Source organism: Terrabacter sp. Root85, assembly GCF_001429185.1.
GTDB lineage: Bacteria > Actinomycetota > Actinomycetes > Actinomycetales > Dermatophilaceae > Terrabacter.
In genome coordinates, this window is record NZ_LMIW01000001.1 from 1231409 (window position 1) to 1287092 (window position 55684).

Sequence of the window (55684 nt, forward strand, 5' to 3'; positions counted from 1 at the left end):
CGGCGGGCGCCACGAGGGCGAGCAAGATGAAGGCCCAGCCGCCGGTGAGCCGACGCCCGGACGATGCGGACTCTGGGACCCCGGGCGGTGGGCCGGAGACGAGCAGGAAGAGCGGGACGGCCACGACCGCGGCCGGGGAGAAGAGCGCCCAGAACCAGGCCCAGCGGGTGGCCCACCACGGCTGTTCGCCGTTGGACACCAGGGCGACGGTGGCGAGCCAGAGCACGAACCCGACTCCGGGCAGCCACCCGGGCACCCGCCATCCGGCGAGCTTCTGCCCGGGGTCGCGCCACGTGTCCGTGACGATGTGGACGTCACCGAGCCTGCGGAGTGTCTCGGCGACGTTCTCGGTCACCACCTCGCGCGCACCGACCTCGCTCGGTGACGCCGCGGTGGGGTCGCTCACCTCGACGACCTCAGCGAACCTGTTGCGGCCGCCCTCGCGCCACGTCAGTGACACCGTGGAGTATCCCGTCGCACCCGAAGGCAGTCCTCCCGACACGTGCACCTCGTCGACCGCGCCGGACATGACACCCGCCCGGAGGTCACCGAAGGTCGAGGGGGCCGACCCGAGCAGGAGGCCGCACCCGAGCAGCACGAAGCAGGCCACGAGGAGTCCGTAGCGGACGCGTCGCCACGCGTGCGGCTGCACCCTCGCCAGCACCGGCCCCTGCACCGGAGATGTCGTCATGCGGAGACGATAGGGCGACAGGGGCCCCGATGTGTCCGCAAACGGCCCGGGATGTCTGACGGGATGTCTGACGCGATCTCCGGCGCCGGAGGTGGCCGTGGGGTCGGCTGGGGCGTCTGTGAACCGGGTGTCGGGCGGGGTCGCGGGGCGGTTCCAGCACAGGTCTCGCACAGGTTGACGTGCGAAAATGGGAGTAATGAGCAGCCCAACCGTGAGTCCCGTTGTCGCCGTCGCGTCCCCGACCGAGGGCGTCGTCACGACCTCCCGGAACGTGCGGCACGACCGTCGTCACGACCCGGTGCGGCTGCGTCGACTGGCGCTCATCGCTCGCGGACGGCGCGCCCGCATGGCCGCCACGGTGGCCGTCGTCTTCGCCCTCGCCGGCGTCAACGTCGCCAACCACGTGCTCGGCTGGGACACCATGTGGCTCGGCCCCGTCGGTGCCGTCGCCCTCCTGGCCTTCGCCCGGTGGCAGGGCCTGTCCTGGCACCAGCTCGGCCTCGCCCGGCACACCCACGCCCGCGGCATCCGCTGGGGACTCGGCGTCATCGCCGTCGTCGGGCTCGTCTACCTCGTCGGCATCCTGCTCCCGACGACGCGCACCGCGTTCCTCGACGTGCGCTACCACCTGCCCCCGGCCGGTGCGCTGCTCACGGCCTTCGTCATGATCCCGGTCGGCACGATCCTGCTCGAGGAGGTCGCCTTCCGCTCCGTGCTCTGGGGCTTCCTCTCCCGGCACGCCCGGATGTGGCAGGTGCTCGCCGGGTCGTCCCTGCTCTTCGGCCTCTGGCACATCTTCCCCGCCATGGCCTCGGCCACCGGCAACGAGGCGATCGGCTCCGCCGTGTCCGGGCTGGGCCCCTTCGCCAAGGCGGCCGTCGTCGGCGGCACCGTGCTCTTCACGGCGCTCGGTGGAGTCCTCGCCGGCGAGCTGCGCCGGCGCAGCGGCAGCCTCTTCGCGAGCGTCGGCATGCACTGGGCGACGAACTCGCTCGGCGTGCTCTTCGGCGTCCTCGCCTGGCGCCTCGCCGCCTGACGCACCGGCTCACGCGCTCACCGGTACGGGCTGCACTCAGGAATGCGCGCTCGGACGATGAGTGCGTCGTGCAGCGTGCACCGCTGGCGCGGGCGCGCACTGCTGGGACAGGTGCGCTCAGGCGCCGGCGCCCGCCCCGGCGACCTGCGGGACGTACGTCTGCTCGGCGATCTCGTCACCGCACTGCGAGCAGCACCATCCGGTCTCGCGCTTGAGGTAGCTGTGTCCGGCCGCGCGGCAGGCCCGGCCCGGGCCGGCGTCGTCCCAACGCGGCCCGGCGCCCGTCGGCCGGCCGGCGCGGACGTAGGCCGTGGCGAAGAGGGAGCCGACGAGGATGGTGAGAAGGGCGAGAGGCCAAGCCGCAGCCAGGGAGGCTGCTCCGTCGACGATCACCGAGTTCATGTCGCGAACTCTCGTCCGCGTGGTGCAAGACACCGCCGGACACACCGGCAAGAACTCCGCAAGAAGTGCGCAAGACGCACACCGGGATCAGCCGGACATCGGTTGACCCGCAGGCGGCCGTGGCCACCCAGCGGGATGCTGGGTGGCCACGACACGGCATACGTGCTCGGAGGGGTGGGTCAGTGGATGAGCTGCCCCACGAGGTTCGAGACGTCCGGTGAGCCGAGACCGGTCGGGTCGTCGTAGCCGACCTTCGCGTCGAGGCCCGGTCCCTGCCAGGCGTTGTTGCCCGACGTCACGTCGTGGAAGGCGAGGGCGTGCGTCGCCCCGGTGCCGATCGCGTAGAGCGCCGGGTTGAGGGCGCCCAGACGGTGACCCGCCTGCTGGTCGGCGAGGGCGCCGATCGCGGCCCACTGCGGCGAGCCGGAGCTCGTGCCGCCGTAGAAGTAGAAACCGTTGTCGTCCGGGTTGGCGTTGAAGCCCTCGTAGACGAAGACCGACGTGTAGACCGACGCGTTGTAGGACACGTCCGACGTCGTGCGCATCGCGTTGCCGGTGACGCCGGCCTGGTAGGCGGGCACCGGGAAGACCGTGCTCGGGGCGCCGCCCGTCGCGCCGATCGGGCCGAGCGTGCAGCCGAACGGCTGGTGCACGGCGCACGACGCCTCGTCGCCCCACACCGTCTCGCCCTGGTAGGCGCCGGTGTCGCTCGCGAAGAGGTTCGTGCCGCCCACCGCGGTGACGAGCGGGTCGGAGGCCGGGTAGCCGGCCGCGAGGGCCGGGCCGCCGTTCGAGGCGCCGTCGTCGCCGGAGGAGGCGAAGAGCGAGATCCCCTTGGCGGCGGCCGCCGCGAAGTTCGCGTGCGACTGCTGGAGCTGGAGGTTGTTGCCCTTGCCCTTGATCGCGGCCTCGTCGGCGCCGTAGCTCATCGACAGGACGTCGCCGAGGTCGTGGTCGACGGCGTACTTCACGGCGACGTTGAGCGCGTTGCCGTAGTTGTTCGGCGCGACGACGAGGTTGATCGTCGCGTCGGGTGCGATGGCGTGCGCCCACTGGACGTCGAGGCTCGTCTCCCCCGCCCAGCTGAGCGGCTGGCCCTGGTGGGCCGTGCTCGTCTGCGGAGCACCTCCGGGGTAGTAGACGTTGAGGTCGGCCTTGGGCAGGCCGAACGTCTGGCTGAAGACGTCGAGGTCCGCCCGGACCGTCGGGCTGCCGTAGGCGTCGACGACGACGATGCGCTGTCCCTTGCCGGTCCACCCGTCGGGGATGTCGTACGCCTTGCGGATGAGGGCCGGCGTGTAGCAGGCGAGCCCGATCCGGGCCACGCACTGCGACGGTGTCGGCAGTGCGCCCGGCTTCGTGCCCGTGGAGAACTGCTTCGTCAGTGGGTGGACGGTGTAGACGATGTCGCTGCCGTCCGTGCCGGCGGCCGACGCCTCCGACCCGGCCGCGAAGGTCGTGCCGAGCGCGAGGGCGCTCGCGGCGAGCCCCACCCCCACGACGGTCCTGGTGCGCCTGGTGTGTGTGCGCATGGTGCCCCTTCCCTGTAGCCCCCGAGGCGGCTCGCTCGAGCCGTCTCGGAACGTAGGTGCGGTTTCTGCGAACCGGCTGGGTGCACCCTGCCGGTCACATGGGAGACATCTCGGACGACGGTCCGCCCGCGGCTGCGACACTGGCGCGCATGGACGGCTTCACGATCCGGGCGGTGCGCCCGGACGACTACGAACGGCTCGGGGAGCTGACGGCCGCGGCCTACCTCGACGACGGGCTGCTCGACTACGGCGATGCGGACCCCTACCTCGCCGTGCTGCGCGACGTCGGGCGTCGGGCCGAGCACGCCGAGGTCCTCGTGGCGGTCGACGACGCGGGCACGGTCCTCGGCGGCGTGGCCTTCGTCGGCGCTCCCGGCCCGTTCGCCGACGTCGCGCGCGAGGGTGAGGCCGAGTTCCGCACGCTCGCCGTCGCGCCCGAGGGTCGCGGCCGCGGCATCGGGACGGCCCTCGTCCGCGAGTGCATCGACCGGTCGCGGGCCCTCGGACGGCGCCGCGTCGTGCTCTCGACCCAGCCGATGATGCACGCCGCCCACCGCGTCTACGAGCGCTTCGGCTTCACCCGCGCCCCGGAGCGCGACTGGTCACCGATCGCCACGCTGACCCTGCTCGTCTACGAGCTCGAGCTCGAGACCGCTCGGGACTGAGCGTCGGCCGCCGACCGGGTGATGAGCTCGCGGACGGCCGCGACGATCGTCGGGTCGAGCTCGACGTGGGCCTCGAGCAGGCGCAGGAGCGTGGCAGCCGCGTGGGCGTTGCGCTCGTATCCGGGCACGAGGTCGGCCAGCGGCAGCAGGTCCGGGCCGAAGCGACGCTCGACACCGCGGTCGACGACGAAGACGTCCTGCTGCTCGCCGTGCCCGAGCCCCAGGTGACCGAGCACCGTGACCCAGCGGTCGACGGCATACCCCTGGATGAAGCGGGTCGCGGTGAGGCGCTCGCCGCGCAGGTCGCGGTGCAGCCCGACGTAGAGGTTGGTGATGGCCTCGCCGACCTCGTGCTGGAGCGAGGGCGGCTGCGGCAGTGGGACTGTGGGGACCTCGAGGCCGGCGGGTGCGTCGGCGCGGCTCCAGTGGATGCGGCCCGGCGGGTAGCCGGCGGTCGCCATGTCGGCGAGGGCGAAGACGGCGTACTCGGCGAAGAGGTCGCCCTCGAGGAGCGCCTTGCGGCCGAGGTCACTGTTCTCGAACGACCACACGACCGGGTGCGCGGCCTCGAGCCAGTCGATGTCGGCGATGTAGCGGTCGCGGGTGGCCGTGTCGTCGACGACGACGAAGAAGTCCGCGTCGGAGTGCTCGTCGAGGCGGTGCAGGTCGCGGCCGACCGAGCCGAGGCCGAGCAGCGCGACCGCGTCGCCGCGGCGGTCGAGCTCGGCGCCGAGGCGGTCGAGGAAGGCGAGCAGGCGTTGCGGGACGGTGGGCGGGGTGGGGTTGGACGGCATACGTCGTCTCCTTGTCGGTGTGTCAGGGAGTCGACGTTTCAGCCCGCCCGGCCCGGGGGGCCGTCGAGGTCGCGACAGGGGCAGGGTATGCCGTCGCGTGCGTCCGCGGAAGGGGTCGGGCGGGTGCGGGGCCGGCTGCCGGGCGAGTGCCCGGCGAGGGAGCGAGCGGTCCCTCGGAGTCAGAGGCTTCGGACGGCGTGTCGCCCCGGCGTGCATGGCAGGGTGGAGGGGTGCCCGTGACCATCGACGACGTGCGGCGCGTGGCCGAGCAGCTCCCCCGCTCGTACGAGGTGCTCGTCCGCGACCGCGTGAAGTTCCGTGTCGGCAAGATCGTGTGGCTCGCGTTCTCCGCCGACGAGACGCAGATGGGGTTCGCCTTCCCCAAGGAGGAGCGCGACGTGCTCGTCGCGAGCGAGCCCGACGTCTTCCTCATGCCGCGCCGGTCCGACCTCCGCTTCAACTGGGTCGAGGTGCGCCTCGACGCGCTCGACGTCGACCGGATGCGCGAGATCGTCATCGACGCCTGGCGACTCGTCGTGCCCAAGACCGTGGCGCTCGCCCGCGCCGGCGACTGAGCCGGACCCTCAGGCGTCGAGCCCGGCGACCTCACGTGCCGTCGCGACGAACGCCGGGGCCGTGACCTCTACCCCGTCGAGATAACCCCCGACGAGCGCGGCGTCGCGGAGCAGGACGAGCGCCGCGGCCGAGGCCTCGGGGTCGGGCAGCCCTGCGGCGCGGGCCAGCTCGGACAGGGACTGTCGGAACCACGTCCGGTGCGCGGTGACGATTCGCCGCACCGCGCTGTCGGCGTCGGGGAACTCCGCCGCCGCGTTGATGAACGGGCAGCCGCGCGTGTGGTAGCTCGTGATGTCGAGCGCGATGGTGTCGATGACCCGGCCGAGCAGCTCCGTCGGGGTGCCGCCGTCGGCCTCGGCGTCCGCGAAGTAGCCGCGCAGCGTGGCGTCCTCGGACTCGAGGTAGGCCACGACGAGCGCCTCCTTGCCGGCGAAGTGGCGGTACATCGTGGCGCGGGTGACGCCGGCCTCCTCGAGGATGCGATCGACGCCGACGCCGTTGATGCCCTCGCGGTAGAAGAGCCGGGAGGCGGCGGCGAGCAGGCGCTCGCGGCCGGGGGTCCGCGTCGTCGTCGGCTCGTCCACGTCGCCACGCTAACGCAGGTGATAGACCGGCTCGCGCGGTCCGTTGGCCGAGGGGAAACCGGTGTGCCCGACCTCTGGCGCACGTCGACGGGAATGGCTACTGTAGAACGATCGTTCTGCCTGCTGGACCCATCCACCCCTCACCGCACGGGAGAACCCCATGAGCACCACGCCACCCGCCACGCCCGCCGCCACCTCCGTCATCACCGCCACCGAGCGCGCCCAGGTCGAGGCTGCCAACGCGAGCGGACGCCAGCCCGTCGTCTTCGTCCACGGCCTCTGGCTGCTCCCGAGCAGCTGGGACGCGTGGCGCGAGCACTTCGAGTCCCTCGGCTACGCCACGCTCGCCCCCGGCTGGCCCGACGACCCCGAGACCGTCGAGGAGGCCCGCGCCCACCCGGAGGTCTTCGCCGGCAAGACCGTCGGCCAGGTCACCGACCACGTCGCCGACGTCATCCGCCTGCTCGACCGCGAGCCGGTCGTCATCGGTCACTCCTTCGGTGGCCTCATCACCCAGAAGCTCGCCGGTCAGGGTCTCGCCCGAGCCTCCGTCGCCGTCGACCCGGCGCCCTTCCGCGGCGTGCTGCCCCTCCCCGTCTCGGCGCTGCGCGCGAGCTCTCCCGTGCTGACCAACCCGGCCAACTACAACCGGCACGTCTCGCTGACCTTCGACCAGTACCGCTACGCCTTCGCCAACGCCGTCAGCGCCGAGGAGGCGGCCGACCTCTACCGCACGTATCCCGTTGCGGCGCCGGGCCGCCCGCTCTTCCAGGCCGCCACGGCGAACTTCAACCCGCGCACCGAGGCCAGCGTCGACACCGGCAACCCCGACCGCGGCCCGCTCCTCGTCATCAGCGGCGAGAAGGACCACATCGTGCCGTGGGCCATCGCGCACGCCTCCTACAAGCGTCAGCTGAAGAACCCCGCCCCCACCGAGATCATCGAGATCCCGGGGCGCGGGCACTCGCTCGTCGTCGACAGCGGCTGGCGCGAGGTCGCCGACGCCGCCGCCGCCTTCCTCGCCCGCCACGGCGCCGGGCCCGACGCAGCCCCGGAAGCAGCCCCGGACGCAGCCCCGGAAGCAGCACCAGACGCAACACCAGACGCCTGAGGCCCCGCGCGGTCAGCCGATCCGGTAGGTCGCGGACGCGCGGAGACCCCGCTCCGCCTCCCCGCGCTCGATGCAGAACTCGTTGCCCTCGGGGTCGGTCATCGTCACCCAGCCGGTGCCGTCCTCCTTGCGGTGGTCCGCGAGGAGGGCGGCACCCGCGGCCAGGGCCCGTTCGACGGCGTCATCGCGGGTGCCCTCGTCGGGTTCGAGGTCGAGGTGGATGCGGTTCTTCGCCGTCTTGCCCTCGGGCACCGGGATGAAGAGGAGCCCCATGCCGGGATGGGGGAAGGAGGGGGCCACGACCACCTCCGGGTCGTCGTCGTAGAAGACGTTCCAGCCGAGCAGGTCCGCCCAGAACGTCGCCAGGGCGCGCGCGTCGGCGCAGTCGAACGTGATGCTGTGGATTCCCAGGGCCATGAGCGCAGCGTCGTCCCGATCGCCTTCGGCCGCAAGCCGTTTGCGTATGCCGTGTGCCGGCGTCACGCGGGGCCGCACAAGTCATCGGGGAGGCAGTGCGACGGCACAGGAGGCGCACAGGGGTGCTCGCGACGGTGGAGTCATCCCCACCGAAGGAGCCCCCGATGAGCACCCTCCCCCGCGCCCTGCGCCGAGCCCGACTCTGGACCGCCGGTCTGCTGACCGCGTCCACCGTCCTCGTCGGCGCCATCGGCATCCACCTCGCCGACGCCCAGAACGCGACCCAGACCGTGGCGACGCAGACCTCGTCCGGGACGAGCGACTCGACCTCGTCGAACGCGGCGAGCTCGTCCGGCTCGTCCGGCTCGTCGGGCTCGTCGGACACCTCGTCCGACTCGAGCAGCTCGGACGACTCGAGCTCGAGCTCCGGCTTCAGCGCTGTCGCCCCCGTGAGCGGCAGCAACGTCCAGGCCCAGACGAGCTCGGGTGGGTCGTGATGGACACCGTCGCGAGCCCTCACGTCGTGGCGAGCACCTTCCAGGCCATCGGCACGACGAACTCGGTCCTCGTCACCCGGCCCGAGGTCCTTGCCGACGCCGTCGAGTTCGCCCAGCGGCACCTGCGCGAGGTCGACCGCGCCGTGAGTCGCTTCCGCCCCGACTCCGAGGTCAGCCTGCTGGCCGAGCGGGCCCGCGGGGCACCCGCCGAGGCGTTCGTGTCTCCGACCTTCGCGGCATACCTCCAGGCGGCGCTGCGCGTCGCGCGCCTCACCGGCGGTCTCGTCGACCCGACCGTGGGGTCGGCGCTCGCGGCCGAGGGCTACGACGACGACCTCGACGTCGTGCGCCGTCGCGCCGGCTTCCACCAGGTGCGCGTCGCGTGCGTGCCGCACTGGCACACGGTGCACCTGAACGTCTCCGCGCGCCGCGTCTCCGTCGCGCCCGGCACGCTGCTCGACCTCGGCGCCACCGCGAAGGCGTATGCCGCCGACACCGTCGCTGCGCTCCTCGCCGAGTCCCTGCCGGGCGGGTTCGCCGTCAACCTCGGAGGCGACGTCGCGGTCGCCGGTGACCTACCGCCCCACGGGTGGGCGATCGGCATCGAGGACGCGTCGGGGGCCACACGGCAGGTCGTCACGAGCACCGGGCAGGCCGTCGCGACGTCGTCGACCCAGCTGCGCGTGTGGGAGACCGACGACGGCCCGCGCCACCACATCGTCGACCCCCGCACCGGCCACGTCGCTCCCGTCGTCTGGTCGCAGGTGTCGTGCGCCGCGGCGACGTGCCTCGAGGCGAACGCCGCCTCGACGGCCGCCGTCGTGCTCGGCACCGACGCCCCGGCCTGGCTGACCCGACAAGGCATCCCGGCACGGCTCGAGACGGTCGACGGTCGCGTCGTCACGACCGCCGGCTGGCCGGACGTGTCCCGGAGGGCTGCCTGATGAACGAGCTGCTCTGGTACGTCTCGCGCGCCACCGGCGTCGTCAGCATCGTGCTGCTCACCGTCGTCGTCGTGCTCGGCCTCGTGACGTCCGGCCGGCGGCGCCCCACGGGCGAGTCGGCAACGATCGTCATGGCCCTGCACCGGTGGCTCTCGCTCGGCGCGAGCGTCTTCCTCCTCGCGCACATCGCGACCGCGATCGCCGAGACGTACGTGTCCATCGACCTCGTCTCGGCGGTCCTGCCGTTCACGTCGGGCTACGAGGCCCTCTGGGTCGGGCTCGGGACGCTCGCCTTCGACCTCCTCCTCGCCGTCGGCGTCACCTCGGCCCTGCGGCACCGCCTCGCCGAGCGCACGTGGCGACGCGTGCACCTGCTCTCCTACGCGCTCTGGCCGATGGCGATCGTCCACGGCCTGGCGCTCGGCACGAGCGGCGAGCTGCTCCTCCGCGGCACGACCGCCGCCTGCGCCGTCGTCGGCGTCTCCGCCATCACCTGGCGCTACACCTCCACCCACGGCGACCGCGAACGTCGCGTCGCCGTCGCAGCCCAGGAGTGGTCATGACCTTCACGTCCCTGCTCGCCGAGGCGGGCCTCACCGGCCGCGGCGGCGCGGCCTTCAGCACGGCGACCAAGGTCGCAGCCGCGCACGCCCACGGCGCCCGCCTCGTCGTCAACGCCTGCGACGGCGAGCTCGGCGCCGCCAAGGACACCTGGGTCGTCGAGCACCGCCTCGCCGAGCTCGTCGACGGCGCCGCCCTCGTCGCCGACGGTGCGCCGGTCACGTATGCCGCCCACCGCGGCTCCGAGACCGCGCGCCGTCTCGCCGGGGCCGGGCTGCGGGTGCTCGAGGTGCCGCCGCGCTACGTCTCCTCCGAGGAGTCGGCGATCATCTCGCTCGCGCAGGGCGGTCTCGCACGCCCGATGACGAAGCGACAGCCGTTCGTGCGCGGAGGTCGTGACTCCGAGGGTCGCCGGGTCAGCCCGACCGTCGTGCTCAACGCCGAGACCGTCTGGCGGGCGGCGCAGGTCGCCCGCAACGGTCCTGCGTGGTTCCGGTCGTTCGGCACGCCCGACCAGCCGGGGCCGCGGCTCGTCGCCGTCAGCACCCCGTCGGTTCGCGGCGTCGTCGTCGAGACCGCTGCCGGCGCTCCGCTGGGCGACCTGCTCGACCTCGCCGGCGGCCTGCCCGACCGCTCGCCGGCCGTGCTCGTCGGCGGCCTCGGCGGCACCTTCGTCGCGGCCGTCCACGTGGCGGACCTCGTTTGGTCCGACGCCGACCTCGCCGGGGTCGGCGCCCGCACCGGGCCGGGCGTCGTCGAGGCACTCGACCCCCGCGACTGCCCGCTCGAGTTCGTCGACCGCTGCCTCACCTGGGCCGCGGGCGAGTCCGCCGGACAGTGCGGCCCGTGCATGTTCGGGCTGCCCGCCCTCGCCACCGACTGGCGCGCGCTGGCCGCGGGAGGCGACCGGACGGCATACGACCGCGTCGTGTCCCGGGTCGGGCTGCTGCCCGGCCGTGGAGCGTGCCGCTTCCCCGACGGCGTGGCCGGCTTCGCCGGGTCGGCGCTGCGCGTCTTCGCCGACCACCTCGAGCAGCACCGCGCCGGCCGCTGCCCTGCTGCCGAGCTCCGCACCGCCCCGAGGGGGACCGATGTCCACGCCCACTGACGTGCCGGCCGAGCGCGCGACCGAGGACGGCGCCGACCACACGCGCCGGCGCCTCGGGCTCGTCCGCGAGCGGCACCTGGCCGTCGACCGCGTCGCCTGCTCGGGTCACGGCGTCTGCGCGCAGCTGCTCGCGGGGGTGACCCTCGACGAGTGGGGCTACCCGGTCGTCGCGGACGACCGTGTCGTCGGTGACGACGGCAGGGCGGCGGCCGACACGGCGGTGAAGCTGTGCCCGGCCCGGGCCCTCTACCTGCGCTGAGCGACTTCGCGAGCGGCGCAGGGCTGCGAGTGGCAGGCTGTGCGGCGTGCCCGCGCTGCGACTCAAGTGTCCAAATGTGCTCGATCAGGTGTTCAATCGTGCAGTAATGCGCATAGAATGCGCGTCGTGATGCGCGAAGCAGTGGTCGGGATCGACGTCGGCGGCACCCGGATCAAGTCGGCCCTCGTCACCCCCGACGGCCAGGTGCTCGCCGAGGCCGTCCGCCCGACCCCAGACAAGGTCGGCGAGCAGCTCGGCGAGGTCGCCGCCAAGGCCGTCGTCGAGCTGACGGCCCGCGTCGACGAGGCCGTCGACCTGCTCGCAGTCGGGGTCGCCGTGCCCGGGCTCGTCAACGACGTGACCGGCATCGGGGTGTGGTCGGCCAACCTCGGCTGGCGCGACCTCGACCTGCGCGGCAGCATCGCCGCCCACGTCGACGTGCCCGTCGCCATCGGCCACGACGTGCGCTCGGGGCTGCTCGCCGAGCACCGCCTCGGAGCCGCGCGCGAGGCCGACAACGTGCTCTTCGTGCCGCTCGGCACGGGTCTCGCGAGTGCCATCCTCTGCCGGGGCCAGCTCGTCACCGGCTCGCTGTGGACCGGCGAGATCGGCCACATCGTCGTCGTGCCCGACGGCCCGCTCTGCGCGTGCGGACAGCGCGGCTGCCTCGAGGCGCTCTCGAGCGCCGGCGCCATCGGGCGCCGCTGGTCCGAGGCGACCGGGCTCGTCGGTGACGCCGAGGAGGTCGCCCGCCGCGCCCAGGCCGGGGAGCCCGAGGCCCGACGCATCTGGCAGGAGGCCATCGACGCGCTCGCCATCATGGTCGCCCCTGTCGTGGCGGCCGCCGGCACGGAGCTCGTGCTCATCGGCGGCGGGCTCGTCCACGCCGGCGACACCCTGCTCCAGCCCTTGCGCACGGCCCTCACGGCCCGCCTCGGTGGTCGCGACGACGTCGCCGTCCGCGCCGCCGCCCTAGGCGACCGCGCCGGATCGCTCGGCGCCGCGACCATCGCCCTGGACCTCGTCGGTCGATGATCGTCACCTTCACGCCCAACCCGGCGCTCGACATCACGTATGCCGTCCCCTTCGTCGCGCTCGGCGAGACCCACCGCGTCGCCTCCGTCAGCGAGCGCGCCGGCGGCAAGGGGCTCAACGTCGCAGCGGTGCTGACGTCGATGGGCTGCCGGTCCGTCGCGGTGGCGCCCGTCGGGGAGATGGACCTCGACCTCTTCGCCTCCGACCTCGGGGCCCGCCGGGTGCCGCACCGGCTCGTCCCATCACCCTGCCCGACGCGCCGGTCGGTCGCTGTCGTCGAGGCGAGCGGCCGGGTGACCCTGCTCAACGAGCCCGGCATCGGGCAGTCGCAGCGGGTGTGGGACCGCGTCGCCGACGAGATCGAGGCGCTCGCCCCGGAGGCGTCGACGCTGACGGTGTCGGGCAGCTTCCCGCCGGGCACCGATCCCGACCTCGTCCGCCGGGTCACCCGCCTGGCCCACGAGGCGGGTCTCCGCATCGTCCTCGACGTCAGCGGCGCTCCCCTGTCGCGCGCTCTCGCCATGCGGCCCGACCTCGTCAAGCCCAACCGGGTCGAGGCGGCCCAGACCCTCACCGGGCTCGGCCGCGGCGAGGTGCCGTCCGTGCCCGGGGCCGCCCGCGCCCTCGTGGCCGCTGGCGCCCGTGCCGCGATCATCAGCGACGGCACGAACGGCCTCGTCCTCGTCCACGACGACGTCGCCCTCCGGGCCCACCTGCCGCGTCCGCTCTCGGGCAACCCGACTGGCGCGGGCGACGCCCTGACGGCCTCGCTCGCGGCCGACCTCGACGGCGACGGCGACCTGCCGCAGGGGCCCGAGGCGTGGGCCTCGGTCCTTCGCCGCGGCGTCGCCTGGTCGGCCGCGGCCGTGCTCCAACCCGTCGCCGGCGCCGTCGACCCGGCCGACGTCACCCGTCTGCTCCCCACCGTCGAGATCGAGGAGATCCGTCTGTGACCCGCTCCGCCCTGACGCCCCTGCTCGCCGAGGCGTCAGCCGCCGGCCGTGGCGTGGCGGCCTTCAACGTCATCCAGCTCGAGCACGCCGAGGCCTACGCCGCGGCGGCCGAGCGCGTCGGGCTGCCTGTCGTCATGCAGATCTCCGAGAACTGCGTGCGCTACCACGGGTCGCTCGCGCCGATCGCGGCGGCGACGCTCGCCATCGCGGACGCGTGTGCGCAGCCCGTCGTCGTCCACCTCGACCATGCGGAGGACGTCTCGCTCGTCGAGGAGGCGGTCCGGCTCGGGCTGACGTCGGTGATGTTCGACGGCTCGACGCTGTCCGACGACGAGAACCGCGCCGTGACCCGTCGCGTCGTCGAGCTCTGCCGCGCGGCCGGGGTCAGCGTCGAGGCTGAGCTCGGGGAGGTCGGCGGCAAGGACGGCGTCCACGCGCCGGGCGTGCGCACCGACCCGGACGACGCGGCCCGGTTCGTCGCCGACACGGGCGTCGATGCGCTCGCGGTGGCCGTGGGCAGCAGCCACGCGATGACCGACCGCACGGCGCAGCTCGACACGGATCTCATTGCGGCACTGGGCCGCTCGGTCCCGGTGCCGCTCGTGCTGCACGGCTCGTCCGGGGTGCCCGACGCGGGGCTCGTGGCCGCGGTGCGGGCCGGGATGACCAAGGTCAACATCGCGACGCACCTCAACCAGGTCTTCACGCAGGCGATGACCGAGCGGCTCGCGGCGTCGCCGACGGTCGACACGAGGAAGTACCTCGGCGCAGCCCGCGACGCCGTGACGGACGAGGCCGCCCGCCTGATGCAGCTCCTAGCCCTCCACTGACCGTAGAAAGGCCGCCACGTCTGGCCGCTCCCCAACCGTCGAGAGGCCAAAGCTCGCGGGTGGGCGCACGTCGAAAGGCCAAAGTGCGTCGCGAACTTTGGCCTCTCGAGTCGCCGAGACCCGCAGACTTTGGCCTCTCGACGGTGTCAGGTGAGGACGATGCTTCTCGTGAGGTTGCGGGGGGCGTCGGGGTCGAGGCCGGCGGCGTCGGCCTTGCCGAGGCACAGCCGGTGCAGGCGCACGAGGTCGGCGAGCGGGTCGATGTCGCGGTGCTCGAAGTGGGCCCCGGTCGCGCGCACCTGCTCGGGCAGCCCCTCCGGCACCTCACCGAACGCCCACACGGCCCGTCCCGGCGCCGCGATGCTGATCGGTCCGTGGCGGTACTCCATCGCGGGGTAGGACTCCGACCAGAACTGCGCCGACTCGCGAAGCTTGAGCGCGGCCTCGTTGGCGATGCCGTTGGACCAGCCGCGCCCGAGGAAGGTGACCTGCTCCGCCAGCGCGAGGTGGCCGTATGCCGCCGACGCGTCCTCCGCGAGGACGGCTCGGGCCTGCTCGGCCACCGGACCCAGGTCGTCGCCGAGCGAGGCGCGCAGCAGCGCGAGGGTCGTCGTGGCGAAGCGGGTCTGCACGACGCTCTGCTCGTCGACGTCGTCGAGCAGCACCGTCGCGTCGGAGCGCTCGGCCACCGGGGTGCCGGCCGTCGCGACGATCGACACGTGCGGCGTGCCTGAGGCGCGCAGCTCCTCGACGACGGCCATGACCTCGGTCGTCGTGCCGGAGCGGCTGATGAGGACGACGCGGTCGTAGCCACGCGCGAGCTGGTGCTCGGAGGCGGCATACGCGTCGGTGGGGCCCTGGCCGAGCGCCTCGCGGCGGGCGGCATACGCCTGTCCCATGAACCACGACGTGCCGCACCCGATCGTCGCGACCCGCTCACCGGGGCGCGGGAGGTGCCGCGCGACGTCGTCGAGGCGCGTGACGACGCGCTCCCAGTCGTCCGGCTGCGTGGCGATCTCCTGGGCGAGGTGCGTGGTCTGCGGCATGGTGGCTCCCGACGGTTCGGCGGTCACACGGCTCTCGCCGTGACGGTGGTGATTGTGTTTGCGCGAAACACAGCGTAAACGCGCATAGATGCACATGTCCATTGCTCGAACTGCGCGGTATCGTCAGCGCGTGACCGAAGAGAGCGATCTCGCCCGCAACCGCGCCAGCCGTTGGTCGATCATGCTCGACCGCCTCGCGACGACCGGCCGACTCGGCGTCGGCGAGGCGTCCGAGCTGCTCGGCGTCAGCGAGGCCACCATCCGGCGCGACTTCTCCGAGCTGGCCAAACGCCAGCTCGTGGCCCGCAACCACGGTGGTGTCGTCGCGACGAACGTCGCCTACGAGCTGCCCTACCGCTACCGCAGCAGCATGGCCGACGACGACCGGACGCGGGTCGCCGAGGCGGCGGCCGCGCTCGTCCTGCCCGGCCAGGTCATCGGCCTCAACGGCGGCACGACGACGACCGCGACCTCACGGGCCATCACGGCGCGCGAGGACCTCGCGGCCGACGGCGAGATCACGATCGTCACCAACGCCCTCAACATCGCGACCGAGGCGGTGCTCCGCCCGCACGTCCAGTGCGTCTCGCTCGGCGGGGTCGCGCGGCCCGAGTCCTACGAGGTCACCGGGCCGCTCGCGACGCTCGTGCTCCAGCAGCTGTGGCTCGACGTCGCCATCGTCGGCGTCAACGGTCTGTCGGCCCGCGAGGGCGCCACGTGCCGGCACGAGGAGGAGGCCGCAATCATCCGCACGATGATCGAACGGTCGAAACAGGTCATCTGCGTCGCCACGGGTGACAAACTCGGAGTGCGGACCTTCGCCTCGATCTGTCCCGCCGAGCGCATCGACCACCTCGTCACTACGGTGGGCGCTGACCGCGACGAGGTGGACGCGCTGCGCGAGGCCGGTGTCGAGATTCACCAGGTCTGACCGCTCGACGCCCCCTTGCGTGATTGTGATCGAATTGATGAACATCCAGTCAGAATTGCTCTTGCGGATGGCAAAGACGCCCCTCTAGGTTGGCCTAATTGTGTGACCGGGTCGGCGCGTGATCACGTTGCCACCACGTCCGGCACCGAACCAAGGAGAGACATGAGGTCGACGAAGCAGTCTGTGGTCGTCGCGGGGCTGGCCATCGCAGGCCTCGCCCTCGGCGCATGCGGCGGAGGGACAGGTGCCGGTACGGCACCGGGGGGCACGGCCGGCGGCACCGCCGAGGAGGCCAAGACGATCAAGCTCGTCGCGGCCGAGTACTCCAAGGACCACACGAAGGCGTTCTGGGACGCCTTCGCCAAGACGTACCACGAGAAGACCGGATACACCCTCGAGGTGCAGGTCGTCAGCTGGGACAACATCGACCAGCAGTCATCGACGATGATCCAGAACAACCAGGCCCCCGACATCCTCAACCTCAACGCGTACGCCAGCTACGCGAAGGACGGCCTGCTCTACGACTCCGACGCGGTGCTCCCGGCCGTCGTCAAGGACGACATCCTCGACACGTTCGTCAAGTACGGCACCTACCAGGGCAAGTTCTACGGCTTCCCCGACCTGTCCTCGGCCCGCGCCTTCTTCTACAACAAGACGCTCTTCCAGCAGGCCGGCATCGCCGCGCCGCCGAAGACGTGGACCGAGCTCGAGGCCGACGCCAAGAAGATCACCGCCCTCGGTGGCGGCAAGGTCGGCTACGCCCTCCCGCTCGGCCCCGAGGAGGCTCAGGGCGAGTTCTCCATGTGGCTGTTCAACAACGGCGGCGACTGGAAGACCGACGGCAACTGGGTCATCAACTCCGACAAGAACGTCGCGACCCTCGACTTCCTCAAGAAGCTCGCCGACGAGAAGGTCACGCAGAACAACCCGGCCCGCACCAACCGCGCCGACGCCTTCGACCTCTTCAAGTCCGGCACCGCCGGCATGGTCATCGGCTTCAGCCCGCTCGCGGCCGACCTCGACAAGGACAAGAAGGTCGACTACGCCGTCGCGCCGTTCCCGTCCAACGACGGGACCGAGAGCAAGACCTTCGGTGTCACCGACTACCTCATGGCCTTCAAGAAGCCGGGCAACGAGAAGGCGGTCAAGGCCTTCTACAACCTCTACTACACCCCCGACCAGGTCAACACCTTCATCAAGGCCGAGGGCTTCCTCCCGGTCACGAAGTCGGGCGTCGCGTACTTCTCCAACGAGAAGGCGCTGCAGGTCTACCTCAACACGCTGCCCAACGCGAAGCTCACGCCGACCGACGACCCCACGTGGGACAAGGTCAAGCTCGCCGTCCAGCAGAACCTCGGTGGCGCCATGAACGGCTCCCCGAAGGCCACCCTCGACGGTCTGCAGCGGACCGCCGAGAGCGGCGGCTGAGGCACCAGCCCCGATGAGCGACAGCACCACGGTGTCCCCCGATCCCGCCCCCGTGGCGGGGTCGGGGGACCGTCGTTCGCGTATGCCGTCCCGCGCCGGTCGTCGGCGCCGTGCGGGACGCATCGGCCAGGTCCACCCCCTCGTCGCGCTGCTGTGGCTCGCGCCGGCACTCGCGCTCATCCTCGGCGTCGTGCTCTACCCGGCGATCAAGCTCTTCGACGCCTCGCGCGGCGAGTACTCCATCACCGGACTGCGCAAGGGTGACGCCGGCTGGGACAACTACGTCAAGGTGCTCGAGCACCCCGACCTCGGCACCGTGCTGCGCAACACCGTCGTGTGGGTCGTCGCGGTCGTGGCGATCACGATCGTCCTGAGCCTCGCGCTCGCCCAGTTCCTCGTGAAGAGCTTCCCGGGACGACGCTTCGTCCGGTGGGCCGTCATCATCCCGTGGGCCGCCTCGCTCGTCATCACGAGCCAGCTCTTCGTCCTGCTCTACGACTACAACTACGGGATCATCAACCACATCCTGTTGAGCCTGCACGTCATCGGCACGCCCATCGACTTCCTCGGTGACGACAGCTGGACGATGTTCTCGATGGTGGTCGTCGGCGTCTTCGTGTCGCTGCCCTTCACGATCTTCGTCTTCATCGCCGGCCTCGGTGCGATCCCGGACGACGTCATGGAGGCAGCCACCGTCGACGGTGCGAGCCCGTGGCAGCGCTACTGGAACATCACGCTCCCGCTCATGCGCCCGGCGCTCATGATCGCGACGGTGCTCAACGTCATCTACGTCTTCAACAGCTTCCCGATCATCTACACCCTCAACGACCGCAACCCCGGCTACCTGCACGACACGACGATCACGTTCATGTACAAGCTGGCCTTCAAGAGCCAGGAGCACGACGTGGGCATGTCGGCGGCCGCGGGCATCTTCAACGTCCTGCTGATCCTCGTCGTCGTCGGCATCTACCTCAAGATCATCAACTGGCGCGAGGAGACGAGCCGATGAGCACGACGACGGCCCCCGCGCCCAGCGCTGCGGGCACGCCTGCGCCGCAAGGCAACCCCACGGCATACAACCGGGATCCCAAGCGGCGCAAGCGGATCCTCATGGCGATCGGTGGCGCGCTCGTCGCGTTCGTCTTCATCGCGCCCTACCTCGTCATGGTGCTCGACTCGCTGCGCACGAGCAGCGACGTCAAGAGCACGCCGCCGAGCATCCTGCCGAAGGTCTGGCAGTGGGACACCTACGCCCAGATCCTCGGCGACGAGCGGTTCCTCAACTGGCTCAAGACCTCGCTCATCGTCGCGACCGGCTCGACGGTGATCGTCATCCTCGTCGCGATCCCCGCGGCCTTCATGACGGCGCGGCACCGCTTCCCGGGGCGCGGTCTCTTTCTGCTGCTCGTGCTCGTGACCCAGATGTTCGCGCCCACCTCGCTCGTCGTCGGCCTCTACCGGCAGTTCTTCGAGCTCAACATGATCAACACCTACGGCGCGCTCATCCTCACGAACGCGGCGTTCAACCTCGCCTTCGCGATCTGGATCCTGCACGGCTTCTTCTCCTCGATCCCGCTCGAGGTCGAGGAGGCGGCGGCCCTCGACGGTGCGAGCCGGTGGCAGATCCTGCGCAGGGTCATGCTGCCGCTGACGCTGCCGGGCCTCGTCACCGCGACGATCTTCACGTTCATCGCGGCGTGGAACGAGTACGTCGTGGCCCTGACGCTCATGATCGACGACGACAAGAAGCCGCTCACGGTCGGCATGCGGGCCTACATCACCGGCTACGAGCAGCACTGGGACCAGCTCTTCGCGGCGTCGGTCATTGCCGTCGTGCCGGTCGTCATCCTCTTCGCGATCATCGAGAAGCACCTCGTCGGCGGCCTCACCGCGGGGTCCGTCAAGTAGTCGACGCGTCCCCGCCGGCCGGTCTCAGATCCAGGCCGGTGGGGGCGGCACGACGACGCCGACGACCGACCCGAGGTCGGCGACCTGCGTCCCGGCTGCCTTGATGCGCACGCACTCCGCGGGCGCGCACCAGCGCGGCACGACGCCGCCCTGGGCCTGGCGCACCATCATCCGCAGCGTGCCGGCCATGATTGAGCCCTTGCTCGTGGCTCGTTGCGCCGGGTCCTGGTAGAGCACGACGGGGCGGCGGGTGCCCGACGGCCCCGGCACGGTCGCGCGGTCGACGAGGGCGGCATACTCGCTCCGGGTCTGCTGGTGGGCGCCGATGTTGGCCCGCCACGTCAGGACGCCAAAGACGGTGAGCGCGGCGAGGCAGGCGATCCCGATGCGGGGCGACCACCCGGCGCCACCGAGCAGCAGGGCCGCGGGGACGAGGACGGCCATCCACGCCCAGAGCTCGCCGCGCGGGTCGGTGACGACGCCGGTGACCACGGTCTGCGCTGCGCTCAGCGCGACGACGACCGCGAGCCCGGCCACGAGGCGCACCAGCAACGGCCGGATCGTGCGGTCGAGCCAGGCGGCGACGACGGCGACGATCCCGACGAGGGCGGCGATCCACAGCGCGGAGCCGAGGCGGAGCGCCTCGCGCGCGAACCGGCCGGCGTTGACCCGCAGGGTGTGCAGGTCGTGGATCGGGTTGGGGTGTCGCCACGCGGCGATCTTGAGGCCGAGGTGCCCGAAGAAGATGCCGTTGAGGCCGTAGATGACGGCGACGCCCACGGCGTACGCCACGACGTAACCGCCGGCGAGCAGCAGCACGTCCTTCCACGGGCGGGTCCGCAGCTGGACGACGGCGGCGAGGAAGAGGACGACGCCCACCGGCGGGTAGGTCAGGGTCGTCAGGACGGTGGCGAGCAGGAGCCACACCGCGAGCCTCGGCCGGGTGCGCGAGGCCCACGGCAGCGTCCACACCGCGGCGGCCGCGATGAGGACCGACGGCGTCAGGGTGCCGGGCCAGTAGAGCAGCTGCACCCAGAGCGCCGACGCGAAGACCGTGACGCCGAGGAGCGCGTCGACCGCCCAGTGCAGCGCGCGGTCGACCGGACGCAGCACGCGCCACAGGCCCGCGACGAAGACGACGTATGCCGTCACGTACGTCAGCGACGCCGTGAGCGGGGTGCTGTGCTGGCCGACGCCGACCCACCAGGCCCAGTTGAGCCAGCGGCCCTCGGAGAGGTTCTTGGCGTAGACGCTCGTGGCGAACGGGGTGTGCGGCGGCAGGAGGAAGGGCCAGTCGTCGCGGCGGATGAAGGGCACGACGGCCTGCGACACCGCGTCGGTCAGCACGAGGGCGAGGACGAGCACCGCGGTGACGACGAGCCACCGGGGCGGCAGCCAGCCCGGTCGGGCGGTACGTGCGGTGCCGGTGGCCGCCGCGGTCGGTGCCGTCATGGTGCGGACCCCTTCACGGGAGGGAGGAGCGGTGCCTACACGGTACGCAGGTGAGGTGGACGAACCGGTCGTCTGCGGGCTCTGCCCAGCGACTTTCCAGCGGACTCACCGCTCGTCAGCTCGATCGCGCTCCGAGTCGAGCCACGGCGACTCGACCGTTGGCGAGTGATCCGGCACTGGCGTGCGGGGTGTCGCACCGAGTCGTGCTCTCGAGCAGACTGACATCGCTGTCGACGACCCAGCCGCGATCGGCCAGGAGCCGGGAGATCTGTCGCTCGGACCAGAGGGACCGCCAGGGCTCGCCGGCCAACGGGGACACGGCACCCGACAGGCGGGAGACCAGTCCGGCCACGCGCCGCCCCACCTGTGCCGACAGGGAGCGCGACTGGTACTGCGCGACAAGGACGCTGCCGGCGGCGGAGATGCCGGTGAGGGCGTCGAGGGTGGCGCGCACCTGCGGGCGCGAGAGGTAGGGGATGACGCCTTCCCAGATCCACACCGTGGGCCGGAGCGGGTCGTGCCCGGCGGCGGCCAACCGCGGACCGAGCGGTTCATGGGTCAGATCCACGGCCACGAACCGCAGGTCGCACACCGGGGAAGGAAGGGTCTCGGCTCGACGGCGCAGGTCGGCCTGGGATGCGGGGTGGTCGAGCGAGAACACTGTGATCCCGCGCAACGCGGGCAGGTGCCACGGCCGGCCGTCCAGCCCGGCGCCGAGAAGGACGACCTGCCAGGCCCCGCTCTGCTCGAGCGTCCTGCTCACCGCGGTGTCGATGAGCACGGTGCGCGGCGCCATCACCGCGGCGCAGGCGCTGACCGACTGCACCACCAACCGGGCGCGGCCGTCGTCGGGGAGCTCACCGCGTCGAGCCAGCCGGACGGGCTCGAGCTCCGCCTCGGACAACAGCCGCTCGGCGACGGGGTCAGCGAACGGCTCGACCCCTGCTCGCCCGTCGGCCACGGCACGGCCCTGACAGACGAAGACCGCCGTCCGACTCGGTTGTCCCAGTTCCACGCTCCGACCCTACGACGGGTTCCGCGGCGACCGCTGGGGCGCGTGGGCGCGACGCTCGTGTCGCAGAATGCTCAGGACTGCAGGGAGAGGTTGTTGCCGTCGGGGTCGTGGAACCAGGCGACCCGGGCGCCGTCGGGTGCGGTCCAGATAGCGCGGTCGTCCTGGGCCATGCCGTCGTAGCGGTTGAAGGTGACGCCAGCCGCGGTGAGCCGGTCTATCTCGCCGTCCAGGTCGGCGACGATCCACCCCAGTACCGTGTAGGGCGCTGTGCGGACCTCCTCCACGGCTGTGATGCGAAGCTGGCTGGTGGGCGTGTCGTGGACCAACGCAAACGGTCGCGCGTCGACGAGATCGAGGCCGAGAACGCCACCGTAGAACCGCTCGGCGGCATCCAGGTCACTGACGCCGACGAATCCGACCTGTTTCACATGTCCGAACACCTCGTCTGCTCCTTCCCGACACGCGCATCATGGTGCAGCATCCCGTGAAACAGTTGCATCACCTGGGGATGCAGCGCCAGCGTTCAGGCGCGTCGCCGCTGTTGTCGGTGGCGACTCAGAAGATGCCCCCGCCTCCTCCGGCGCCCCAGGGAATGAAGTGGAAGGATGTGTTCTCGCCCGAGCTTCGGTCTGGATGTACCGAGGCGTCGAAGTGGTTGCGACCCAGCGGTGGCGGCCGATGGTGCATCTCAAGCTCTTCTTCGTGTTCATGAGTTGAGAGTGCGCCGGCGGCTCGGGGCTGTCTGTGCGCTGCGCGACATACAGGGCTGATCCCGACTCGTGCCATGGAGATGTGCCTGACAGGCGGCGCAGTGACGCATCTCCGGGACGCCCTGTAGCGCGCCCGGGATGCGCGAACGCGCTGCGTGCAGCATTCGGGGGCCGTTGTCGACCGCGGATCATGACGTGGGTTCGGTGATCCGCAGTCCTTTACCCCGGGGCGCCGCTGTAGATTTTGAAGGCTCAACCAACCTGCCCAACGCGAGGAGCATCTGATGACCAGGATCGTGGTCTTCGGAGGCACCGGCTACACCGGTGCCAACGTCGTCCGAGAGGCAGCCTCGCGCGGTCATCAGGTGGTGTCGGTGAGCCGGACCGAGCCGAAGGACCTGGTGCGGGGCGTTCGGTACGAGACCGGCGACGTCGAGCAGGTCGCGGGGCGGCTCGTCCCAGACGCCGACGCGGTCGTGGCGGCGCTGTCGCCGCGTGGAGACATGTCCGGGCGACTCGTAGAGGTCTACCGTGGTCTCGCGCAGCAGGCGGCCGCGGCTGGCGCGCGGTATGTCCAGGTCGGCGGTTTCAGCTCGCTGCGTCCGGCTCCGGGGGCGCCACGCTTCGTCGAGGGGGACATCCCCGAGCAGTTCCGCGACGAGGCTCTCGAAGGGGAGGCGACCCGCGTCCTGCTGGCCGAGGAGGCGCCCGAAGGGCTGGACTGGGTCTTCGTCAGCCCCGCGGGCGGCTACGGCGCGTGGGCGGCGGGCGAGCGTACCGGCAGCTTCCGGGTCGGTGATGATGTCGCGTTGTTCGACGCCGAGGGAGGCTCTTTCATATCCGGCGCTGACTTCGCCTCGGCGATCGTCGACGAGATCGACCGCCCGGTCCACCACCGAGCGCACATCGGCGTCGCCTACTGAGCGAGGTCAGCCGAGCCGCGTGACGACCGTGGCGTCAGGCGCTGACGACGGTTGATGGCCCAACCGAAGATGCAGCCAACGGAGAGACCGACTGGCGGCGAAGGGCCGCACGTCGCCGTTCGGGTCCACCCAGATCTGCTGACGACCGACATCGGCTGGCGCATGATGGGCCCATGCCCAACGAGCCGTCGCCGGATCCCCAGCCGGGGCCACCGCGCGGCGCCGGTTCCGGACAGATGGGTGTCGCGCCGGAGACGTACGTGTGGCCTCTGGTCGCTCTCGTCGTCGTCATCCTTCCGCAGGTTCTGGTGCCGGCGAGAATGCGCGAAGGACCACCGATCGTCGTGCCCGCGACCGAGGCGGCAGTGGTCCTGATACTGCTCGCTGTGGCTGCGAAACCGGGGCCGGTCCCCCGGGCTGCTCGTCCCCTGGTCTTGTCGCTCGTCGCCGTCCTGATCGTGGCGAACACGGGCGCCGCGGTGAGGCTCGTGGCACTCGTCCTGCGAAGCACGCCCGAAGGTGAGACGCCTCCCACCGTGACACAGCTACTCGTCACGGCCGTCACCTTGCTCGCCACGAACATCGTGACCTTCGGGCTGCTCTACTGGCAGATCGACGGCGGCGGCCCCGACGTGCGCCGGGTCGGTGCCGCGCGCTATCCAGACTTCCAGTTCCCCCAAACCGGCATCGAGGGACTCGCGCCACCCGACTGGCAGCCACGATTCCCAGACCACCTCTATCTGGCGTTCACCAACGTGGTCGCGTTCAGCCCCACCGACACGCTCCCACTGACCCATCGCGTCAAAGGACTGATGGCGATCCAGTCGATGATCTCCCTGGCCGTTCTCGTCGTGGTGCTGTCCCGGGTGATCAACATCCTCCCGCCCTAGGCCCTGCGTCACAGACCGGTCGAGTTCCTCGCGATCGAGGGCCCCTACAAGCTGTCCCGTCCCGGGTTCATGTGAGGCTCTGGGGTGTCCCGGGTCTCGCCCCTGCGCGGCGATCGCCACCGCGCCAGGGACGTGCGGTCCGCACTCGCCCCCGATGATGCTGTAGGCGGATCACCCCCGGCCTGCCTACGCTTGAGTGGTCGCCGCACCGATCGAGGAGGCTTCATGGCTGGGAGCGTGATTCGGTTCGAGGCGCAGACGGTGATCCGTCGGCCGGCGAGCGAGGTGTTCGAGCGGCTGGCCGACCTGCCCGGCTATCGGCAGTGGATGCACCGTGACGGGGTGTTCGGCGGCACGGAGCTGACGTCCGCGCTGCCGGTGCGGGCCGGCACGACGTACGTCGACCGGACGCGGATGGGTCGCTTCGTCGGGGAGGTGACCGAGCACGTGCCGTCGACGCGCCTCGCCTTCAGCGAGACGTTCAGCATCTTCGGCCACTCGCTCACCCAAGCGCGTCCGCGCTACCTGCTCGAGGTCGACGGCGACTCCACGGTCGTCCACCACACCGCTGAGGCGGAGCTCTACGGCGTGGCTCGCGCGTTCAAGCCGGTGGCCGCGCGGATCGTCACGCGGGAGCGGTCACACACCCTCGCCTCCCTCAAGCGCTCCCTCGAGGGCTCACCCGACATCGATTAGCCGGTCGACTCCGCGGGCGACCATGTGCGGCAAGGACCCTCGTCGTTCTCGTCCGGCCGAGCGGCTGTGCCGCTTAGACTCCGCAGCGCGTGGAACGTCGTTCACGCACACGTCGGAGGATCAGGGGACGTCGATGAGCCGATTCGCTGCACCCGTGCCCGGGTCGCTGCGCACCATGACGATCACCAAGCACCGCTATCGACTGCTCTTCCGTGGCCTTCTCCTCGATGCGCTCGCGTCGAGCACCTCGGTCACCCGGTTCCTGTACGCGGCGTTCCTGGCCCTGCTCTGCTGGGGCCTGAGCGGCCGCTGGGTCGTCGGGGTGGTGGTGACGGCGGCGGCGGTGGTCGTGATCGTCACGCACTGGTGCGTCCGCATCCGTGCGGGCCTGCGCTCCGGCCTCGCCATCGGCCAGACGGTCACCACCGGGTACACGGCGTGGGGCGAGCTGACGGTCACCGACGTCACCGGCACGCTCTGCCTGGGTCGCGGCTCCGCCGCGTCGGTGACCCGCACGCGGGACCGGGTCATCGCGTGGCTGCGCAGCACCTCGTTCGTGCTCCCGACCGAGCTGCTCACGGACGACGACATCGCCTTCCTCGAGGGTGTGGGCGAGGCGCCGGCGCCCTCCGCTGTGCCCGTGCCCGTGCCGGTGTTGCCGCTCGAGCTCGTCGTGACCGAGCAGGTCCAGGCGCGGGTCATGGCCGCCGCCGTGCGGGTGCGCGCCCGGTCGGCCGACGTGCTCTTCCCGCTCCTGACGCCCGCGCTGCTGCTGGCCCTCACGGCCCTGACCCGGTCGCGGATCGTCGCTCTGGCGGCCGGCTTCTTCCTTCTCGTGTGCATCGGCATCTACCTGGAGGCTCGCCACGCGGCGCGCACCACCAGCCGCGCGAAGTATCCGGTGGGCGCGACCATCCGAGCGAGCGTGACGCCGGACCACCTCGTGCTCCAGAGCCGGGGAGGGACGGTGCACTCACGGTGGAGCGAGTTCGTCTCCCGGCGGCTGACCTCGGACGCGGTGCTGCTGCGACGCGATCGGCGCCGCCCGGAGACCACCGTCGTAATCCCCCGTGAGCTGTTCAGCGAGCGCGCCCTCGCCGACCTCGCCACGGCGGTGCCCCGCTCCTACTAGGCAGGGAGGGTCGCCCGCGGGGCGTCCCCGGCCGGGCAGCTCGTGTCGACGGCAGGGCTCGGTCGGTCAGTCGGTGAGGGAGGGGGCGGCGGCATACTCCTCGTCGGTGACGGGGGTCAGCCAGTGCACGACGTCGTGGTCCGCGTCGCCCTCGTTGATGGCGACGTGCACCATGAGCCGGGTGGGCGCGGCGCCGTGCCAGTGCTCCTCGTCGGCCTCGAAGAGGACGCGGTCGCCGGGGCGGATGACCTCGATCGGGCCGCCGCGGCGCTGGCAGAGGCCGACGCCCTCGGTGACGAAGACGGTCTGGCTGAGCGGGTGGCGGTGCCAGTGGGTGCGGGCGCCGGGCATGAAGTGCACGAGGTTGGCCGAGACGCGGGACGGAGCCGGCGCGGCGGCGACGGCGTCGATGTAGACGTCACCGGTGAACCAGTCGCTCGGGCCCTTGACGGTGTCGACGGAGCTACGGGTGATCTGCATGGGTTTCCTTCTGACTGTTGGGGATCGCGGTGTCGGTGGTCGCGGTGGGGCTCGGGGTGTCGGCGGCCCAGGAGGCGAGCAGCTGGAGGCGCTCGGCCGAGGGCGAGCCGGGCTCGGCGGTGTAGACCATGAGGACGAGGCCTGGCTCGGCGGTGATGGCGAGCTCCTCGTAGGCGAGGGTCAGCTCGCCGACGACGGGGTGGGTGAAGCGCTTGGTGCCGGTGCCGTGGGTGCGCACGTCGTGGGCGCTCCACAGCCGACGGAAGACCTCGCTCTGCGTCGAGAGCTCGCCGACGAGGTCCTGCAGGCCGCGGTCGTGCGGATCCCGGCCCGCCTCGGAGCGCATGATGCCGACACACATCCCGGCGAAGAGCTCCCAGTCGGGGTAGAAGTCGTGCGAGGCCGGGTCGAGGAACTGGAAGCGGGCGAGGTTGGGCAGGCGGCCGCCCTCGCCGATGACGGGCGAGTAGAAGGCGCGGCCGAGCGCGTTGGTGGCGAGCAGGTTCTGGTGGGGGTCGCGCACGAAGGCGACGGCGTCGCGGATCGACTCGAGGGCCCACTGCAGGCTGGGCCGGGACGCGGGCTTGCCGGCCGCGCGTCGGCGCGGACGCCCGGACGTGGGTATGCCGTCCGCTGCCCTCGCGAGGTCGAGCAGGTGGGCGCGTTCGGTGTCGTCGAGCTGCAGGGCGCGAGCGAGCGCGTCGAGGACGCCGGCCGAGGCACCGGCGATCTGGCCTCGCTCGAGCCGGGCGTAGTACTCGACGCTGAGCCCGGCGATGGTCGCGACCTCGCTGCGGCGCAGGCCGGGCACGCGTCGGCCACCGCTGACGGGCAGCCCGACCTGGTCGGGGGTGATGCGGGCGCGGCGGGTCATGAGGAACTCGCGCACCTCTCGGCGGTTGTCCACGCCTTCGAGACTAGGCCGCGTCGAGGGGTGGGCCGAGCCGTGAGAGGTGCCCTGTCAGTACGTGCCTCCACAGGGACTTCCTCGGCCGCTCGCCGGCGGGTTCACTCGAGTGGTGGGCCGTTGGGCCCGGCGGGCCGTGGGCTCGCGACGAGACGATGGAAGGAACACGCGATGCGTGGAGTGGTCATGTACGAGCCCGGCGACGTGCGGGTGGAGGAGCGCGCGGATCCACAGATCATCGAGCCGACCGATGCGATCATCCGCCTGACGGCGACGTGCATCTGCGGCAGCGACCTGTGGCCCTACCGCGGTGCGGAACCGGTCGACCACCAGGTCATGGGGCACGAGTACGTCGGCGTCGTCGAGCAGGTCGGCTCGGAGGTGCGCACCGTAAGAGTCGGCGACTTTGTCGTCGGGTCGTTCTGGGCGTCGGACAACACGTGCGAGATCTGCCGGGCCGGCTACCAGGCGTACTGCGTGCACCGCGTCCTCATGGGCACGATCGGCACCCAGTCCGAGCTGGCGCGGATCCCCCTCGCGGACGGCACGCTCGTGGCGACGCCGGGGCAGCCGGACGCCGACCTCATCCCGTCGCTCATGGCGGCCTCCGACGTGCTCGGCACCGGGTGGTTCGCCGCGGTCGCCGCCGAGGCGGGCCCGGGCAAGACGGTGGCCGTGGTCGGCGACGGCGCGGTGGGGCTGATGGGCGTCCTCGCCGCCCGCGAGCTGGGTGCCGAGCGAATCATCGCCTTCAGCCGGCACGCGGACCGTCAGGCGCTCGCGCGCGAGTTCGGTGCGACCGACATCGTCGAGGAGCGCGGCGAGGCCGGGGTGGCGCGGGTCAAGGAACTGACCGACGGGCGCGGGGCGCACTCGGTCATCGAGGCCGTCGGCACGCAGGAGGCGATGATGCAGGCGATCCACTCGACGCGTGCCGGTGGCCACGTCGGCTTCGTGGGCGTCTCGCACGACGTCGCCATCCCCGGCGACGAGCTGTTCATGGCCGGCGTCCACATCCACGGCGGACCGGCGCCGGTGCGGGAGTACCTGCCGCACCTGATCCAGCTGATCTGGGACCGGAAGATCAATCCCGGCAAGGTCTTTGACCTCACTCTGCCGCTCTCGGAGGCTGCCGCTGGCTATGCGGCGATGGACGAGCGCCGGGCGACCAAGGTGCTGCTGACGCTGTGACGACGACGGAGAGAACGCCCTCGGGGCGGATGCAGTTGGAGGACTTCCTCGCGCACGTGCGGGCGCGGCGGGTCATCGAGGGAGGGTCGGAGGCGCACGCGTTCATGCACGCGGAGTCGCAGGAGGCCATGCGCGTCCTTGCGGAACTGAACGGCGCCTACCGCTCGCCGGACGAGGTGCGGGCACTGCTGTCCCGGCTGACCGGTCGGGAGGTGGCCGAGTCGGTGACGGTCTTCCCACCGTTCTACTCCGAGTTCGGCAAGAACCTCACCCTCGGCGAGGGCGTCTTCATCAACATGGGCTGCCGCTTCCAGGACACCGGCGGCATCACCATCGGCGACGGGACACTGATCGGGCACGGCAGCACGCTGACGACGCTCAACCACTCGATGGACCCGGCCCGGCGCGCCGACATGGAGCCGGCGCCGGTGACGATCGGCCGCAACGTGTGGCTGGGCGCCGGCGTCACGGTCGTGCCCGGCGTGACGATCGGGGACGGCGCCGTGATCGGGGCGGGCGCGGTCGTGACCAAGGATGTCCCCGCCGACACCGTCGCCGCCGGCGTGCCCGCGAGGGTCATCCGCCCGACCGGCTTCACCGCCTGAACCGCGAGCCATCCCGACCTCGTGGAAGGCATCGCGGGACAGCCAGAGGACAGCCGGACAGACAAGCGGACAGCATTGCATCCGGTTCGCAGCACCCTCCCTTTCCGGGCATTTCGTCGCTACTTTGTGAAAGCCCCTCACCCTCAAGGGACATCGCCGGTTCCGGGGGCAGGAAGGACTCACATGAAAGCCAGGATCCTTGCCCTCGCCAGCTCGCTCGCCGTGGCAGCACCGTTGGCCATGGGGACTGTCGGGGAGGCCAACGCCGCACCGCCCAGCGTCACCGAAACCCCGCCCGTCACTCTGGTCGACGGGATGACCTCGCCGAGGTACGACTACACGACTGCCATCCGCGAGACCGTCTGGGTCGACACGCCCGACCTGGACGGGGACGGCAAGGCGGAGCGCATCGCGACCGACATCATCCGGCCGCGCGAGCTCGACGGCACCGCGCGGGTGCCGGTCATCATGGACGCCAGCCCCTACTACCTGAGCCTCGGCCGCGGCAACGACGGCGAGTTCAAGGAGTATGCGGCTGACGGCAGCCCGACGAAGTTCCCGCTCTACTACGACAATTACTTCGTGCCACGCGGCTACGCGTTCGTCGCCGTCGACATGGCCGGCACGGCCCGCTCGACCGGGTGCACCGACGAGGGTGGCCGCTCCGACGTCGAGTCCGCCAAGGCGGTCGTCGAGTGGCTCAACGGGAAGGGCAGCGCCCACGACTCGAGCGGCGCCCTCGTCCAGGCGACCTGGAGCAACGGCAGCACCGGGATGATCGGCAAGTCCTACGACGGGACGCTCGCCAACGGCGTCGCCTCCACCGGCGTCGACGGGCTCAAGACGATCGTGCCGATCAGCGCCATCAGCTCGTGGTACGACTACAACCGCTGGCAGGGCGCCGTGAAGTCGCGCCACTACGCGAGCAGCCTCTCGCGCACCATCGCCCAGCGCCGCACCATCCCGACGGACTGCTCGGCGCGGCTGGCCTACATGGACGCCAACGACGCCGACTCCACTGGCGCCTACACGGACTTCTGGGCCGAGCGGGACTACCGCGACGGCACCTTCTACGACGCGTCCAAGGTCAAGGCGAGCGTCTTCATCGTCCACGGGCTCCAGGACACCAACGTGAAGACCATGAATGCCTCCAAGTGGTGGGAGGCCTTGGGGCAGAGCGGAGTCGAGCGCAAGATGTGGCTCAGCCGCCTCGGCCACGTCGACCCGTTCGACCACGACCGGCATGAGTGGGTCACCACCCTCAACCGGTGGTTCGACCACGAGCTCATGGGGATCGACAACGGGATCGACCGTGAGCCGGCCGTCCGCGTCGAGACCGCCCCGGACCAGTGGGAGACCTCGAAGACGTGGCCGATCCAGTCCGCGCGCACGATGTCGCTCAACCCACGCGAGGACGGCACGCTGGCCCTCGGCAGGCAGGACCCGGGCACCGCCTCCTACGTCAACAACTCCCGCCTGTCGGAGACCAATGCCGTCTCGCTGACTGCCAACCCGAACCGGTTGCAGTTCCTCACCGGAGCGGTGACGAAGGACGTCCGCATCTCGGGCACGCCGACGGTCGACCTGACGGTGACCCACTCGGCTCCGGTCGGGCAGGTGTCGGTCATGCTCGTCGACTACGGCGCCATGGACCGGGTCAGCACCTCCGGTGACGGGGCTCAGACACTGACCACGGAGACTTGCTGGGGAGGGTCCATCGCCACGGACGACGCCTGCTACAAGGACGTCACGCGTCGCCTGCAGACCACCCAGCTGCAGGTGCTGGCCCGCGGTTGGGCCCGTCTCGACGGCGCCGGCAGGCACCAGGTCACCGTCGAGCTGGCCGCCAACGACATCGTCGTCCCGGCCGGACACCAGCTGGGACTCGTCGTCAGCGGGGCGAGCAACGGCGTGATCGCCGTCGACACCAGCGCAGGGACGTATGCCGTCGACCTGCGCTCCACGCGGCTGAACCTGCCGGTCTCAGGCTCGATGAGCGGCTTCGCACCCGGGCGCCTGACCGCCAAGGACACCGACAACCTGGCGAAGGGCACCCTGCCCGACTTGGACGAGACCCTCTGGCCCCGTTGAGCCATTACGCACGCGCGGTCGCTAGTCCTTAGCGGCACCTGCCAGTACAAGCGGCCCCCACCTCTGAACACAGGGAGTGGGGGCCGCGTCTCGACCCGGGTGAGGAGTGCGCCCGGGGCGTGCAGGCATGAAATGCGCGACGCAACGCGATCGCTCGTCGTGTGCGGTGCGCCCAAACGCGGCGAAGTGACGCAGGTCCGGACTGGCCGCTGACGCGGCTGTCCCGATGGTTGCTGCTGACCATCAGAGCTCGTTCCGATCGTCGGCGCGGGCTAGAGATTGTCGTTGATCAGTTACCGTCGCAACATAAGAACGCAGCAAGGGCGAGGGCCAGTCGCGAGGAGGAGATTGCCTTCCTCATCCTGGAGCAAGTCCCTGGGTAAGCATTTGCCTCGCGGATGCTGGAGCGGGGGCCCGTGACGCGGTCGCTACAGGGACGCCCGACCCACGGACAAGGGAATCTCCGCCGTGGTCAGCCGGTTCGACGCCCTTCTGCGATTCGATTCGCCAGCCTCCGCCTCGGACGACAACTCGGCACCGAAGTCGTTCCGGTCCTTTCCCGCCGCGAGCTCGCAGACCCATCCGCACGCGCGTGACTCGACCCACAGCTAGGCAGTCGGAGTCGCACACCAAGATGTGTTGCCCAGTGAGGTTGTCGAGCCCGGTGACGAATGCAACCTTGCCAATCGCTGAAGGGATGGCACTCGCCCTGCGTACCCTCGCTCTCCGGGCAACGGCACTGTGGAGGTGCGGCTACTGGGAGGGGTAGAACTGCCTACTCGACGGGATCTACAAGCTCGATGTCGTAATTGATGCCCGTCATCTGCAGCATCTCTCGCAGCCCGAGCAACCGAGCCTCGACGTTGACCCCGCCTTGTTGGTCAGTAACCTTGAGGGTTGGCTGTGAGGGGTTTCGTGGGTTGCCCCCGACTCCGAGCATCGTGAAACCGAAGTTCTTGACCTCGCTATACGCGTTCATTGCCGTTGCAGCGGCGGTAGCGAGCGATGCTGCCCTGGTCTTGAACGTGGCATTGGTCCGCTCGGCGTTTGTTGTCTCCGCAGCCGCTTGGGCAGTCGATGCTGCCTGACGCTGCAGGGAACGCACGATGTCCAGCACCTCGGCCATGATTTCGTCCGGTGACCGACGTGGCGCTGGATGGCCCGGGTGGCTGTTCTCGATCTCGCGGAAGGGCATCTCGAAGTCGTCCCACCACTTGTGAAAGACGGTCTTGAGCGTCTCCGAAGGCTGTTGCCGGTTCGGTTCGCACGTGGCGTTGAGCGCTTTCACGAGCTTATACATGTCGTCTTGGTCCGGCAACGTTGTCTGGAACCGTCCGAGCGGGGGCGGAAGGTCGCGCTTGCCTTTGAAGCCAATGAGCAGAGGGGCGACCAACGTCGGCTCATTGTCGACTTGCTTGCTCAGCGCTCCCGCCTCGAACAGGAGCCAAGGCTTCTCCTGGTTGCCGGGAGTGACGCAAACGATGCCGAAGTCTGACTGGTTCAGTTCCTCGATGATGGCCTGGCTCCAGTTGCCGCCCTTGCTGATGTCCTCGCCGCTGACAAACGGGTCGAAGTCCTGGTTGATCAGGGGCAGCCATCTCCGCAGTAATTCGGCCGTCTTGCGGCTCCGCGTCCCCGACCAGCTGATGAAGATCTTCATCGTGCCTCTCCCTGTAGTGACTCAGCCTGACGCTACCAAGCAGGCTGTCGCCAGAGCGCCCACACGGCCGGACGACCTGACCGTTGGGAGGCTCTAGCGTCGGAAGGGCCGCACTCCTGGGCGTGGCTCTGGGCGTTGCCATTGGGATCACGGAGCAGACGTGGCGAATCGCTCTAGGAGCCTTTGCCGCGATTGCACTCTTTGGCACCGGACTTATGTATGACCTCGGTCCGGCGGTCCCAATGCCCTGTCGGTCATGACGATCATTTTCGCGTCGTTCGCATGCCTCCTGGTGGGCGTCCCTTCTGCTTTCCTCGCCTATAAGCACACTCGTCTGGGGGGAGAGGCACACCGGCAGGCGTCGCGAGTGACTGCGGGGCGCAAGTCGTGGGCGTCATCCTTGCCGCAAGAGGTTCTCCCCCAAGAGCCTTGCTCCTCAGCCAAGGAGCAAGGCGCCAACTCCACCTTCGCACCGCGAAGGGTAGGCCCTCGGTCGCAAGGCAGGGCCTGGCCAACGTCCGCTTCTCGGCAGCGCCGGTAAATAACGACCGCGGGAGAGGCCAGCTCGCGGCGGTGTGACGCGCCGCCGACGGCCCGAGCTCAGGACCTCCGCTTCGGTCCATCGCCCCCATCGTCATCGATGGTCATCGTTGCTTCGTCCGATTGCCGACCTGTGCCGAACGTCGTATTGCATAGGACGCAGGTGAACCTGCCCACTCCGTCCGACGGATGCGGCCCATAGTGCTCGCAGACGGGGCACTCGGCGTTGAGGACTCGTATCTCGAAGGCCACGCATGGAGCGAACGCAACGGCGACGCCGCCGTGGGCGGGATCGGGCGCGGTTAACACGCGGCGAAAGGGACGCACTGTGCAGCGTGTTGAATGCCGGACCCCAAGAAGTGCAATGATCGGGTCGGAGTCGGACCCAGAGGGCTATGGAGATTGTAGAAAGTGCCGATGGCCCCGCGACCGGTTCCCGAGCTGGTCGGGAAGCAGCCCGCCTACGAGCTCGGTGAGCAAGGCCATCTCCTGCTCCGACACCCCCGCCTCCCTCTGACCCGGACGGATCGGCCCCAGAATCGGGGACGGCTGTTCGATGATCGGGTCAGCCGCTGTCAGTTCTGATGATCATTTCGACTTCCATCGCTGACAGGAGGCAGCAGAGGCTCAGTCTCGACGGGGTAGAGCAGGGCGGCTTGCTGGGCGTTCAGCCGGTCGAGGGCGCCGGTCACACTCAGGATGCGGCGAAGGTTGTCGTGGATGAGGGCTCTGGGCTGGGAACCGGGGTGGCTTGCCGCGATTAGTTCCTCGGCCTTCGTCGTATCGCCGGGAAGGCGTGCGCCGATCTTGCGTCGCGAGCTGGGAAAGTCGGTCTCAGTGAGCAGCCGGTCGGCGGGGATTGCGCTCACTGTCTCGGGCGGCATCGCTCCGTTGACGGAGAAGTAGCAGCCGAGGTCGAGTGCGCGGCGCAGGTCGGTGGGACCACCGGTGAACCAATGAAGGATCGCACCGGGGTGCGGCCTGCGTTCGAGCGCCTCAAGGAGTTCGGAGGTTCGACCCGTACTGTGCAGGGAGATGAGCACCGGTGCGTCGTGGCATTCGTCAAGGACGGAGTCGAGGATGGTCCGTTGCTGCTCACGTGGCCCACGACGGTCGAGCCCGACTTCTCCGACTACGGCGAAGTATTCGAGGGCTTTGCGGAAGGCCTCGGGTCGGTAGGCGTCACGTGACTCCGCTACTGCAGGGTGCGTGCCAACGCCCCACAGGACATTCGTGTCGACGCGCCGAACGACTTGGCGTGCCTCGTCGAGACTTCTGGTCATGCCGAAGACGAAGGCGTTGCCGAGGTCATGCACCTGCTGGCGGGTCACGCTCGGGGCGATGTGTGCGTGTGCGTCGATGCGGGGTCGTTCAGTCCTGGGGAGCATCAAAGAGTTCCTTGCGTCCACGTCGGGCGACGTCGAGATACGCCTCCACGTTGGCACCTTCCGGCCATGGGGCGCCGCTGATGAGGTCACGTGAGGCGATGGGGTGCTTTTGGGCATATTCAATGGCCCAGAGGTCGCCGTGGCGGTTGTATCGGAGTTTCGCGAGGCTGTCACCGGTGAGGCGCTGGCTGGCGTATGTGGTGGGGTCTGCGAGTTGGGCGGCCACGTACGCTCCGCGGCGAACGAGGCACGCAACACAGAGCCCACAGTTGAGGTTTGGGTCTCCCCCCTTGTATCGGCCACTGTCCAGCTTCGCGCAGGACAGGGACTCTCCGGTGAGATGCAGGAATGAGGTAAAACCGCTTGTTTGCGCCGCAGCCGCAGCCTGCTCAAGCATCTGGCCCTTCGTGACCATCTCGTACGGATTGCGGACTACGACGTCGAGCCCGAGGCCGCTGAGTACGCGATTGAGCATGTAAAAGGTGAAGGGATGCGTGGAGCGGGTAGTGAGCGCTCCGCTGCGTGCCGGGGTGAGAGGGTAGTTGACGCTAGTTGATCCGTTCTCGGGGACGATCACTTCGCTCGCGTGGCGGGCGCTTGCGGCTGCAATCCCCATGGACATGAACAGAAGGGAGCGGCTGCGAGTGGATCGCTCCTTTTTGCGAGTTGTGACTCCGAGGTCGTCTCGTTGCCATTCGAAGGCATTGTTCGCGCTCGCAAGCGTCTTGCGGATCTGTTCCTGTGCGTGACGTACGGCGCGCGCGGCATCGCGGTGCCCAATGTGGAGTGTGTTTGCAGCATCGTCCAGGCTGATGACTGCGCCACAGAGGGAGTCGAGCCCGCCCGAGAGCAGCATGACCCGCTCGATGTCTGCGAGTCCCTTCATCTGGCCGATCGCGAGCGCGGCGGCCGGGATAAGATCAAGAGTCCAGATGTCTCCGGTGAGCCATGCCAGTAAGTCGACGACATCGTCTTGCACCTCCTTTGTCCACGCGTCAGGGTTCTCGACATGGACGGAGATCACCAAGTCGCGAACGTGATCCGCGGGGCGTGCCTTGGTGAGGTCTGCGGAGTAGGCGGCGACAGCCACTCGAAGGACGTCGAGAGCCTGTGGGGCGGCCGACCCGTATTGGTAAGCGTTCCACGAGAGTGTGCTGGCGATTCCGTCGGACTGGTCGTTCGCTGGCCAGATCACGGCTCTGCCGTGAGTTCGGAGGGCAGCCCCCGCGGGAGCCAGTTCCAGGTGGCTCGAGGGTCTGTTCATGACGGTCCCTTAATGAAGATGGTGATGACACCTTCGAGGATGTCCCCGCAGTGCTTTCCGAACATGGAGGGCCCAAAGTATGCACCTCTCACTACGGGGTGGTCTTTAAGGGTCTCGTGGATGTAGTCCTTCAGGTCGTGCTCAAGGGTGATGATCTCGTCCACGGTGCGGGTAGCAGCGAAGGCGTCGGCGGTCAGTTCACGGATTGCCAGCTCGTACACGTAGTGCTCGGCGAAGAGCTGAACGGTGTCGGCTGGTGTTGCTTCGGTGACTTCGTCGCTGAGTTGGATGAGGGCTTCGAACGAGGCGCGGCGGAGCACTTCGTCGTCGGGTGATCCAGGCGGACCTAGCGTGGCGTTGAGAATGGCGTCGCAGCGCCCCTCGGCGGAGAGGGCGCTAAGAGTTTCGAATGACAGTGTTGGGTCAACCTCGGCCAGCATTCCGCGATCACCGGATGCGACCGCGTACCCGGCAGCCAGGGCGGCGCCTGCTCTCGCTGCGTTGCTGCGAGCACCCCCCGAGCCGCGAGATGTGGAACCGCCACGGCTGGTCGTAGTCCCCGACCCGCGACTGGGACGACCGGCCGGCGGCGTCCAACTCGCTGGTGCCGTAGTCGAGGCACGAAGGGCACGAGCGATCGCGGCCGCGAGTTCAGCAGGGCCAGGCGTTTTCGGCCGGGGACCGTCCGAGGATCCGCCTGAAGTTGACGGTGTTAAGTCCATTTCCCCAACAAGGTTTTGGACCTGCTTCCATGCGGACGAACCGCTGCCCCCGTATGCCCCTGATGTGCCCATCAGCCCATGCCAAGCTTCTCTCGAGCCGTGTTTCGAACCGGCTGCGATGCGTCGGAGTCGTCAGCTGCGATCTCCTTGAGGATGTCGGTGGGGTTCGTCATGCGGGCGAGGCGGAGGATTGACCCTGGGTTGAGGGTGCGGAATCCCCGGCGTCGTACAGCGGCGTACACCGCTCCGGAGGCCGAGGGGTGTTCCGCTGCCACATCGCAGATGGCATCGAAGACCTTGGTGGGGTTCTTGAAGGAAGCCAGCCGGTCCATGACCTTGGGCACAAAGACGGCGAGCTCCTCACTCTTCCGCTTCTTCAGGCTGGCGACGAGCGGCTTGATCTTGGTGTCCGCGCCGGTGTTGAACTCGACGAAGGCCGCGTTCTCCCAGTCGAGGTGTTTCTCACGAATGTCGATTCCGTGGAAGGTGCGCGCGAGGCTGAGGTATGCACCTACTTCGTCTGCGTGATCACTGAGCCGTGGGCCGCTCCTGCCCCACTCCTGCATCTCGGAGGAAAAGGCCTCGTCCGGGTACTCCGCACCATCGTCACCGTTCACCCACGCGTCGAGACGGGCAAGGGCGGCCGAGCGCTCCTGGTCCGACATTGACGCGAAGGCCGTGAACTTTGTGAGGTCTCGCTCTTCGAAGATCGCCAACTTCAAGGAAACCCCATGGTCGATAAAGATGCCTCTCGCTCGGGCGACGCTGTTGCGGATGCCCCAGCCGTTAAGGAAGCGCTTTACAGCGCGCGGACTGCTCCACCTATCGGCCGACAGGACCTCTGCGAACGCGTACGCAAGACTCTCCTCCTCGTCGGTGGGTCGCGGCGTATCCGCGTTCAGTCGACCGAAGATGCCGTCAAGTCCACCATCCCAATTCCGAGCGACATCCTCCGCGAGGACTGCAAACTGGTCCGGGTCGTTGATTCGGCGTTCTGCGAGAAGGAGTGCAACGAATACCACGGCCCCCGGCTTGGTCAGGCGAGGCAGTGTGACCGGAACCTGAACGATCTTCTCCAAGTACCGGTTGGCGAACTCGGGTCCCCGACCGCCGTGCTGCTCGATGGCGGATCGGATCAACTCCTCCTCGGCCGCGAGCACGAACGTCATCTTGGGCACACTGAGAAAGACCTTGATCGCTTCGAGGACGGCCACCACCGTTTCCGGCAGACACCGGTCGAGGTCATCGACCAGAACCACGATTCGCTCCGTACCGCTAAGAGCGTTCATGGCTTCGGCGAAGTCGGCACGAAATCCAGCCATGTTGCGTGGCTTCTCGTTCTCCTGCGGAGTGAACGCTTTGACAAGCGCTTCCGGGTCGACGCTCTGGGTGATGACCGCGCTGCCCAGGGCGACTGCCACCTGGGACCAGGCGATCCTCTTCATCAGTCCGCGGATCTTCTGTTTGACGTCCGAGTTGTCCTTTGCAGCCGTCTCCAGCGCGGTGAGCACCTGCGCGATGAGGGCTGTGCGCATGTCAGCGACATTCTCGTACTCCCACGGGTCTGCCCGCAGCACGATGACTGAGTCGTCGTCCTTGAGTCGCTCTTCGATCATCGAGAGCGCGGATGATTTGCCACCACCCCACGGCGACTGGATCGCGACGGTTACCGGGTCGAGTTCGGGCGCCAGTAGGGCTTGGACCACCGTGTCAATCAGCCCGGAAAACCCGAGCAGGTCACTCCCGGTCGGGTTGTCGTTCCACAGCCTGATGGCGTCGTTCGTCATATTCTCTCCGCTCTTCTCCCCGGAAGATACCGGGCCATACCGACAAACGCGCCGCAAACCTGCCCTTGCCCGAGCGTCCGACTCGGGAACTCAACCTGCAGGGCCGAGGACGGCAGATCTCGGCGACGTCAGCGTCGGCGAGCTCTTCGTCTTCGATCTGAAAGACAGTCACTGATGCACGTGTCAGCTCGCATCTGATCTCCTGCCGGCGCCCCGGACCTGGTCCTCACTCGGGTCGGGGTCTCAGAGCGCGTCTGACACGACCCGTGTAACCCTTGGCTGTTGGTGAACCATGTCGCGCTCGAACATGCTCCATGTTGAGTTTCGGACCGTGTGCAACGGTGCACGCACGGACCGGTAGCGGGACGGGGCCAGCGCGACGGCGGGCGGCAAAGTCATCTGTGAAATCTTTGATGCCATCACTGAATGCCGAATGCTTCGTCATGCTCGTTGGTCCAGATCTACCCGACCGTGACGAAGTCGAAGGTAGGCCAGGCATGCGTCAAAGTGGGCGGGATGGGCTCCGTCGCCGGCGTGTTTCTTGATGCGCTCGGCGCTAGTCGAAGACGACTCATTTCAGCAGCAGAGCGGCCAGGGTGGGACTCCTTTGTCACCCTCCGGGCCGCCCTCTACATGCTGGAGCTCAGGGACGGAGCGAGTGCTGCCGTGGGGCCAGTTCGACTGGGAGGCCGTCGGCGATGACTGTTGGTGCCGCAGTCCTCGTCGAGGTCTGGCCGGAAGTGCACCGTCCCGTCCGCGTCGGCGCCTGCGATCTCGGCCGACGCCCAGTCCTGACGCCGCCCTGCGACGTCGAGTCCGAGGGGCAGGATGTGCCCCGGCCGCGGAGGCACGTGGAGGGTGGTGCCGGCCGCGATGGGGGTGCCGTCGATGGCGACCGTCACCGTGGCCGGCGCGCCCGACGCGTTGAGGACGTGCAGGGCGTGCTGTCCGTCGTCCGTGCTCGTCGTCGTGCCGAAGACACCCGGCCACTGCGTCTCGAGGCGCAGCCCCGGAGTCACGCCGAGGCTCGACATCGCCCCGTCGAAGAGCACCGGGTCCGACGGCGCATGCGCTGCGAGCACGATGGCGCCCCCCTCGACGAATGGCACGTCGACGCCGCACACCGCGCCGTAGACGTCGGTCAGCACGACGTCGCCACGCTCGTGCGACAGAGCCTGCACCCAAGCCGGCCCGCATCTCGGGCCACGGCTGCGCCCACCCGTGCGCGACGAGCGACGGGTAGGAGTGGCCGGTGTCGCGCACCACCTCGCCCGCCGTGAGACCAGCGCGTCCGCCAGCACCGTGCACGGCGACCCGTCGAGGTCCCGCTCGGGCAGCGGCCCGAGCAGTACGACGTTGCCACCGGTCGTCACACGGCCAACCAGCCGCTCCTGCACGACTCGCGACAGGTGGCGCCCAGTGCCGACGAGCACCGTCGACCCCGGCGCCGGGTCGCGCCGCTCGAGATGCGTTGCGCCAAAACGGAACCCACCGGGCAGGAGCGACCGCGCCAGCGCCTTGCGCTCGCCCGCGCCGCGGTGCGACGTCAGGTCGTCGACGACCTCAGTCATCAGCTCAGACCCGGGGTGGTACTCCGTCATGTACGCGTCGAGCACGAGTCCCAGCGACACGTCGTCGTGGTCCCCGTCCATCCGGGCGAGCCACGGCTCGTGTAGAGGCGACGGTGTCGCACCCCGCCTCGACGAGCAGGTCGAGGCGCTGGCCTCACTCGGCGCGCGCGACGCGGAAGTAGTGCACCTCCCCCGACATGACGACGACGGGCTCGCCGTCGATCCGGATCTGGCGCTGGACGGTCCCGATCATGAGGAGGCCTTCGGGGACGTGATGGTGACGGACACGGGCTGGAGGCGGGCCGCGTCGGGCCCGGTGAGCAGGACGATCTCGCCCTCGTCGACACGCGTCGTGAGGTCACGGCCTGCGTATGCGAATCGCGAGGCCTGCACGTCGAAGGTGACCTCGCGCGCCTGGCCGGGCTCGAGGTCGACGAGCGCCCAGTCGGTCAGCTCGACGAGCGGGCGGGTCACCTGGGCGACGGGGTCGCGGAAGTAGAGCTGGACCACCTCGCGGCAGGGCCGCTCGCCCGTGTTGGTCACCGTGACGGTGAGGGTCGTGGACCCGTCGGTCGTCATCGTCGGCGACGACAGGACGGGCGCGCCGTAGTCGACGGTCGTGTAGGACAGGCCGAAGCCGAAGGGCAGCCGCGGGTAGGTGAGGGCGTCGATGTAGCGGCCCTCCTGGTGGTCGACGTCGGCGCGGATGAGCCGGCCCGTCCGGCGCTGGTGGGTGCTCGTCGGGATGTGGCCCGTCGAGAGGGGGAAGGTCATCGGCAGCCGGCCGTGCGGCTCGGCGTCGCCGAGCAGGATGTCGGCCAGGGCAGTGCCGGCCTCGACACCGGGGTGCCACACGACGAGCACCGCGTCGGCGAGGTCGAGCAGCTCGGTGAGGTCGAGCGGGCGGCCGGTGTAGACGACGGCAACGAGCGGCTTGCCGAACGCCGCCGCGGCGCGCACGAGCTCTAGCTGGCCCGGCGGCAGGCCGATGTCGACGACGGACTGCGCCTCGCCGGAGCGGGACCGGTGCTCGCCGAGGAGCAGCACCGACGTGTCGGCGGCGCGCGCCTGCATGAGGGTGACGTCGGGGAAGCGGCCGTCGGCGACGGTGACCCGGTCGCCAAGGCGCTCGCGCAGAGCGGCCTCGGGGGTGACGACCTCCTCGCCGCGGCCGTCGAGGACCCACGTGCCGAGCAGCGCGTCGCCGTCGTCGACGAAGGGGCCTGACAGCAGGACCTTTCCGGCCTCGTCGCCGAGCGGCAGGACGCCGTCGTTCTTGACGAGGACGTGCGCGGCCTGCGCCGCGCGGAGGGCGGCGGCCCGGGTCGACGGAGTCGGCGCGTTCGACGCACCCGGCCGGGCGGCATACGGACGCTCGAAGAGCCCCAGGCGGAACTTGAGGCGCAGCACGCGGCGGACCGCGTCGTCGACGAGCGCGAGGTCGACCTCGCCGGACTCGACGAGCTCCTCGAGGTGCTCGAGGTAGGTGCCGCTCACCATGTCGAGGTCCACGCCGGCGCGGATCGCGAGGGCCGCGGCCTCCCGCTTGTCGGCGGCGACGCCCTGGAAGACGATCTGGCCGATGCCGTTCCAGTCGGCGACGACGACACCGTCGAAGCCCCACTCGCCCTTGAGGACCTCGCGGACGAGGTGCTCGTGGGCGTGCATCGGGATGCCGTCGATGTCGTTGAAGGCGGCCATGACGGTGAGGACGCCGGCGTCGACGGCCGACCGGAACGGCCGCAGGTGCAGGTTGCGCAGGGTGTTCTCGCCGACGCTGACCGTGTCGTAGTCGCGGCCACCGGCGGCGAGGCCGTAGCCGGCGAAGTGCTTGGCGCACGCCGCGAGGCGGTCGGGGTCGCTCGGGTCGTCGCCCTGGAAGCCCCGGATCAAGCCGGCCGCCAGACGGCCGGAGAGCACCGGCGTCTCGCCGAGCGACTCGGCGACCCGGCCCCAGCGCGGCTCCTCCGAGATGTCGACCATCGGCGTGAAGGTCCACGCCACCCCGTCGACGGCCGCCTCGCGGGCGGCGATCTCGCCGATCTCCTCGGCGACGTCGGGGTCGAAGGACGCCGCGATCCCGAGCGGGATCGGCGCCACGGTGCGGTGCCCGTGGATGACGTCGCGGCCGAAGAGCAGCGGGATGCCGAGACGGCTGCCCTCAACGGCGTGCCGCTGGGCGGCGTCGATGTTGCCGACGAGGACGCCCTCGTCGCGCTCGTTGCCGGCGGTCGCACCCGAGGCGTAGAGGCTCGAGCTGATCCGTCCCGACGCGATCTCGGCGGCGTCGTCGTCGGGGTTGATGTTGGCGACCTGGTGGGTCTGGCCGACCTTCTCGGCCAGGGTCATCTCGGCCATGAGGAGGTCGATGCGCTCCTCGACGGGCAGCGTGGCATCGAGCCACGGCCGCGGCTGGGTGGGCGGCGTGGCGGTGACGTCGGTCATGTCAGTGGGTCTCCACGAGGATCTCGCTGGTCGGGGCCGTGGCGTCGGTGGCCTCGGCAGTCCGGGCAGTCTGGGCCGTCTGGAGCCCGAGCAGGTCCGCGGTCCGGACGGCCGCACCCGCCCGCCGGTAGGGGTTGGTCAGCGGTCGCAGGCTCAGCTCACGCCCGTTCACGGTGACGCGGCGGACGCCGTGCCCCTCGGGCCCCACGACGTAGCGGACCGTGAGGTCGGTGCCGGCCAGCGGCAGGCGCGCGGTCAGCTCGGAGGCGCCGGCGCCGGCGCCGGCGTCACCGCTCGGCGGCAGCACCGGGTCGATCTCGACGTCGTCGCCGCGCTGGCGGATGCCGAGGAGCACCTCGGTGACGAGCCGGAGCACGAGGCCGGGGCCGGAGGAGTAGACGCGCCACCCTCCCTCGAGCGGCACGTCGCCGGCCATGAGCGCGGCATACCGCTCCGACGCGTCGTAGCGGTCGGTGAAGGCGCCGTCGGACGAGGAGTAGTAGCACGTCGTCTGGCGCGGGCGGGCTTGTGGCACGAGCGAGTCCAAGCCCACCGGGCTCGCCTTGGCGAGAGCTGTGAGCAGGGCTGCGCCGTCACCGACCCGGGCCAGCGCCTCGGCGTAGCGCAGGTGGGCGTGCATGTACATGAGCCCGATCTCGCGGCCCCAGAAGGTGCTCGCCTCGGCCCGCTGGAAGACGCTCATCGGCCCACCGACGTAGCTGACCGGCCGGTCGAAGAGCCGCGCCCCGTCGGGTCCGAGGAGGTGCTCCTCGATGAGGTCGAGGTGGTGGCGCGCCTGCTCGGGCGTCAGCAGGTCGGCACCGATCGCGTGGATCCACGGCAGCACGCCGTAGTGCAGCCCGGTGCGCTCGTCGCTCGGGTGGACGAGCGGCTCGAAGTGCCCGTCCTCGTGCTGCAGCAGGTAACCGGGCAGCACGGGGTCGGCCGCGAGCTGGTCGAGCAGGGCGTCGTGGGTGCGCTCGGCGAGCTCGTCCGCGTCGGCGGCCAGGGCCGAGGCGCCGTCGGGCGCGCCGACCGCGTGCAGCCCCTCGGCGAGGGTGCGCAGCGACTGCGTCTGGAGCACGGCCGTCCACGTGGACACGAGATGGGCCGCGAGGTGCGGGTCGGCCGGCTGGAGCGAGTCGTTCCAGTCGCCGTGGCCGTATGCCGGCAGCGGGCTCCCGGGGACCGTGCACTCCGCGATCCGCGCGACCGCACGACGCAGGTGCTCGGCCACGCTGGCCGTCTCGCCGAGCGCGTCGTCGCCGACGAAGGCGACCGCCTCGTCGAGCAGGCTCGCGTCACCGGTCGTGCGCAGGTAGTCACCGGCCGCGAGGACGGGCCAGAAGACGACGTCGCCGTGCGAGTCCTGCTGGCCCGTCTCGGCCAGCGGCGGGAGGAACTCGAAGGCCTGCGGCCAGTCGCCGCGGGCGTTCTGGGCGCGGAAGACGCGCAGCAGCACGTCGCGGACGGCGTCCTGTCGCCCGAGCGCCGTGAGCAGCCCGACCGGACCCTGGCAGACGTCGCGGGTGCCCCACGCGCCGCCCGAGAACTGCTCGAGCCCGCGCGGCGAGAGGTAATGGACGAAGGCGTTGTGCGTGAACCACGGCAGGGCCGCCGAGAGGTTCGCGGCCTGGGAGCCGGCGTCACCGAGCGACGACCCGTCGAGGGTCACGGCGTGGCCGGCCTTGTCCCAGAACGCTGCTCCGAGGCGCTCGCCCGTGGGGACGACCTCGCCGGCCGCAGCATCGCCGGCGCCAGGGGCAGAGCGGACGACGACCTCGAGCTGCTCGCTCGCGTCGAAGAGCACGGTGAGCCAGCCCGGTCCGCGGCCGACGCCGTCGGCCTGGAGCCGGGCGTCGCCGACCTCCGGGTCGCCGGGCCCGGTCCACGAGACGCGCCACGGCCGTGGGTCGTTCGCCGTCGTGACGTCGAGGTGGTCGTCGGCCGTCGCCACCGACGGGGCGTCGGACAGGTCGTCGGCGACCTGCAGCGCGAGCAGCACCCGTCGCGGAGCTGCGCCGTGCTGCCCGACCGAGAGCGTCAGGGCGTGCTCGTCGGCAGGCGCGCTCGAGGTCACGGTGAGCACGGGACCCGACGCGGCGGCATACCACCACGTGCAGTGGTCGAGGCCGGTGAACCACGCGCTCGGGGTCTCGAGGAGGCTCCACGTGCCGTCGGCGTCCTCGACGAAGAGGCGCATGCCGTGGGCCCGCTGGAGGCCGAGGTAGGTGCGACGGCCCGTCACGACCGGGTCGCGGCCGACGTGGCCGCGGGTGATCTGCGAGTGGAAGGTGCCGGCCATCCACACCGTCGACGCGAGCGAGCGCGAGTCGGGCGTGAAGGTGTCACCGGTGCGGAGCAGGTGGCCGTGCGGGCGCAGGACCGCGAGCTCCTTGGCGGGGGTGACGAGCTGCCCGCCGCGGACGGTCCACGCGAGCTCGGTGCCGTCGTCGGCCGTCTCGACGTCGGTGCGGTGCTCGAGCAGGCCGGCGTCGGCGAGCTCGGCGCGGTCGAGTGCCCGTGACGCGAAGGCCGGGCTGGACGACCACAGCGTCGCCGGCGTCGCGGCGTCGTCTGCACCGTCGAGAGCCTGGCCGTGGGCGCCGTCGCCCGCCGGCGCCCACGGGGTCGGTGTGGCCGCGATCGCGACGTCGGCCCAACGGGCGTCGGCGTCGGACGTGGCCTCGGGGTGGTCCTCGAGGGCGATGCCCCAGAAGCCGGTGCGGTGGGTGTCGGCGGGTGCGATCTCGACCGGGGCGTCCTGCAGGGCGATGAGCGAGTGCTCGTGCTGGAGGCGCGCGCTCGGCAGGTCGACGGCCTCGAGCCCGGCCCAGTCGACACCGGGGCCGGTGCGGCGGACGAGCTGGAGGGCATCGGTCGCCCAGCCGGTGCCCGTGCCGGTCGTCCCGACCATGAGCCACGGGACGCGCTCACCGGGCATGTTCTGGCGAACGGCGACCGCGGTGCCGTGGCCGTCCGTCGCGACGGGGGTGAGGTCGAGGTACTGGCTGACGTAGTACTCGTTGATCCGGACGTTGCCGAGGGGCGCCAGGGCGGGGTCGTGCGTCAGCACCGCGTCGGCGGTGACGGGCTCGCCCGTCGCGTTCGTGAGCTCGAGGTCCCAGTGCCACGTCGGCGTCTCGGGTGACCCGTCGCCGAGCGTGAGGACGAGGCGGTAGTCGAGGCCTTCGTGGCGGCCGGTGACGACGACGGCGCCGTCGACCGAGGTGACGACCGAGCCGCTGCCGGGGCCCAGCAGGGCCCGACGACGGATGCCGTCCGGCCCGTGCACGCGCAGGTGGACGTTCGTCAGACCCGCCTCTGCGACGGTCGCGGGGTGCAGCAGCAGGCTGGTGCCGAAGGCCTCGAGACGGCGCAGGGCACCGTGGGCGAGGACCTCGGCGGACAGCCCGGAGCTGCCCACCAGGGTGAGGACCGTGGGGGCGGTCAGGACGGCGTTGTCGTCGAGCACGGTTCCTGTCTACCAGCGGTGGACTCCGCGACCTCACGGGCGGGGCGGTCGTACGCTGGAGGTGCCCCGAGCGCGTGAGAGGCGGTGGCGGTCGTGTCGCAGTGGCGTGAGCAGTGGTCGGAGCAGGAGTGGTTCACGCTCCGGCTCGCCCCCGTGTGGGTGCTGAGCGCCCTGGCCGGCCGCATCCGCTTCGACGACGACGAGCGCGGCGCCTTCTGGGACGCCGTGACCGACGCGGCCCTGCGCAGCGAGGGTCCCGGGCGCGAGCTGCTCGGCACCGCTGCAGCCGAGCGCCTCTGGCTCTTCGACGAGTTCGAGCTCGACGGCCGACCGGTCGTCTCGGGCCTGCTCTCCGTGAGCCGGCTGCTCGAACGCATGGACACCGACACGCGGACCGACGTCCGGTCGAGCATCCTGCGCGTCGGTGCGGGCGTGGCCCTGGCCCGCGGCCACTTCGGCCGCCGTATGACGCTCGAGGACGAGCAGACCCTGCTCCTCGTCGAGCAGCTGCTCCAGACGGCCCCGGAGACCCTGAGCGACAACCCGCTCAACTCTCCGGCCACCATCTGAGCCGCGCTGACCTCCGGGGGTGGGCCATCCGGCATACGCGGAGGTAACGGGCATACGATCGCCGGGTGGGCGAGGTCGAGCAGACTGGCCGAGCGCCCGCCGTCGTGAACGGTGCCCGCACACCCGGGCAGGAAGGACGCAGGGGAACCCTATGTCTGACAAGCAGATCGGTCGCGAGATCGGCCAGGCCCTCGGGGCCCACCTCACCCGGCGCTCGCTCTTCGCGCTCGGCGGTGCCGCTGCGGTCACGGGTGCGCTCGCCGCGTGCGGCAGCAACACGGGACGCGAGCCGGCAGCCACCGGTGGCGCGACCGGAGGCGGCAGCGGGACCACGCTCAACCAGTGGTACCACCAGTACGGCGAGGCCGGCACGCAGCAGGCCGTCGAGAAGTACGCCGCCGCCTACAAGGACGCCACGGTCAAGGTCAGCTGGAAGCCCGGCGACTACGACCAGTCCACCGCGGCCTCGCTGCTCACCGACGCCGGGCCCGACGTCTTCGAGTACGGCAACGGCCCGACCATCGACATGATCAAGGGCGGCCAGGTCGTCGACCTCACCGACCTCATCGGCGACACGAAGTCCGACTTCAACCCGAGCATCCTCGAGCGGATGACCTACGACGGCAAGACGTATGCCATCCCGCAGGTCGTCGACATGCAGCTGCTCGTCTACCGCAAGTCGATGCTCGACAAGGCCGGCATCACGCCGCCCCAGACCATCGACGAGCTCATCGACGCGGCGAAGAAGCTGACGCAGGGCAACGTCAAGGGCCTCTTCCTCGGCAACGACGGTGGTGCCGGCCTCATGGGTGGCCCGATGCTGTGGTCGGCCGGGCTCGACTACCTCACCAAGGACAACCAGTTCGGCTTCGACGACCCGCGAGCGGCGACCGCACTCGGCAAGCTCCGCGAGATGTGGGACGCCAAGGTGCTGCTCCTCGGGGCGCCGAAGGACTGGTTCGACCCGTCCGCGCTCACCGCTGGGCTCACGGCCATGCAGTTCACCGGCCTGTGGACCTTTCCCGACCTCAAGAAGGGCCTCGGCGACGACTTCGGCGTCATGGCGTGGCCCGCGCTCGACGACCAGGGCAAGGCGTCGGTCCCCGTCGGCGCCTACGGCTCGTGCGTCAGCGCCAAGAGCAAGGACGTCGAGGCCGCCAAGAAGTTCGCCAAGTGGCTGTGGATCGACCAGACCGCCTACCAGCTCGACTTCGCGACGGCCTACGGCTTCCACATCCCCTCGCGCACGAGCCTCATCGGCCAGGCCTCGACGCTCACGAGCGGGCAGGCGGCCGAGGCGGCCAAGCTCGCCACCGACGTCGGCCACGCGCAGAGCCCGATCCTGTGGACGCCCAAGTGCGCCACGGCCTTCGGTGACGCGATGAACCGCATCGTCAAGGAGGGCGCCGACCCGGCCGGCGAGATCGCCAAGGTCAAGACCGTGGCCGACGCCGAGCTGAAGCGGGTCCTCGCCTGACAGCGCAGGCCGACCCGGCGGCATACGACAGCGCCGCGCAGCGGAAGGCAGCCGACCGGGCGACGCCGCCCCCCACCGCGGGGAGGCCGTCGCTCGGTCGTCGCCTGCGCGGGCGCCAGGACCGCAACCTGTGGTTCTGGGTCTTCGTCGGGCCGTTCGTCATCGGGCTGATCGTCTTCGTCTACGTCCCGATCGCCTGGTCGATATACCTGTCGTTCTTCGAGTCCTACAACACCGTCACGCCCACGAAATTCGTCGGCGTCGGCAACTACCTCGACATGCTGCGCGACCCGGCCTTCCGCAGCAGCCTCGTCACCTTCCTCGCCTTCGCCGTCTTCATCGTGCCGACGACCTTCGTCATCTCCCTCGGGGCGGCGCTGCTCGTCGCGCGCACCCGGGTCATGCAGTCGTTCTTCCGGACGGTCTTCTTCCTGCCGACCGCGTGCTCCTACGTCGTCGCCGCGCTCGTCTGGAAGATGTCGATCTTCAGCGGCATCCGCTCGGGCCTGGCCAACGCGGTGCTCGGCTGGTTCGGCGCCGACTCGATCCCGTGGCTCAGCCTCGCCGACCCGCCGTGGTACTGGCTCGTCATCGTCACGGCGCGGCTCTGGCTGCAGGTCGGCTTCTACATGATCCTCTTCCTCGCCGGCATCCAGCGGATCAGCCCGACGCTCTACGAGGCGGCCGCGATCGACGGCGCCGAGGGGTGGAAGGTCTTCCGGCACATCACCCTGCCGCAGCTGCGCGCGACGTCGACGGCGGTGCTGCTGCTCCTGCTCATCAACGCGTTCCAGGCGTTCGACGAGTTCTACAACATCCTGTCGACGTTCGGCACCTACCCGCCCTACGCGCGGCCGCCGCTCGTCTACCTCTACTACACGGCGCTCGGCTCGGGCCAGGACTTCGGCCACGGGTCGGCGGGGGCCGTCATCCTCACTCTCATCATCGCGATCGTCGCCGTGGTGCAGGGCCGCATCCTCCGACTCGGCGACAGGGGCGACTGATGGCGATCGTCCGGAGCAAGCGGCAGACCCGGATCACGGGGTGGGCCCGCTACAGCGCCCTCGTCGCGGCGGCGCTGCTCTTCCTCGTCCCCTTCTACCTGCTCGTGCGCAGCGCGTTCATGCGCGAGCAGGACCTCGGGTCGCCCGACTTCCACTGGCTGCCGCCGGTCTGGGAGACCTCCAACCTCACCGGGCTCTTCGACAACCCGGCGATCCCGATGGCCCGCAGCCTGCTCAACTCGGGCCTCATCGCGGTGACCCAGACGATCGGGGTGCTCGTCGTCTCGGGTCTCGCCGGCTACGGTCTCGCGCGCATCCCCTACCGCTGGTCCAACGCCGTCTTCTACACGATCACCGCCACGCTGCTCATCCCGGCGGCCGTGACGTTCGTGCCGAGCTTCGTCCTCGTGTCGACACTCGGCTGGATCTCGACGCTGCGCGGCCTCATCATCCCCGGGCTCTTCCAGGCGCTCGCGACGTTCCTCTTCCGGCAGTTCTTCCTCGGCTTCCCCAAGGAGATCGAGGAGGCCGCCTTCATCGACGGGCTCGGCTACTGGGGCACCTTCTGGAAGATCGTCGTCCCCAACTCGTTCGGCTTCGTCGCGGCCATCGGCACCATCACCTTCATCGGCTCGTGGAACGCCTTCCTCTGGCCGCTCGTCATCGGCCGCGACCAGGAGTCGTGGACGGTGCAGATCGCGCTGTCCACCTTCCTCACGGCGCAGTCGGTGCAGGTGAGCCAGCTGTTCATGGCCGCGCTCGTCGCGATCGTGCCGCTGCTGCTGATGTTCCTCTTCCTCCAGCGCTGGATCGTCGAGGGCGTCGAGCGCACCGGCATCGGCGGCGACTGACTGCGGTGGATCGCCGGCGTGTGCTGCCGGTGATCCACCGCGCACGGCCGCCTGACGGCCACCCACGGCGTGGGCCGTGCAGCCCGGGTCAGGGCAGCTTGGCGACGGTGAGGAGCACGGCAGAGTCCTCGAGTGCCTCGAGCGAGTGGCGCGCCTGCGGGACGACGAGCAGGTCACCCGGCGCGCCCTCCCAGGCCGCGTCGGCGGTGCTGATGCGCACCCGTCCGCGCAACACCTGCACCGTCGCCTCGCCGGGGTTCTCGTGCTCGGTCATCGACCGACCTGCCGCCAGCGCGACGACGGTCTGGCGCAGCACGTGCTCGTGGCCGCCGTAGACCGTGTCGGCGCCGCGACCGCTCGAGGTCGTCCTGGCGTGCTCGAGCAGCTCCCGGGCGAGGGCGGTCAACGACGACTTCTCCATCCACTCACCATGGCACCCCGGGGCCCGGTCGTCGATGGTGCCGTCGCCCCTGATGGCGTATGCCGGGTGGCGCGGTCTCCGGGTCAGCGAAGGCGCCGCAGGTGGTCGGGTGCCGGCATCCGGCGCACCTCCACGCTCCAGAAGCGGACGACGAGCGGGTAGGCCGGCACGAGCGTGACCCGGTGCTCGAAGCCGCCGTCGGGGGTGGGCACGACCTCGGACCGCTCGACCTCGGCGGCGGCCGCGACGGCACGGTCGAGGTCGCGGCGGTTGGTGTGGAGCACGACGGCGCCGACGTAGGTGATGCTGGCGAGCTCGTGGCCCCGGCCGGTGTCACCAGCGAGCAGGGTCCACGTGAAGGAGTCGCCGGCGATCGACCAGTGCTGCACCTGCGCCGCACGCAGGTCGAGGGCCGCGAGGTCGCCGACGTCAACGGGCAGCTCCGCGGGGAGCTCCGCGGGGAACTCGGCGGGCAGTTCGGTCACGTCACCATCGTGCCGCGTGGCAGCGGACGACGGTCAGTCGAGGTCCTGCACATCGGCCCGCTTGGCGATCGTCGCGGTCGCGCGACGGCACGCCGTGACCGGCACCCGCGGCACGATCTCGTCGAGGAAGCCGAACCGGCGCCGGAGCGAGCGGTGGTAGGCGTCGCCGCTCGTGTCGGAGACGAGGGCCGTCCACCAGTCGGCGAGGTCGCCCCAGCCGGGTGCCGCGAGGGAGCCGCCGTACTGCTGGAGCGCGAGGCCCGCGCAGAGGCTCGCGAAGGTCATCCGCTGCTCGAGCGGCCACTCCGCGAGCGTGCCGACGAGCAGGGCGGCCCCGAAGACGTCGCCGGCGCCGGTCGGGTCGACCTCCTGCACCCGCAGCGACGGGACCTGGGACTCCTCGCCCGTGCGGGCGTCGATGCCGAGCGCCCCGTTGGCGCCGTCGGTGACGATGGCGACGGGCACGCGGTCGGCGAGGGCGTAGACGGCCTCGACGGGCGACCGGGTGCCCGTGTAGGCCATCGCCTCGACGGCGTTGGGCATGAAGACGTCACAGCGCTCGAGCCGGTCGAGCACGTGCGGCGACCACTCCTCCTTGGGGTCCCAGCCGACGTCGGCGAAGACGAGCGCTCCGTCGTCGCGCGCCCGGTCGACCCAGGTCCGGCCGCTCGCGCCGAAGGCCTCGTCCTCGCCGAGGTCGACCATGACCGCGCGAGACCGCGGGGGCGTCCCGATGAGCTCGGCGGCGGCGACGGGGGACGGGTGACCGTGCGAGACCATGCTGCGGTCGCGGTCGACCGACATCGAGACGGTGACGGGGCTGTGCCAGTCGGCGAAGCGGCGGCTCCGGGCGAGGTCGATGCCCTCCTGCTCCTCGAGGGTGCGCCAGCAGAAGTCGCCGTAGTCGTCGTCGCTGAAGGCGGCCGCGAGACCCGTGCGCAGGCCGAGGCGACGGGTGGCGACGGCGAGGTTGGCGATGCCGCCGGGGCACGAGGCGAGCCCCTCGGCCCACACCTCGGTGCCCGGCTTCGGCGCGCTCGGCAGCCCCGCGAAGATCATGTCGAGGAAGACGGTGCCCCAGACGAACACGTCGAGAGCCGGCTCGTCGGCGGTGCGACGAGACGCGAGCGGGTCGAACGTGTGGTGGGGCGGCACGCCCCCATGATCCCGCACTGCCGTCCGCGACTCGCCGGGTTTTCCCACGGTCGTATGCCGTGTCGGCGCAGATCGTCCCGATGTCGCCCACGTCGAGTGGCCCCGTCGTCACACCTTGGTACGGTCCGAGGGTGGTGCTGCCATGAAGCTGGTCATCCTCGGCGGGGGCGGGTTCCGCGTGCCGCTCGTCCACGGCGCGCTGCTGCGCGACACCGCGGACCGGCGCGTCACCGAGGTCGTCCTGCACGACACGGACGGCGCGCGGCTCGACGTCATGCGACGGGTGCTCGGCGCCCAGGCCGCCCGGGGCGCGGCGACCGCGCCGCCGACGGTCACGGCGACGACCGACCTCGACACGGCGCTCGCGGGTGCCGACTTCGTCTTCTCCGCGATGCGGGTCGGAGGTCTCGAGGGCCGCACCGCCGACGAGCGGATCGCGCTCGACCTCGGCCTCCTCGGACAGGAGACGACCGGCCCCGGGGGTGTCGGCTACGGCCTGCGCACCGTGCCGGTGGCGCTCGACGTCGCCGAACGCGTACGCCGTCTGGCGCCCGACGCGTGGGTCATCAACTTCACCAACCCGGCCGGGCTCGTGACCCAGGCGATGCAGTCGGTGCTCGGTGCGCGGGTCGTGGGCATCTGCGACTCCCCGTTGGGCCTCGCCAAGCGCGCGGCCGGGGCCCTCGGCCACGATCTCGACGACCTCGAGATCGACTACGCCGGGCTCAACCACCTCGGCTGGCTCGCCGGGCTGCGCCACGACGGCCGCGACCTGCTCCCCGACCTCCTCGCGGACGACGTCGCGCTCGGAGCCATCGAGGAGGGCCAGCTCTTCGGCACCGAGTGGCTGAGGACGCTCGGTGCCCTGCCGAACGAGTACCTCTTCTACTACTACTTCACCCGTGACGCGATCGCCCAGATCATCGGGGCGCCGCAGACGCGCGGGGAGTACCTCGTCGGTCAGCAGGCCGACTTCTACGCCGGGGTGACCGACGAGCCCGAGCAGGCTTGGCAGCGTTGGGACTCCGTGCGACGCGACCGCAACGCGACCTACATGCAGGAGACCCGCGAGAGCGACGACGGGCACACGCAAGAGCGGGCCGAGGCCGACGTCGAGGGAGGCGGCTACGAGGGCGTGGCGCTCGCGCTCATGGCCGCGATCGCGCGCGACGAGCCGGCGCGCCTCATCCTCAACGTCCGCAACGGCGGCGCCGTCGTGGGGCTCCCGGACGACGCCGTCGTCGAGGTGCCGTGCCGGGTCGACGCGGCCGGGCCGGTCCCCGGCACCGTGAGCCCGCTCCCCGGCCACGCGCTGGGGCTCGTGCAGCAGGTCAAGGCCGTCGACGAGCTCGTCATCCGGGCCGCCGTCGAGCAGTCCAGATCCCTTGCGGTGCAAGCCTTTGCGCTCCACCCGCTCGTCGACTCGGTCACCGTCGCGCGCGAGCTGCTCACGGCATACTCGATGCGTCTACCCGAGCACTACGCAGGCCTGCGGTGAACGCCGCGGCGGAGCCGTCCGGCGTGCGGGAGGATCGGGTCGTGCGCCTCGACCTCAACGCCGACGTCGGGGAGTCCTACGGCGCTTGGACGCTCGGCGACGACGCCGCCGTGCTCGACGTCGTGACGAGCGCCAACGTCGCGTGCGGCTTCCACGCCGGCGACCCGCTCACCCTCCGCACGACCTGCCGGTATGCCGCCGAGCGGGGTGTCGTCGTCGGCGCGCAGGTGGCCTACCGCGACCTCGTCGGCTTCGGGCGCCGCTTCATGGACGTCCCTCCGGACGAGCTGACCGCCGACATCATCTACCAGCTGGGCGCCCTCTCCGCGATCGCCCAGGTCGAGGGCACCGACGTCGCCTACGTGAAGCCGCACGGTGCCCTCTACAACGCGGTCGTCCACCACGAGGCGCAGGCCCGGGCGCTCGTCGACGCCGTCGTGGCGGTCGACACGTCGCTGCCCGTCCTCGGCCTGCCCGGCAGCCTCGTGCTCGAGCTCGCGACGGACGCGGGGCTGCGCGCCGTGACCGAGGCGTTCGCCGACCGCGGGTACACCCCCGACGGGCGCCTCGTCCCGCGGACCGAGCCCGGAGCCTTGCTCCACGACCCGGGGGAGGTGGCCGTCCGCGTCGTCCGGCTCGCGCAGGAGGGCCTCGTGACCGCCGTCGACGGCACCGATGTCGAGATGCGGGCCGAGTCGGTGTGCATCCACGGCGACACCCCCGGCGCGGTGGCGATGGCGCGGGCCGTGCGCGCTGCGCTCGAGCAGTCCGGCGTCGAGATCCGCCCCTTCGCAGGCTGAGCGTGGAGGCCCGGCTGCTGCCGATGGGCGGCGCAGCCCTGCTCGTCGAGGTGGCCGACACCGATGCCGCGCTCGCCCTGCGTGCCCACCTGGCACCGATGGTCGAGCGTGCCGCAGGTGTCTGGGAGGCCGTCGACCACCTCGTGGCCGGGGCGCGCACCGTCCTCGTCGTGCTCCGGGACCCCGGGCGGCGGTCGGACGTCGGCCTGGCGTGCCTCGACGAGGCGACCCGCCTGACCGTGGCGGTCGCCCCGCCGACCGACGCGGCTGAGGTCGTGGTCGAGGTGCCGGTGCGCTACGGCGGGCCCGACCTCGACGAGGTCGCCCACCTCACCGGACTGACCCGCGACGAGGTCGTCCGCGCCCACACGGGCACGACGTGGCGGGTCGGGTTCGGGGGCTTCGCGCCCGGCTTCGCCTATCTCGTCGACGGCGACCCGCGCCTGCACGTGCCGCGTCGCGGCGAGCCACGCACACGTGTCCCAGCCGGATCCGTCGCTCTCGCAGGCGATTTCAGTGGCATCTACCCCCAGGACTCCCCCGGCGGGTGGCAGCTCATCGGCACGACCGACGCCGTGCTGTGGGACGTCGACCGCGACCCGCCCGCGCTGCTCGCGCCGGGCACGTCGGTCCGTTTCGTCGACGCCGACCAGACCTCCTCGAGTGGCCCCGTGACCCCGGCCGTCCCACCCGTCACGGGGAGGGGTGGGACGACGGGGCCACTCGACTCCGGGGGGTCTCGGATGGGTGGGGCTCAGGGGACGACGGGGCCATTCGACTCTGGGGGGTCTCGGGTGGGTGGGGACATCGGGCGGCGGGGGCTCGAGGTGCTGGCCACCGGGCCGCTCACCCTCGTCGAGGACCTCGGCCGCCCGGGTCTCGCCGACGCGGGGGTGGGCCGTTCCGGGGCGGCCGACCCGACGGCATACCTCCTCGGTCTGCGGCTCGTCGGGCACCTGCTCGCCCCCCACGAGGCGAGCGGGCCGGCGCCCGCGTCCCTCGAGGTCACCCTCGGCGGGCTCTCGGTGCGCGCCCATGGTGACCTGCTCGTCGCGCTCACCGGCGCGCCCTGCCCCGCTGACGTCGACGGACGGCCGGTCCCGCACGGCGCCCCCGTCGCGCTGGTCGACGGGGCCGTGCTCACCCTCGGGGTGCCCGCTGCCGGCCTGCG

The 55684-nt window shown here is 70.7% G+C and carries 54 protein-coding genes (2 of these 54 cut by a window edge); 30 read left to right on the forward strand and 24 right to left on the reverse strand.

The annotated features are described in order from the left end of the window. Positions 1-691 carry the 5' portion of a hypothetical protein gene (locus ASE25_RS05745; RefSeq protein ID WP_156415688.1) on the reverse strand. It extends 26 nt beyond the left edge of the window, so the window shows 691 of its 717 coding nt (coding positions 1-691); the start codon lies at positions 689-691; its stop codon lies beyond the left edge, outside the window. Positions 692-902: 211 nt separating this feature from the next. Here ASE25_RS05745 and ASE25_RS05750 point away from each other — a divergent pair, with 211 nt between their 5' ends. Next, positions 903-1727, forward strand: coding sequence for a CPBP family intramembrane glutamic endopeptidase (locus ASE25_RS05750; protein WP_235508548.1), 825 nt, complete (start codon positions 903-905; stop codon positions 1725-1727). Positions 1728-1844: 117 nt separating this feature from the next. On the opposite strand, the gene ASE25_RS05755 is transcribed toward ASE25_RS05750, so the two are convergent. Both ASE25_RS05755 and ASE25_RS05760 read right to left on the reverse strand, forming a co-directional pair. Beyond that, positions 1845-2129, reverse strand: coding sequence for a hypothetical protein (locus tag ASE25_RS05755; protein WP_056780606.1), 285 nt, complete (start codon positions 2127-2129; stop codon positions 1845-1847). Positions 2130-2308: 179 nt separating this feature from the next. After that, entirely contained in the window at positions 2309-3661 is a 1353-nt protein-coding gene (locus ASE25_RS05760) for a S53 family peptidase (RefSeq protein ID WP_156415689.1), read from the reverse strand. A gap of 98 nt (positions 3662-3759) precedes the next feature. Here ASE25_RS05760 and ASE25_RS05765 point away from each other — a divergent pair, with 98 nt between their 5' ends. After that, positions 3760-4326, forward strand: coding sequence for a GNAT family N-acetyltransferase (locus tag ASE25_RS05765; RefSeq protein WP_235508549.1), 567 nt, complete (start codon positions 3760-3762; stop codon positions 4324-4326). On the opposite strand, the gene ASE25_RS05770 is transcribed toward ASE25_RS05765, so the two are convergent. Continuing rightward, positions 4293-5120: a hypothetical protein gene (locus ASE25_RS05770; RefSeq protein WP_056780614.1), complete on the reverse strand. Its 828-nt coding sequence runs from the start codon at positions 5118-5120 to the stop codon at positions 4293-4295. The two genes, ASE25_RS05765 and ASE25_RS05770, sit on opposite strands and share 34 nt — an antisense overlap. Positions 5121-5350: 230 nt before the next feature. On the opposite strand from ASE25_RS05770, the gene ASE25_RS05775 reads away from it, so the two are divergent. Continuing rightward, complete coding sequence (locus tag ASE25_RS05775) at positions 5351-5695, forward strand: MmcQ/YjbR family DNA-binding protein (RefSeq protein ID WP_056780618.1); 345 nt, start codon at positions 5351-5353, stop codon at positions 5693-5695. Between the two features lie 9 nt (positions 5696-5704). Here the strand turns inward: ASE25_RS05775 and ASE25_RS05780 are convergent, their stop codons facing one another. Further along, positions 5705-6280 carry a TetR/AcrR family transcriptional regulator gene (locus ASE25_RS05780; RefSeq protein WP_056780620.1) on the reverse strand — a complete coding sequence of 192 codons (576 nt, stop codon included), beginning with the start codon at positions 6278-6280 and terminating at the stop codon, positions 5705-5707. A gap of 160 nt (positions 6281-6440) precedes the next feature. Between ASE25_RS05780 and ASE25_RS05785 the strand changes: the two genes are divergently transcribed. Next, positions 6441-7391 (forward strand): alpha/beta hydrolase, encoded by a 951-nt coding sequence (locus ASE25_RS05785; protein WP_056780623.1) that lies wholly within the window; start codon positions 6441-6443, stop codon positions 7389-7391. 12 nt (positions 7392-7403) lie between these two features. Here ASE25_RS05785 and ASE25_RS05790 read toward each other — a convergent pair whose 3' ends face one another. After that, the gene (locus tag ASE25_RS05790; protein WP_056780625.1) at positions 7404-7808 is read right to left on the reverse strand and encodes a VOC family protein; all 405 of its coding nucleotides are present in this window, start codon (positions 7806-7808) and stop codon (positions 7404-7406) included. A 164-nt stretch (positions 7809-7972) separates the two neighbouring features. Between ASE25_RS05790 and ASE25_RS05795 the strand changes: the two genes are divergently transcribed. The 8 genes from ASE25_RS05795 to ASE25_RS05830 all read left to right on the forward strand — a co-directional run bounded on the left by ASE25_RS05795 (position 7973) and on the right by ASE25_RS05830 (position 13995). Next, entirely contained in the window at positions 7973-8305 is a 333-nt protein-coding gene (locus tag ASE25_RS05795) for a hypothetical protein (protein ID WP_056780628.1), read from the forward strand. Next, entirely contained in the window at positions 8305-9249 is a 945-nt protein-coding gene (locus ASE25_RS05800; RefSeq protein WP_056823488.1) for an FAD:protein FMN transferase, read from the forward strand. The genes ASE25_RS05795 and ASE25_RS05800 overlap by 1 nt, the downstream gene beginning before the upstream one ends. Next, positions 9249-9812 (forward strand): ferric reductase-like transmembrane domain-containing protein, encoded by a 564-nt coding sequence (locus ASE25_RS05805; RefSeq protein WP_056823492.1) that lies wholly within the window; start codon positions 9249-9251, stop codon positions 9810-9812. The genes ASE25_RS05800 and ASE25_RS05805 overlap by 1 nt, the downstream gene beginning before the upstream one ends. Next, positions 9809-10918: an NADH-ubiquinone oxidoreductase-F iron-sulfur binding region domain-containing protein gene (locus ASE25_RS05810; protein WP_056823963.1), complete on the forward strand. Its 1110-nt coding sequence runs from the start codon at positions 9809-9811 to the stop codon at positions 10916-10918. Before ASE25_RS05805 ends, ASE25_RS05810 begins: the two co-directional genes overlap by 4 nt. Continuing rightward, positions 10902-11177: a ferredoxin gene (locus ASE25_RS05815; RefSeq protein WP_082622702.1), complete on the forward strand. Its 276-nt coding sequence runs from the start codon at positions 10902-10904 to the stop codon at positions 11175-11177. Before ASE25_RS05810 ends, ASE25_RS05815 begins: the two co-directional genes overlap by 17 nt. Before the next feature lie 129 nt (positions 11178-11306). Beyond that, positions 11307-12212: an ROK family protein gene (locus tag ASE25_RS05820; protein ID WP_235508567.1), complete on the forward strand. Its 906-nt coding sequence runs from the start codon at positions 11307-11309 to the stop codon at positions 12210-12212. After that, complete coding sequence (locus ASE25_RS05825) at positions 12209-13165, forward strand: 1-phosphofructokinase family hexose kinase (protein WP_056780636.1); 957 nt, start codon at positions 12209-12211, stop codon at positions 13163-13165. The genes ASE25_RS05820 and ASE25_RS05825 overlap by 4 nt, the downstream gene beginning before the upstream one ends. Then, a complete protein-coding gene (locus ASE25_RS05830; protein WP_056823496.1) occupies positions 13162-13995 on the forward strand; it encodes a class II fructose-bisphosphate aldolase in 834 nt (277 codons plus the stop codon). The genes ASE25_RS05825 and ASE25_RS05830 overlap by 4 nt, the downstream gene beginning before the upstream one ends. Positions 13996-14141: 146 nt before the next feature. Here ASE25_RS05830 and ASE25_RS05835 read toward each other — a convergent pair whose 3' ends face one another. After that, entirely contained in the window at positions 14142-15041 is a 900-nt protein-coding gene (locus ASE25_RS05835; RefSeq protein ID WP_056780888.1) for an SIS domain-containing protein, read from the reverse strand. A 130-nt stretch (positions 15042-15171) separates the two neighbouring features. Here ASE25_RS05835 and ASE25_RS05840 point away from each other — a divergent pair, with 130 nt between their 5' ends. The 4 genes from ASE25_RS05840 (at position 15172) to ASE25_RS05855 (ending at position 19308) form a co-directional block, all read left to right on the forward strand. Further along, the gene (locus tag ASE25_RS05840) at positions 15172-15972 is read left to right on the forward strand and encodes a DeoR/GlpR family DNA-binding transcription regulator (protein WP_082620049.1); all 801 of its coding nucleotides are present in this window, start codon (positions 15172-15174) and stop codon (positions 15970-15972) included. A gap of 162 nt (positions 15973-16134) precedes the next feature. Next, positions 16135-17400, forward strand: a complete 1266-nt coding sequence (locus ASE25_RS05845; protein ID WP_235508550.1) for an extracellular solute-binding protein — start codon at positions 16135-16137, stop codon at positions 17398-17400. A gap of 13 nt (positions 17401-17413) precedes the next feature. After that, positions 17414-18409 (forward strand): carbohydrate ABC transporter permease, encoded by a 996-nt coding sequence (locus tag ASE25_RS05850; protein WP_235508551.1) that lies wholly within the window; start codon positions 17414-17416, stop codon positions 18407-18409. Further along, positions 18406-19308 (forward strand): carbohydrate ABC transporter permease, encoded by a 903-nt coding sequence (locus ASE25_RS05855; protein ID WP_056780646.1) that lies wholly within the window; start codon positions 18406-18408, stop codon positions 19306-19308. Before ASE25_RS05850 ends, ASE25_RS05855 begins: the two co-directional genes overlap by 4 nt. A 24-nt stretch (positions 19309-19332) precedes the next feature. Here the strand turns inward: ASE25_RS05855 and ASE25_RS05860 are convergent, their stop codons facing one another. The 3 genes from ASE25_RS05860 to ASE25_RS05870 form a co-directional block, all read right to left on the reverse strand. Then, the gene (locus tag ASE25_RS05860) at positions 19333-20760 is read right to left on the reverse strand and encodes a hypothetical protein (RefSeq protein ID WP_056823498.1); all 1428 of its coding nucleotides are present in this window, start codon (positions 20758-20760) and stop codon (positions 19333-19335) included. Positions 20761-20875: 115 nt separating this feature from the next. After that, positions 20876-21775 (reverse strand): class I SAM-dependent methyltransferase, encoded by a 900-nt coding sequence (locus ASE25_RS05865; protein WP_056823501.1) that lies wholly within the window; start codon positions 21773-21775, stop codon positions 20876-20878. Between the two features lie 71 nt (positions 21776-21846). After that, a complete protein-coding gene (locus tag ASE25_RS05870; protein WP_056780655.1) occupies positions 21847-22215 on the reverse strand; it encodes a VOC family protein in 369 nt (122 codons plus the stop codon). Positions 22216-22769: 554 nt separating this feature from the next. Between ASE25_RS05870 and ASE25_RS05875 the strand changes: the two genes are divergently transcribed. The 4 genes from ASE25_RS05875 (at position 22770) to ASE25_RS05890 (ending at position 26126) form a co-directional block, all read left to right on the forward strand. Next, positions 22770-23408: an NAD(P)-dependent oxidoreductase gene (locus tag ASE25_RS05875; RefSeq protein WP_056780658.1), complete on the forward strand. Its 639-nt coding sequence runs from the start codon at positions 22770-22772 to the stop codon at positions 23406-23408. A gap of 173 nt (positions 23409-23581) precedes the next feature. Next, a complete protein-coding gene (locus ASE25_RS05880) occupies positions 23582-24298 on the forward strand; it encodes a hypothetical protein (RefSeq protein ID WP_235508552.1) in 717 nt (238 codons plus the stop codon). A 225-nt stretch (positions 24299-24523) separates the two neighbouring features. Further along, the gene (locus ASE25_RS05885) at positions 24524-24994 is read left to right on the forward strand and encodes an SRPBCC family protein (protein ID WP_056823505.1); all 471 of its coding nucleotides are present in this window, start codon (positions 24524-24526) and stop codon (positions 24992-24994) included. Positions 24995-25127: 133 nt separating this feature from the next. Continuing rightward, entirely contained in the window at positions 25128-26126 is a 999-nt protein-coding gene (locus ASE25_RS05890; RefSeq protein ID WP_157623330.1) for a hypothetical protein, read from the forward strand. A 66-nt stretch (positions 26127-26192) separates the two neighbouring features. Here the strand turns inward: ASE25_RS05890 and ASE25_RS05895 are convergent, their stop codons facing one another. Both ASE25_RS05895 and ASE25_RS05900 read right to left on the reverse strand, forming a co-directional pair. Further along, a complete protein-coding gene (locus tag ASE25_RS05895; RefSeq protein WP_056823510.1) occupies positions 26193-26606 on the reverse strand; it encodes a cupin domain-containing protein in 414 nt (137 codons plus the stop codon). Beyond that, positions 26590-27513, reverse strand: coding sequence for a helix-turn-helix transcriptional regulator (locus ASE25_RS05900; RefSeq protein ID WP_056823513.1), 924 nt, complete (start codon positions 27511-27513; stop codon positions 26590-26592). The genes ASE25_RS05895 and ASE25_RS05900 overlap by 17 nt, the downstream gene beginning before the upstream one ends. Before the next feature lie 171 nt (positions 27514-27684). Here ASE25_RS05900 and ASE25_RS05905 point away from each other — a divergent pair, with 171 nt between their 5' ends. The 3 genes from ASE25_RS05905 to ASE25_RS05915 all read left to right on the forward strand — a co-directional run bounded on the left by ASE25_RS05905 (position 27685) and on the right by ASE25_RS05915 (position 31400). Further along, the gene (locus tag ASE25_RS05905; protein WP_082622703.1) at positions 27685-28704 is read left to right on the forward strand and encodes a zinc-dependent alcohol dehydrogenase family protein; all 1020 of its coding nucleotides are present in this window, start codon (positions 27685-27687) and stop codon (positions 28702-28704) included. Positions 28705-28733: 29 nt separating this feature from the next. Continuing rightward, entirely contained in the window at positions 28734-29309 is a 576-nt protein-coding gene (locus ASE25_RS05910; protein ID WP_056823516.1) for a sugar O-acetyltransferase, read from the forward strand. Positions 29310-29492: 183 nt separating this feature from the next. Continuing rightward, positions 29493-31400, forward strand: coding sequence for a CocE/NonD family hydrolase (locus ASE25_RS05915; RefSeq protein ID WP_082622704.1), 1908 nt, complete (start codon positions 29493-29495; stop codon positions 31398-31400). Between the two features lie 775 nt (positions 31401-32175). On the opposite strand, the gene ASE25_RS05920 is transcribed toward ASE25_RS05915, so the two are convergent. The 9 genes from ASE25_RS05920 to ASE25_RS05960 form a co-directional block, all read right to left on the reverse strand. Beyond that, positions 32176-33060 carry a toll/interleukin-1 receptor domain-containing protein gene (locus tag ASE25_RS05920; RefSeq protein WP_056823520.1) on the reverse strand — a complete coding sequence of 295 codons (885 nt, stop codon included), beginning with the start codon at positions 33058-33060 and terminating at the stop codon, positions 32176-32178. A 1115-nt stretch (positions 33061-34175) separates the two neighbouring features. Further along, positions 34176-34988: a TatD family hydrolase gene (locus tag ASE25_RS22255; protein WP_255358375.1), complete on the reverse strand. Its 813-nt coding sequence runs from the start codon at positions 34986-34988 to the stop codon at positions 34176-34178. Further along, positions 34972-36015, reverse strand: coding sequence for a queuosine biosynthesis protein queC (locus ASE25_RS23030; RefSeq protein ID WP_162260589.1), 1044 nt, complete (start codon positions 36013-36015; stop codon positions 34972-34974). Before ASE25_RS23030 ends, ASE25_RS22255 begins: the two co-directional genes overlap by 17 nt. A gap of 233 nt (positions 36016-36248) precedes the next feature. Next, positions 36249-36692, reverse strand: a complete 444-nt coding sequence (locus tag ASE25_RS05940) for a hypothetical protein (protein ID WP_157623331.1) — start codon at positions 36690-36692, stop codon at positions 36249-36251. 353 nt (positions 36693-37045) lie between these two features. Next, the gene (locus ASE25_RS05945; RefSeq protein WP_056823538.1) at positions 37046-38761 is read right to left on the reverse strand and encodes a P-loop NTPase fold protein; all 1716 of its coding nucleotides are present in this window, start codon (positions 38759-38761) and stop codon (positions 37046-37048) included. A gap of 629 nt (positions 38762-39390) precedes the next feature. Beyond that, positions 39391-40413, reverse strand: a complete 1023-nt coding sequence (locus ASE25_RS05950) for a hypothetical protein (RefSeq protein ID WP_056823541.1) — start codon at positions 40411-40413, stop codon at positions 39391-39393. 73 nt (positions 40414-40486) lie between these two features. Further along, positions 40487-40585, reverse strand: a complete 99-nt coding sequence (locus ASE25_RS23150) for a beta-galactosidase (protein WP_200958984.1) — start codon at positions 40583-40585, stop codon at positions 40487-40489. Further along, positions 40582-42777, reverse strand: coding sequence for a glycoside hydrolase family 3 N-terminal domain-containing protein (locus ASE25_RS05955; RefSeq protein ID WP_056823544.1), 2196 nt, complete (start codon positions 42775-42777; stop codon positions 40582-40584). Before ASE25_RS05955 ends, ASE25_RS23150 begins: the two co-directional genes overlap by 4 nt. Before the next feature lies 1 nt (position 42778). Beyond that, a complete protein-coding gene (locus ASE25_RS05960; RefSeq protein WP_056823547.1) occupies positions 42779-46252 on the reverse strand; it encodes a GH36-type glycosyl hydrolase domain-containing protein in 3474 nt (1157 codons plus the stop codon). A 93-nt stretch (positions 46253-46345) separates the two neighbouring features. Here ASE25_RS05960 and ASE25_RS05965 point away from each other — a divergent pair, with 93 nt between their 5' ends. The 4 genes from ASE25_RS05965 to ASE25_RS05980 all read left to right on the forward strand — a co-directional run bounded on the left by ASE25_RS05965 (position 46346) and on the right by ASE25_RS05980 (position 50154). Then, entirely contained in the window at positions 46346-46822 is a 477-nt protein-coding gene (locus ASE25_RS05965; RefSeq protein WP_156415695.1) for a hypothetical protein, read from the forward strand. A 151-nt stretch (positions 46823-46973) separates the two neighbouring features. Beyond that, positions 46974-48299, forward strand: coding sequence for an ABC transporter substrate-binding protein (locus ASE25_RS05970; RefSeq protein WP_056823550.1), 1326 nt, complete (start codon positions 46974-46976; stop codon positions 48297-48299). Between the two features lie 278 nt (positions 48300-48577). Next, complete coding sequence (locus ASE25_RS05975) at positions 48578-49303, forward strand: carbohydrate ABC transporter permease (RefSeq protein ID WP_082622706.1); 726 nt, start codon at positions 48578-48580, stop codon at positions 49301-49303. Further along, a complete protein-coding gene (locus tag ASE25_RS05980; protein WP_056823558.1) occupies positions 49303-50154 on the forward strand; it encodes a carbohydrate ABC transporter permease in 852 nt (283 codons plus the stop codon). Before ASE25_RS05975 ends, ASE25_RS05980 begins: the two co-directional genes overlap by 1 nt. A gap of 88 nt (positions 50155-50242) precedes the next feature. Here ASE25_RS05980 and ASE25_RS05985 read toward each other — a convergent pair whose 3' ends face one another. The 3 genes from ASE25_RS05985 to ASE25_RS05995 all read right to left on the reverse strand — a co-directional run bounded on the left by ASE25_RS05985 (position 50243) and on the right by ASE25_RS05995 (position 52215). Beyond that, entirely contained in the window at positions 50243-50575 is a 333-nt protein-coding gene (locus ASE25_RS05985) for a cupin domain-containing protein (protein WP_056780721.1), read from the reverse strand. A gap of 83 nt (positions 50576-50658) precedes the next feature. Next, entirely contained in the window at positions 50659-51060 is a 402-nt protein-coding gene (locus ASE25_RS05990) for a hypothetical protein (protein WP_056823561.1), read from the reverse strand. Between the two features lie 33 nt (positions 51061-51093). Beyond that, a complete protein-coding gene (locus ASE25_RS05995; RefSeq protein WP_056780726.1) occupies positions 51094-52215 on the reverse strand; it encodes a carbohydrate kinase family protein in 1122 nt (373 codons plus the stop codon). A gap of 142 nt (positions 52216-52357) precedes the next feature. Here ASE25_RS05995 and ASE25_RS06000 point away from each other — a divergent pair, with 142 nt between their 5' ends. The 3 genes in view from ASE25_RS06000 to ASE25_RS06010 are tightly spaced (at most 41 nt apart) and all read left to right on the forward strand, a layout consistent with a single transcriptional unit that may run on beyond the window. Then, positions 52358-53713 carry a 6-phospho-beta-glucosidase gene (locus ASE25_RS06000; RefSeq protein ID WP_056823564.1) on the forward strand — a complete coding sequence of 452 codons (1356 nt, stop codon included), beginning with the start codon at positions 52358-52360 and terminating at the stop codon, positions 53711-53713. A 41-nt stretch (positions 53714-53754) separates the two neighbouring features. Continuing rightward, positions 53755-54513, forward strand: coding sequence for a LamB/YcsF family protein (locus ASE25_RS06005; protein ID WP_056823971.1), 759 nt, complete (start codon positions 53755-53757; stop codon positions 54511-54513). A 2-nt stretch (positions 54514-54515) separates the two neighbouring features. Next, on the forward strand, positions 54516-55684 hold the 5' portion of the coding sequence (locus tag ASE25_RS06010; protein ID WP_056823567.1) for a carboxyltransferase domain-containing protein. Its footprint extends 532 nt past the window's final position; 1169 of the gene's 1701 nt are visible here — the first part of the coding sequence; its start codon is at positions 54516-54518; the stop codon falls past the right edge of the window.

Excerpts from the sequence above, each read along its gene's own strand:
- ASE25_RS06000 (WP_056823564.1), top strand. The coding sequence starts at position 52,358 with ATGAAGCTGGTCATCCTCGGCGGGGGCGGGTTCCGCGTGCCGCTCGTC.
- ASE25_RS05770 (WP_056780614.1), bottom strand. The coding sequence starts at position 5,120 with ATGCCGTCCAACCCCACCCCGCCCACCGTCCCGCAACGCCTGCTCGCC.
- ASE25_RS05940 (WP_157623331.1), bottom strand. The coding sequence starts at position 36,692 with ATGCTGGCCGAGGTTGACCCAACACTGTCATTCGAAACTCTTAGCGCC.
- ASE25_RS05975 (WP_082622706.1), top strand. The coding sequence starts at position 48,578 with ATGCTGCGCGACCCGGCCTTCCGCAGCAGCCTCGTCACCTTCCTCGCC.
- ASE25_RS05755 (WP_056780606.1), bottom strand. The coding sequence starts at position 2,129 with ATGAACTCGGTGATCGTCGACGGAGCAGCCTCCCTGGCTGCGGCTTGG.
- ASE25_RS05880 (WP_235508552.1), top strand. The coding sequence starts at position 23,582 with ATGCCCAACGAGCCGTCGCCGGATCCCCAGCCGGGGCCACCGCGCGGC.
- ASE25_RS05910 (WP_056823516.1), top strand. The coding sequence starts at position 28,734 with ATGCAGTTGGAGGACTTCCTCGCGCACGTGCGGGCGCGGCGGGTCATC.
- ASE25_RS05810 (WP_056823963.1), top strand. The coding sequence starts at position 9,809 with ATGACCTTCACGTCCCTGCTCGCCGAGGCGGGCCTCACCGGCCGCGGC.
- ASE25_RS05955 (WP_056823544.1), bottom strand. The coding sequence starts at position 42,777 with ATGACCGACGTCACCGCCACGCCGCCCACCCAGCCGCGGCCGTGGCTC.
- ASE25_RS05905 (WP_082622703.1), top strand. The coding sequence starts at position 27,685 with ATGCGTGGAGTGGTCATGTACGAGCCCGGCGACGTGCGGGTGGAGGAG.
- ASE25_RS05855 (WP_056780646.1), top strand. The coding sequence starts at position 18,406 with ATGAGCACGACGACGGCCCCCGCGCCCAGCGCTGCGGGCACGCCTGCG.
- ASE25_RS05860 (WP_056823498.1), bottom strand. The coding sequence starts at position 20,760 with ATGACGGCACCGACCGCGGCGGCCACCGGCACCGCACGTACCGCCCGA.
- ASE25_RS05920 (WP_056823520.1), bottom strand. The coding sequence starts at position 33,060 with ATGAAGATCTTCATCAGCTGGTCGGGGACGCGGAGCCGCAAGACGGCC.
- ASE25_RS05980 (WP_056823558.1), top strand. The coding sequence starts at position 49,303 with ATGGCGATCGTCCGGAGCAAGCGGCAGACCCGGATCACGGGGTGGGCC.
- ASE25_RS05820 (WP_235508567.1), top strand. The coding sequence starts at position 11,307 with ATGCGCGAAGCAGTGGTCGGGATCGACGTCGGCGGCACCCGGATCAAG.
- ASE25_RS05760 (WP_156415689.1), bottom strand. The coding sequence starts at position 3,661 with ATGCGCACACACACCAGGCGCACCAGGACCGTCGTGGGGGTGGGGCTC.
- ASE25_RS05885 (WP_056823505.1), top strand. The coding sequence starts at position 24,524 with ATGGCTGGGAGCGTGATTCGGTTCGAGGCGCAGACGGTGATCCGTCGG.
- ASE25_RS05800 (WP_056823488.1), top strand. The coding sequence starts at position 8,305 with ATGGACACCGTCGCGAGCCCTCACGTCGTGGCGAGCACCTTCCAGGCC.
- ASE25_RS05890 (WP_157623330.1), top strand. The coding sequence starts at position 25,128 with ATGAGCCGATTCGCTGCACCCGTGCCCGGGTCGCTGCGCACCATGACG.
- ASE25_RS05835 (WP_056780888.1), bottom strand. The coding sequence starts at position 15,041 with ATGCCGCAGACCACGCACCTCGCCCAGGAGATCGCCACGCAGCCGGAC.
- ASE25_RS05945 (WP_056823538.1), bottom strand. The coding sequence starts at position 38,761 with ATGACGAACGACGCCATCAGGCTGTGGAACGACAACCCGACCGGGAGT.
- ASE25_RS05950 (WP_056823541.1), bottom strand. The coding sequence starts at position 40,413 with ATGGACGGGGACCACGACGACGTGTCGCTGGGACTCGTGCTCGACGCG.
- ASE25_RS05805 (WP_056823492.1), top strand. The coding sequence starts at position 9,249 with ATGAACGAGCTGCTCTGGTACGTCTCGCGCGCCACCGGCGTCGTCAGC.
- ASE25_RS05895 (WP_056823510.1), bottom strand. The coding sequence starts at position 26,606 with ATGCAGATCACCCGTAGCTCCGTCGACACCGTCAAGGGCCCGAGCGAC.
- ASE25_RS05765 (WP_235508549.1), top strand. The coding sequence starts at position 3,760 with ATGGGAGACATCTCGGACGACGGTCCGCCCGCGGCTGCGACACTGGCG.
- ASE25_RS05785 (WP_056780623.1), top strand. The coding sequence starts at position 6,441 with ATGAGCACCACGCCACCCGCCACGCCCGCCGCCACCTCCGTCATCACC.
- ASE25_RS05795 (WP_056780628.1), top strand. The coding sequence starts at position 7,973 with ATGAGCACCCTCCCCCGCGCCCTGCGCCGAGCCCGACTCTGGACCGCC.
- ASE25_RS05875 (WP_056780658.1), top strand. The coding sequence starts at position 22,770 with ATGACCAGGATCGTGGTCTTCGGAGGCACCGGCTACACCGGTGCCAAC.
- ASE25_RS05825 (WP_056780636.1), top strand. The coding sequence starts at position 12,209 with ATGATCGTCACCTTCACGCCCAACCCGGCGCTCGACATCACGTATGCC.
- ASE25_RS22255 (WP_255358375.1), bottom strand. The coding sequence starts at position 34,988 with ATGCTCCCCAGGACTGAACGACCCCGCATCGACGCACACGCACACATC.
- ASE25_RS05815 (WP_082622702.1), top strand. The coding sequence starts at position 10,902 with ATGTCCACGCCCACTGACGTGCCGGCCGAGCGCGCGACCGAGGACGGC.
- ASE25_RS05845 (WP_235508550.1), top strand. The coding sequence starts at position 16,135 with ATGAGGTCGACGAAGCAGTCTGTGGTCGTCGCGGGGCTGGCCATCGCA.
- ASE25_RS05970 (WP_056823550.1), top strand. The coding sequence starts at position 46,974 with ATGTCTGACAAGCAGATCGGTCGCGAGATCGGCCAGGCCCTCGGGGCC.
- ASE25_RS05985 (WP_056780721.1), bottom strand. The coding sequence starts at position 50,575 with ATGGAGAAGTCGTCGTTGACCGCCCTCGCCCGGGAGCTGCTCGAGCAC.
- ASE25_RS05915 (WP_082622704.1), top strand. The coding sequence starts at position 29,493 with ATGAAAGCCAGGATCCTTGCCCTCGCCAGCTCGCTCGCCGTGGCAGCA.
- ASE25_RS23150 (WP_200958984.1), bottom strand. The coding sequence starts at position 40,585 with ATGATCGGGACCGTCCAGCGCCAGATCCGGATCGACGGCGAGCCCGTC.
- ASE25_RS05790 (WP_056780625.1), bottom strand. The coding sequence starts at position 7,808 with ATGGCCCTGGGAATCCACAGCATCACGTTCGACTGCGCCGACGCGCGC.
- ASE25_RS05850 (WP_235508551.1), top strand. The coding sequence starts at position 17,414 with ATGAGCGACAGCACCACGGTGTCCCCCGATCCCGCCCCCGTGGCGGGG.